Here is a 50,880-nt window from a genome sequence, read left to right on the forward strand (position 1 = left end):
AGCTGAAGGAAGGGCCCACCGATATGGTCATCCTGGGTAGCGGCAGCCTGGTGGCGCAATTGGCTCCGCATCGCCTGATCGACGAATACCAATTCGTAGTGACCCCCGTGGCCATCGGCGGAGGACGCACCTTGTTCCAGGGCCTGAAGGAGCCTTTGCCGCTCAAGCTCGCGAAATCACGCGCCTTCGGAAACGGGAATGTTGTGCTAACCTACGTCCCCGCGTAAATCGCTTCGCGTTGAGTGGGGTCAGAAAAGCTTCTTGAAATAATCGCCGAGGGTGCGTTCCTTGTAATCCTTGTACTCGCCGGCATCGAAGAAGACGCCATGGCCCGCGGAGCAGGCTTCGAATACGATATGCGATTGCGAAGGGTCGGCGGCGCGCCGCATGGTTTCGCCGCATACCGGGCAGGGGATGTCGAGGGCATCGTCGAAGGATCTGCCGATCTCCGCTTCGCCGATGTCGATGGCTTGCGAGCCGTTGATCTTGCGCAGGCGCTGGTGCCCGTCTTCCTTGAACCAGATGCCGCGGCATTGCAGGCAACGGGACACGTGTATCCCGCCGATGTCGGCGAATTCCATTTCCGATTTGCATTTCGGGCAATCCATAGCATCCCCCCGCTTCGAAAGCGCCGGACCTCCGAAATGTAGGATAGCCCCGGCCGGAATTCATGACCGGATCAATTCGGATATAGACGTACTAGAGGCCGGATATGTTGCAAGCCGTTTTCCCGGATATCGGAAGCGATGGAACCGATTCCTGCGGCCAAGCCGCGGATGGATCGGAAACTGCCCGGGGATGTGCGCGGGATCACGGCGGAACTTCCGAAGCCGGGGCTAATGCTTATTTTGGAATCCATGAATACCAAGATCACTTTCGCCGGTCTCGCCCTGCCTTTCATTTTCATCGCCTGTGATTCCGCCTCTACGGCCACGGGCACGGTGCCCCCAGGGCCGAAGGGAACCCAGCTTTGCGCCGACGTGAACCCGTTGTTCCCGTCCCGCTTCCTGCCCGACGATACCGATAAGGAGGATGTCATCCGGGACATCGTCGCGGACGGCGCGGATGTTTTCTTCCGAACCTATAAGGCCGCGTATCGCGTGCCGGCCGCCGGCGGCGAACCCGTGCGCCTGGACGCGGAAAAGCCGGGCCAATACGTGAAGTCCCTGCATAAGGTGGGAAGCCGCATATACCTGTATTCCAAACGCGATAATAATGGGGTGCTCCAGGAATTGCCGCGCACCGGCACCGCCACCACTACGTTGGCTGCGCCCATCGCCCCCGCCGCGGGCCAGACGGAAGTGGACGAAGCGTTATTCATGGATGAAACCCATCTCTATTTCCTCGCCACCAAATTGATTGACCGGGACGACGGATCGGGACGCTACTCCGCCTATTTCCTGGATCGCATGCCCTGGGCGGGCGGAGCCACCGAGCAGTTAGTCAGCCTGGATTCGGCCCGCATCGGCAAGCTGTTCAAGCAAGGCGACCGGCTCTACTACGGGCGCTTGACCGGCGCCTCCTTCTGGAACCAAGCCGACGCCATCTTTTCCCTCCCGGCTTCGGGGGGCACGCCCATTATGGTCAACGCGCTGTCGGGCCCGCAAACCCTGGTCGACATTTTCGCCGCCGACGACGCATCCCTATATCTGAATATCATCGCCGACCCCACCCTCATCAAATCCGGCGTCTCCAAGGTCCCGCTCGCGGGAGGGACCCCGACGCTTCTGATCGATGGGAAGGTCGATGCCATCTGGCTCGATGCCGGCCGCGCTATCTATACTGAGTACCACCAAGTCAAAACCGATTCCGATCCGCTGGCCAACTGGGCTACCGGCATCTACACCGTTCCCGTCGCCGGCGGCGCGGCCGCCTATACCGGCTGCATTCCCGAGGGCCTCGGTTCGGGCACGTTCGGCGTCCAATCCGCAACGTTTTCCGGCGGCGTCCTGTACCTGGGCACGACCAGTAACGACGACGGGAAGAATACCATCATCAAATACGCCGTGCCTTAATCAATCGGGATCGGGGAAGCGTATCGCCTCCGGTCGCGTGAAATACGCTCCCGCCGCGGATCCGTGCGATACCCGCAGCGAACGCCCGCACGCGTCCGCTGCAGGGAATCCGGAAGCGGGACGGGATAGCGGAGTAAGGCGGACGTCCCGCACCTCCGTCGCAGCGTCCGATTCCAGCAACAATACCCAATCATCCGCGGCGGCGGGATCGGCATTCTTTCCGTTCTCGCCCGCCGGATCGAATGCATGGGCCGATTTCGCGAAGGGCGATCCCGCGGCCCCGTGGGCGGCGCCCGAGTAGGGATCGATCCAGGACGCTTTCACCGATTTTCCCGCCAGCTTGGAAAGGTCCGCGCTGAAGGCCGCGCCGCCCGGCGCGTAGACCACCGCGAAAGATCCATCATCCGCCCGCGCCGCGGCCAACATGTCCTTGCCGCTCCCCTTGGACGTGGTCACGAGGGCATTGTCCGCATCGGGAACCAGCTTCCACCAGTCCGCGCCCGCGAAGAAGGCGTTCTGTTTCGAGAGCGATAAGGCTCCCGGGCTGCCCAACGCGGTCCGCCAATCCGATGGGAAGGGCCAGACGGAATGATGACCATAAAAATTGCCGCAAGCTCCGGAGAGATAGGCCTGCCAGGCCTCCCCGCGCACCTCGCGGGCGGTGAGTTGCAGTTGGCCCGCCAGCGATCCTTCGTAATAGGATTCCAGCAGTAGGGTCGGTAGCGCCGCCGCCGCATAATCGGCCAGCACCCGGCTCGCGAGGTTATCGATGCCGGTATAGCTGCTGTTGAGCGTGAGCCAGGAGGGATTCGCGTCCGTGCCCGTGCTGTTGCGGGCCCAGTGGGTGGTGAAGAGATGGTTCTTGTCCGCGCTTAATATGCCCGCCGCCAAGGCATCGGGAATGGCCAAGGTGGGCGGGCGGAAGTCTCCCCCATTCACCCAGATGATGTTTTTCCGGCCCGCATAACGGACGCCCAGGAAAGCCCCGTAATCGCGGATGGCATCGGCCCCGGCGCTCACGGCCGCGGCGTACCAACCTTCGCTCCCCCCGTTGTATCCCAGGTATAAGGCGCTCATGAGCACCACCATGCCCCGCTTCCCGGCCTCGTCGAGGATGAAATCGACGTGGGCCCAATACGCTTCGTTCCGGCGGGTGAAATCATCCGCCACGAACGGCAATTCGCCGTACGCGTTCTTCGGCGCGTTGGCGGCATAGCCGTCATCCACGTTGACGGCTTCGATCAGCAAGGCATTGAAGCCCTTGGCCTGGCGATCGTCCAGGTAAGCGAGGACATCTTCCCGCGTGAGCTGTACGGCCAAGGCCCAAGCCGCCTCCCCGCGCAATTGGAAGGGCTTCCCGTTCTCATCGACCAGGTAATGCTTGCTGGGGCCCACTGTAAGAAGGGGCGCGGAAAGCTGGGCCGCCACCGCGAAGGAGAGGCAGAGGGAAAGGGCGCAGGCCCTGGCAGGGCAAACCATCAGAAGTCCCCTCATGCCATCGCCGCCCCCAGCATTTTGTCGAGCAGCGGCTTCTCATAGGGCTTCCGCAGCAAACCCTTCGCCCCGGCCGCCAACAAGGACGGGATCTTCGCATCCGCCGAGAATCCGGTCGAGATGATCACGCGCGCCCGGGGATCGATGGCCCGCAGCCCGGCGAAGACCTCCGCGCCGTCCATATCGGGCATCATCATGTCCAGGATCACGACGTCGATCTCCGCCCCGCGCTTCCGGTAGATGTCCAAGGCCTCCCTTCCATGCGAGGCCTCCAACACCTTATTCCCGCCCGCCGAGAGCATGTCCCTCATGATCTCCCGCACAGGGGAATCGTCATCCACCACCAGCACGGTAAGGCCGCCGCGGGTAGGCGAATCCTCTTTCCCGAAGGCCTGTTTCGCAGGTCGTACCGTCATGGGCAGATACAAGTGGAACGTGCTCCCCCGCCCTTCTGCGCTATCCAAGGCGATGCGCCCGCGATGGGTCCGGACGGTCCCGAGCACCGAGGGCAGGCCCAAACCGGTTCCTTTACCAACGGGCTTGGTGGTGAAGAAGGGCTCGAAGATGCGCCGGCGCACCGCCTCGCCCATACCCATGCCCGAGTCCGTCACCTCCAGGTGCAAGTAGGGGCCGGGAACGGGATCCTCCGTATCTCCGATCCAGGCCGGCTGCGCCCCCGGCAATGGAAGGTGGACGATCCCGGTGCGGAAATGAATGCCGCCGCCGCGGGGCATGGCGTCGCGGGCGTTGAGGGCGAGATTGAGCAATGCGCTCTGGAGGCTGGCCGGATCGCCGACGATGGTGGCGCGTTCGGCCCCCGGAATCTGACGCAGGGCGATGCGTTTGTCCAGGCTATGGGACAGCAGTTCGCATACCTCGGCGATCAATTCGTGCATATCCACCGGCACGCTTTCCACGATCCCTTGGCGCGAAAAGGTCAGCAGGTTCCGCGTCAGGTCGCCCGAACGGTTGGCGGCCCGCACCACGGCCGAGGCGAAACGCCGCATCTCGGTGTCGGTAAGCCGGCTCTCCAGCAAGCCCGCGTAACCCAGGATGATGCTGAGCTGGTTATTGAAATCGTGCGCGACCCCGCCCGCCAATTGGCCGATGGCGACCAGCTTCTCCGCCTGGCGCAGGCGCTCTTCCCCCCGCTTGCGCTCGGAGATGTCGCAGAAATAAATGGTCAGACCTTGCGGCGAGGGGTAGATGCGGTTCTCGAACCAGGAATCGTAGGGCGGATAATATTCCTCTATGCACATGGGGATCTGCTCGGCCATGGACTTCTCGTAGGCGAGATGGAATTTCTGCCCGCGGCCCTCGGGGAATTCCGTCCAGATATGCTTGCCGATCAGATCCTTGGCCTTCCGGCCGAAGTATTCCCCGGCCTTCTTGTTCACGTAGGTGTAGCGCCATTCCCGATCCAGGGCCACGAAGGCGTCGGAGATGCGCTCGAATACCTGGCGCCGCTCCCGCTCCGCGCGGCAAGAGGCGATCGCGATGCCGGCGATATGGGTGATGAGCCGGATGGTCGCCATGTGCCCGGCGGTAGGCAACCCCGGGGTACGGTAATAGATAGCGAAGGATCCCAGGGCCGCGCCCGCGGCATCTAAAATGGGCGTGGACCAGCAAGCCCGGAGGCCGTAGGGGGCCGCGTAAGCGCGGTACTCCGCCCAGAGGGGATCGGTAAGGATGTCCTCGACGAAGACCGGCTCGCGCCGGAAGACGGCGGTGCCGCAGGATCCCGCGCGGGGGCCGATGGCTTTACCGTCAATAACGTCCCGGTAGGCGGCGGGGAGGCTGGGGGCCGCCCCGTGGCGAAGCGTTTTGCCATCGGCGTCCAAGAGCAGGATGGAACAAAGCATTTCCGGCGAGCGGGCTTCGCAGAAGCGCAGGGCCGCATCCAGCACGTCTTCCAAAGGCGCGCCTTTGGCCACCATTTCGGTGAGTCGCAAATGGGCTTCCAGGGGTGACTCTTCCATGCCCGCTCTACCTGCTTTCGTGAGCATCGTAACGGCGCTCCGCGGCGCAGGATTAATCTAAGTCAACCACGGGGGAGGCGCCGGACCCTATAGTGATCCGGAACCCCGTTTTTCGCGTGCAAAGCGTGCGCGCCGGCGTCGAAATTGCCCGAGTATCGCGGGTCGGCGCCCCGAAAAGGCGGCGGCGCCGCTCCCGCATCGGTTCGGGGAGCGATCGGAACCCCGATCAGTAAATGACTATGGGCCTTACGAGGCCCGCCAATTTCGTCCGCGCCGTATCCGGACAGGCGTAAGGAGCGCCTTTCCAATCCGCGAACTTATCGGCTCCGGTAAAATCCGCCATGCCGACATGGGCGTATGCCGCTCCCAGATCCAGCCCGGCCGCGCTCAACTTCGCCTTGTAATGGCCTTGTTCGAGGGCGCTCACCGCGGGATGGCCAAAGCCTCCCGGCAAGGTCCCGTACAGGTATAGGGTCGCGCCGGAGGCCGGCGCCGTGTTGCTGTACACCGCGAAAGCCGCGTTATTCCAATCCCATTGGAACCACCCGGTCAGCGAGGCCATGCGCCAACCCACCCACAAGGTCCCCTGCATGGAGCGCCCATCCACCGTGGTCTGCGACACCTTCCAGCATTCCAGACTATCGAACTTCACCGTTTGGTTGGGAAGTATGACGCTGTCGCAGGACCCCGGGAACGCGTTGGCGGCCCCGTAGATGCCGGACGGTCCCGAGTAGCTTCCGTTATACAAACCTTCGCTGCTATCGTAATTGGCCTTGAGGCTGAATTGCCCCGTCACCGAGAGGACCGGCTGGCTCGCGTCCAGGATGACGAGGCCGCTGGCGGTATCTTTCGAGTTCGCGCTCCATGTGAGTACGGCGGAGACGGCGCTGTCCTTTTGGGTGAGGCGCAGTTTGCCTTTGAAAAGGCTATCCTCCGCGGGCCCGTGCTTGGCCACGACTAGATCATAACACCCCGAGACGTTGGGGACGGTCTTAGGCTTGGGCTTTTCGCAGGCCTGGTTGGCGGGCCAGCCTTCCACGTCGAGGCAGACGCGGACCGCGCCCCCGCCTACCGCCTTCAGGTACAGATGCACGTCCGTTGTCGCGCCGGCCGCGATGGCAACGGTATCGCTTCCCTCATGGGTGACCATGGTATCCCGTTGGGCCGAATCGAGACGTACCAGCCGCCCATGGAAGATGCGCCCGGGGCCGGCAGGGATGCCCGAGAGGGCCAAGGTTATCGGCTTGCCTTCGGTCATGGTCGCGGAGAAATGCATAGGCGCCATCCCCGGGCCGGCCACGTCCAGGAACAAGATCGCTTGGGAAGCGCCAGCCAGGTACCCCGCGGGCAGGGCCGGCACCGCAACGCGGGCGGAGCCGGAACCGTTTTTGGCCGGTCCCGCGGAATCATTCGGTTCGCATGCGAACAAACCCAAAGCCGCGAGGGCGGGTATGAAGACGCGTTTCAATCGCAAGGAAAGCATAATCACCTCCAAAAGGATATCCGCCTCCCGCAGGGGGGGAGGCTGGATGGGATCTACCCTTTCCTTTGATGCTTGGGATAGGCCGAAATGTAAACCCCGCTCTCAGAATGGGAGCGGCAAACGATCCGTCGGGGAGGCGCGCGGCCTTTCGACCGCGCCCGAACCTATAACCGGAAGTCGGAATCCAGGCAACCGGAGAGGGTGCCTGTCCAGGAGCCCAAGGCCCGGGTCGGCGCATTGAGCTTCATGATCTTCCCTTGGCCCTTCCCGTTGGCGAAGTTGACCTCGTACTCGGAGGAATCCACCTTGAGGCTCTTAGGGAACATGCCGGAGGGCGGAGGGAAAGACCAGGTCGCGAAGCCGGTGGAATCCAGGGATCCCATGAGAATGCTGGTAACTCCCGCGGCCGCGCCGTAGCCGTCCCAATGGGTATAGGTGTTGGCGTAATCCCCGTGGACATCGAAGCCGACCCGGCCATTGACGGTTTTGCCGTCGGACTGCGATTGGGTGAAAGCGAAGCAGAGGCGTTGCGCGGGAGGCGGAGGCGGGACCACGGTGGTTTCCGGCAAGCAGGACCCGGGCGTCGCCACGGCTTGGCCCATGATGAATCGGAGGCTGTCGTAGAAATAGCCGGTCAAACGGCCGGTGGAATCGAGCTGCGCCTGGAAGCTGAAATCAGAACGGCCGATGCCGAGGTACACTTGGCCGGTGCGCGAGTAGACGCCGGTGGCCGTATCGGAAACTCCCGAACTCCAGCTGACCGTACCTTGCACCAGGCTATCGCTCTGGATAAGCCGCAGCGCCCCCTTGAATAGGGTATCCCGCCCGGGCACGGGGCTGGGCTTGCTGACCACCAGGGCGTAGCAGCCGGAGAGGGATCCGGGGAAGGGAGGAGGTGGCGGAGGCGGCGGAGTGATGCAGGAAGAGTCGGATGCCCAGCCCTCGACCTCGACGCAGACGTGGGCCGACCCGAGGCTTCCGAGCTGGCGCAGGAAGAGATGCACCTCGGCAACGCTGTCGCGTTGGATCCAGGCGCTGTCGACGCCTTCGTGCGTTACGCTGGTATCCTTTCCCGAAGAATCGATGCGTATCAGGCGGCCGCGGAAGGACCGTAATCCTACGGGAATGCTATCGATGAACAGCGGGGGCGGGGCGTCCGGCCCGACGATCCACGACCTTGTCATGGGCGCCATCCCCGATCCCGAAATGGTAAGCGCGAACCAGGCTTGCTGGCTCGGGGCGGCCAGATAGCCTGCGGGGAGTTTCGGCAGGACGATGCGGGCCGAGCCCTTGGCCGCATGCGGATCGGCTTGTACGGGCGATTTGTCCGCCTGATTGCAAGCGAACAATCCGAAAGCGGCCAAAGCGAGGCCGAACAAATGGGTTTTTCCGATCATAGGTTCCTCCGAGGGATTGAGGTTAAGGGCAGGTCCCGGCAAGGGTATGGGCCCGGCCTGAACGTCGAGACGCGGTCTATCCTTGAATAGACGTACTCATGGCCGCAATTGTTCCACGTAAAAGGATATACTCGCTTGGGGTGAAAATTTTCGCGAGAATATTCAAGTTCGGTATCGTGGGCGGCACCGGCGTCCTCGTGAATGCGGGTCTGTTGTACCTGTTCACGGAATGCCTCGGGCTGCGATACCGCATTTCGAGCATCATCGCGATCGAATGCGCGATCGTGAACAACTTCACCTGGAACTTCCGTTGGACCTGGGCGGATCGCCGTGCGGATGGAGCCACCCCGGTAACGCTCCTGTTCCTCAAGTTCAATCTCGGCAGCGGCCTGGTGGCGCTGGCGGTGAATTGGGGATTGCTGGTATTCCTCACCGAGAAGGCCGGGCTGTATTACCAGGCCGCGAACCTGATCGGGATACTCTGCGGGGTCGCGGCCAATTTCCTGCTGACGCATCTCTGGACCTTCGCCGCGCCTGCGGCGCGGGCGGAAACCCGGGCCTGATGTTCAACGGACCCGACGGGGCGCGCTGGGTCCTTCCGTGGGCGACGTGGATGGGCGCGCTGGCCGGGGCCGGGATGGTTTCGGTTCCGGCGCTGCGGGCCAGGCGGTTTTCCCGCGAAGCGTGCGCGTTAACCCTCGTTTCCCTTGCGATGGCGGGCTGCATCGCCTTCATCGCCGTGCAACGCCTGAGTTCGGGGGTCCGCGAGTTCGAAAGCTTCAACGCCATCATGGGGATGCGCGTCGCGCATGGCGTTCCGCTCTATCCGGATCCCGGGCAGCAGCCCCTCGGAACCATCTATACGCCCTTCTATTTCCTGCTGGGCGGCGCGTTGCATGCGGCGCTTCCCGACCCGTGGGGATGGGAACGGCTGGTCTCGTTGGCGGCGGCATTGCTCTCCGCCTGGTACGCCTATTCCATCGCCCGCCGGCTGGGCGCGGGCAGGGAAGGCGGCCTCTGGTCGGTGGCCCTCTTCCTCGCCACCTACTCGGTGATGGAATGCAGGTATGATGAGATTACCCCCAATCCCTTGCTCATGTGCGTCAGCGTCGCCGCGGTCGATTACCTGCTGCGGCGGACGCCGGCCGGCGACGGGATGGCGCTTTTCCTGGCGGGTTTGGCCTGCTTCACCAAGCAATCCGGGATCCTTGAATTCATCGTGATCCTCGTTACGATTATTACGCAAGGACGGCCCGCGATCGCCCGGCTGTGGCCGCTCGCGTTCTGGGCGGCTGCCGGCATCGTGCTCCTGTACGCGACCGGGGGGAGGGCCTGGGATTATCTCGTGACCTACGTCGGAGGCCATCCCATGCGTCCCTGGCCCGATGCGTACTGCCTGAAAAGTTTCTTCATCCTACAGGCGCCACTGTGGGTCTGCCTAATCTATGCCTTCGTCAAGCGGCGCGATCTCCGCTTCCTAGCGGCCTTCGCGGCCGTGACGCTGTCGGGCATCCTGGGCCTGTGGAAAGACGGAGGCTGGATCAGCGCCCTCTTCCCGGCGGAGCCCCTGCTCTGCGCCGCCGCGGGAATCATCCCGGGAAGAATCCCCCGCGCGCTGGCTCTGGCGCAATTGGCCATCGGCATCTACAATCCTTTCGCGCCCTTGTTCCCGTGGGCCACTTTCCGGGACGTGGATCGCCTGGAGATCTCCGTCGCCCGGGCCACGCCGGGCGAGGTCTGGTTGCCCGTGGAATCGTATCTCGCGGCGTCCGCGGGGAAACCGGAGTGGGATCATTTCGGCGCGATCGAAAGCTATTGCTGGGGAGGGCGCGGCGCGCCGGAGCGCCTGGTCTCCGCGGTGCGCGAAAAGCGGTTCGGCGCCATCCTAATGCGACGGGACGGCCATTTGGCATTCCGGGACCTGCCGGGGCCACTCCTCGAGGAAGTCGATGCCAACTATGTCCCGCAGGAGCAGTCGGGCCTGATCGTCTACCGGCCGCGGGGGCCCCGTTAGGTTGGCGGCGCGGCGCACGGCAGCGGCGAACCTAGGCGCATCCCGCCACCTAGCGACGCCCGCAGGTCAATGGTGGAAGACCGAAACCTTCGTGTTCCGGGATTTCCCTCGGATGCTGCGACCTAAAAGGTTTCGGTAGGCCGGGAAACGGGATCCCCATTCCGTTTGACCGCATTCTCTTTTTCCGCCGCAGGTTCCGGATGCCGGACCAGGATGGGCATTGATCGGAAGAGGAGATTCGGTAATGGCTTTGATGATGCTATCCAGCATGACCTGGATTGCGGCCGGTTTGCTTGCGTCGACGCGGAAAAACAATCCTCCGGTCATATTCGAAAGCTGTTTCAGACTCACGGTATCCGGCGTAGGTTTTTTCCCAAGAAAAATACTGTAAATCGGAATCGCCGGATCGGCGGCATTCAAACCGGCGTTTCCATCGGCCGCGATTCCATCCGAAATGAACACAATCGCGTGTTTCGGGTTTTTAGCCAGACTGGTATCGTTCAGCCAAGACTTGGCCAAGGTCAACGGCGGACCATAACTGGTACTGGGAAGACTGTCCAGGCGAATCATGTTGAGGAGTTGGGTGACATTGGCCGAGCTGTTCAATGGCAAGGGAGGTTGAGGGAATTCGATGACCCCGGCGAATCCCACTGAACCCACGGTGGAAGCAGGGGCGATTTGCGCCAAGTAGCGGATGGCATTGCGGATGACAACGCCTCGCGAATTATACGGGTCGCCCGCGTATTCCCTGCAAACTTGATTGCCGGGAAGCAGCAGAATGGTTCTAGCCAGCGTTTGAGGGGCGGTGTAATTATACGCGGTGTCTTGGACGGCATAGGAGATGAAATCGCTTGCCGTATTTGCGCAAGCGTACGACGAGCTCCAAAAGAGGGTGTCCTGGTCGGCAGAATCAATGCTCGCGCTATGGGTCCACATGCTGCCGCTATTGTCGTAAATGAAAACAATGTCGGATGGAGCAGTCTGCGCCTGCAATGACTCCTGGCACCCGGGCAGAAAAACGGAGACCAGGAGGAATTTCAGCGCCCCGAACATGCAGAGATTTTTGAACGTGATTGCAGCCTTCAAAAAGACTCCTCGTATAAATCCCGATGGTACCAAAATAACTAGTAACTATTTGCGGCCTATCCAGGGTCGGGGATGAATGGGGTGCCGAGCGAAGACCGGGTAGAGCGCGGTCAGAGGGATATCAGCTGCGAAGTGCGGTTTGGGGGCGTTGCGGGGGCGAAGCCCATGCTAGATGGGGTAGCGGAGGTCCCCGCAGGGGCGGGCGCGTAACGCACGCCCCGAGGAGGCCGGAGCGAGGGGAAGGCTTTCCCCTACGCATCTCCAACTCCGGAAACGGATCGAATGGGCGGGTCAGCGCGCGTTCGGAAGCACGTCCTTCCAGGCGCCCACCTTTGCCGAAGCCAAGACCGCGTCGCAAATGCGGGTAGTTTCCAACGCCTCACGGAAGGTGGGGCTGGTCGATTTGTTCCCCGCCACGTTCGTGAGGAAATCGGCCACCTGATGCACGAAGGAATGCTCGTACCCGATCTGCAATCCCGGAACCCACCAGTTCTTCATGTAGGGATGATCGCCATCGGTGATGTGGATGGAGCGCCAGCCGCGCAGCTTGCCCTCGTCGCGGTGATCGAACCATTCCAGGCGGTGCAGATCGTGCAAGTCCCACTTGATGGAAGCATGCTCGCCGTTGATCTCGAAGGTGTACAGGGCCTTGTGCCCGCGGGCGTAGCGGGTGGACTCGAACAGGCCCAATGATCCGTTCTGGAAGCGGGCCAGGAAGGCGCAGGCATCGTCGATATTGACTTTCTCGACCTTGCCCGTCAGGTTGTGCTTCCGTTCCTTGATGAAGGTCTCGGTCATGGCCGTGACGTTCTTGATGGAGCCGTTCAGCCAGATGGCGGTGTCGATGCAATGCGCCAGCAGATCGCCGGTCACCCCCGAGCCCGCCGCGGCCGCGTCCAGGCGCCAGAGACCCGTCCCGCCCTGGGGCAGGTCCGCCGAGATGGTCCAGTCCTGCAGGAAGTTGGCGCGGTAATGGAAGATCCGCCCCAGGCGGCCTTCGTCGATGAGTTGCTTGGCCAGGGTTACCGCCGGGATGCGGCGGTAGTTGTACCAGACGGTGTTGAGCACCTTGGCGCCTTCGACCGCCGCCACCATTTTCTCGCCTTCGGCGGTGTCGCGCGCGAGGGGCTTCTCGCACATGACCATCTTGCCGGCTTGGGCCGCCGCCACGGCAATCTCCATGTGGCTGTCGTTGGGCGTCACGATGTCGATGACGTCGATGTCCTTGCGTTCGATCAGCTTGCGCCAATCGGTCTCGATGGACTCGTAGCCCCACTTGTCGGCGAAGGCCTTGGTATTGGCCTCGGTGCGGCCGCATACGGCCTTCAGCACGGGCTGATGCTCGTTCTCGAAGAAGTTGCCCACCCTGCGGAAGGCGTTGCTATGGGTGCGGCCCATGAAGCCGTACCCGACCATGCCGATATTCAATTTCTTCTTGGACATGCCGTAGGTTCCTTAAGTGATGCCGTGGTAGTCGTTCAGTTCCAACCGTGCTTTTCCCGCACCGCGCTCATCGCGGCCAGGATCTTGTTCCAGGTTTCCTGCTGTTCCATCACCGCGTTGGGGAACATGCAGCCGTCCCAGCAGATATGCTTGATGCCGATGTGCTGACCGTTGCGATCCCGCAGCCAAAAGCCCGCGTGGTAAGGGATATCCAGCTTCCCGTTCTTGTCGTCGACGGGGCAATGGCGCCCGGTCTTGTCATGGGTTCCCGAGCCGAACGCGGTCGCGTCGTTCTGGGCCACGTGGAAATCCTTCACCCAGGGCCGCAGTTTATCGGTGAGCTCCCGGTAGGCCTTGTCGAAGGCGGGCTTCTCCCAGTTGAAGCCCTCGGGAACCAGGCGGGCCTCGGGGGCGTTGTAGCCGAGCATGAAGAGAAGGGTATGCGCCATGTCCGCCTGGATGCCGACGGTCTTGGGATTGTTGACGCCCTCCATGATCTCCAGCAGGGATTTCCAGCTGTGCATGCCGCCCCAGCAGATCTCCCCTTCCAGGGCCAGCTGTTCGCCGAAGCTCTCGGCGATCTTGGCCGCTTCCTTGATGGTCTCGATGTTCTTCTTCTGGTTATTGATCGGATCCTTGGCGAAGTTGGCCGGGCTGTTGGCGGTATCCAAACGGATGGAGCCGTACTTGCGGATGCCGATGTCCTTCAGCTTCTTGGCGATGGCGCAGGACTTCTTGAGGGTGGCCAGGTAGTTCTTCCGATCCTCGTCGGTGCCGAAGGCTCCGCCGCCGCCCCAGATGGGCGCGACCAACGATCCGATTGCCAGGCCCTTGGAACCGACCTTGTCGGCCAGCTTCTTGAGATCGTCATCGGTGGATTCGAGATCTTGATGCGGGAGGGAGAGGAACAAATCGATGCCGTCGAACTTGACGCCGTTCACCGAAGCGTTGGCCGTCAGTTCCAGCATCCGGTCCTGGGAGATGACCGGTTCGGCCCCGGGCTCCTTGCCGCCTTTGCCCACGAGTCCCGGCCAGGCCGCGTTATGCAGTTTCGGGTATGCGTTCGCCATGATTGCCTCCGCCATTTAATGGATAAAATCTACTTCCCTGCTTTTGACGCGGAGCGGCGGCGGAAAGAATCAGCCGCCGGATCCATTCACCGCTTGAGGGTCTTGAAAGCCCCGGTTTCCGGCGCTTTGGGGGCCGCGTCAGGCCCGAAGTAGCGCAAGGTGACCAAGGGTTCGGTGCCCGTGTTCTCGAAAACGACTCCCCTCGTGGCGGCCTCGTGGGACACGAACACCTCATCCTCGGTCATTGCGCCGAATCGGATCATGTTGGGCGATTGCAGGATATGCTTGCCGACGCGCCCATAGCCCTGCACCGTGATGAGGCCGTAGGCTCCGCCATCCTTGATGGTCGCCTTGGCGCCCGGCTCCAGGGTCAATTCCTTGGCCGAGAACAGATCCCGATCGCCTTTGTGGGCGCCGCGGTTGGGCCCGCCGAACTTACCGTACACCACCCAGCGATCCTGGTAGCCTTCCGTCCAGGTTTCCCCGTCGTTGATGGGCGCGAGGAAATGGTGATCGCGGAAGTTGGGATCCACGTTGGCGTCCCAATCGAGCTGATCGACCAGATAATCCAGATCGTTCTTGAATTGCTCCGGAGTATCCTTCACGAACAAATCCCAATCCACGCGGCGGCCTTCCACCATGCTCTGGTACATGGCGAATACGTCGCTGCCCCATTGCGGTTCGTAGGTGAGCAGGGAACCGGGCGCGTGCAGCAGGCAGGCGGGCACGTGCCAGCCGGTGCCGGGATTGAGGCGGTAGGCCTTGGACAAGTCCAGGATGCCGTTATCGCCCTTGTTCCAGTTCTCCAGGCAGCGGCGCACGTCGGACTTGGTGACGCCGGGTTCCAGGCCGAAATAGGTGTGGGGGAAATTGTTCCCGATGGAATTGAGCTGCGGGGGGAAGTAGTAACATTCCGGTTTCCCCTCCTGACCCACCTTGGCGGCCTGCTCCTCGTTATGGTGCATATGATGCGGGATGGGCCCCATATTGTCGAAGAACTTGGAGTAGACGGGCCAGCGCTTGTATTTGTCCCACATCTTCTGCCCGATCAGGCGCGGGCCTTCGGCCATCACGGCTTCGAGCAGGGTGAAACGCTCGCCCTCGCTGACGACGTAGGACAAGCCTTCGTCTTCGGCGCGGTTGTCGTTGCCGGCCTCGGTGGTGGAAGCGAACCAGCGTTCGTCGATGCCGCCGCGATGGGCGCCCAGGGCGTAATAATCGTCCGGGTGCAGCTTGAGCCGGCGGCCCGGCATCAGGAAGGAACGGGGGACCCAGCAGGGGGCCAGGCGCAGGATGCCTTCGCCCCTCTCGATCGCCGCCCTAACGTTGGCCTTCTTCGCCGTCTTCGGAATCGCCACTGCCTCAGCCATCGCTTGCTCCCCGCTCTGAAATACCGAGATTCCGCCCGTTTCCCGGGGCGGGTGAGTAAAGCTAACCCAAGCTTTTTGGGGATGGGCACACTGGTTCTGACGATTCTTTTACTTGCCCGCCCCCGGTGATTCCCGCATTCCTAAGCTCCGGCCTCCGAACTTGCCGGCTTCCGCCAATTACATTTGAGGCCGGGCTTCCCGCGCCCGTTTCCGGAGGCAAGTTGAAGCTTTTTCCTGCGATGGCGATCGTTCTTTTATCCTGCCTTACCCCGGCCGTCTCGACCTGCCTGGACACGCTCCGGCTCATAGACGTGGCCGAAAAGGAAAACGAATACGTGCTGGCCACCGATAAAGGCCTGCTTAGGCTGGACAAGGGTTCCAGTCTCATAGACAAAGGCTATGTCAAGGTGGGAAGCAACCAAATCGATCAGATACGGGATAATGGGAGGGAGTACTTGCTGTCGGTATGGGATAGCTGCGGATACGACGCCACCACGCCCGGACATGCTGGAATATGGCCAGACCTTATATCTGGCGAATCGGAGCGGATTGTTCGCCTACCACCCGTTCGCCGATACCGCCGGCAACCTTTTCTGCAATGCCCCGGGGCATTACACGGGCGAAATCATGCGGTACGGCGATAGCATGGTGGTTTCCGATTCCGGCTATATGTACCGCATATCCAAACTGGGCGAAAACATCTGGCGCCCGTTCCCCCTTCCCGGCACCGTCGGCCTCACCACTTGCGCGCAAAACATCTTCTCCGGGTATTTCGTCACCAAGAACCAGAAAAAGGGGTGCTCCGTCCCCGATTCGATCAAAATCGAAATCGTCGATTTGAAAACGCGGAAATCCGTCTCCGCGCTCGACAAGGCGGATTACCAGTACCCCATCGATTACCGGACCTACCAGAACAAGCTCTTCGTGTCGCTGGGGCGGGAGGGGGGGATCATGGATATCGTTTCGGCAGAAATAAACGCGGTTGCGGGAATCCGGATAATATAAATGGCCCGAAGAAACCGTCGCCTATTGATTTGGCTCTCATGCTTGTTGGGTATCCCTCTGGCTTCGTTCATCCTCTTGTTCGCGGCGATATTGGCCTCGGGGATTTCCAAGGACATCCGCACCTGGAAGGCCCCCGAAGGCCTGCGGGCCGATGCCGGGCATTTGGATCCGGTCAGGGTGGGCGAAGTCATCCAAGTCCCCGCCGACTCGGCCGCCGCCGTCGCGCTTATCCGCCGCGCTATCGATACGGCGCGCGCGCGTAAGCTGAAGATTTCCATATCCGGGGCGCGCCATAGCATGGGAGGCCAGACGGTTTATCCGGATGGCATCGTCCTCGACATGCTTTCCCATGACCGCATGTCCCTGGATTCGGCGCCCGAAGGAGCCGCCCCGGGAAGCGCCGGCGGCATGCGGGTGACCTTGCGCGTGCAAACCGGAGCGCGCTGGTCGGCGGTGATCCGATTCCTGGACGCGCACGGCTACGCGGTGCGCATCATGCAATCGAACAATCCCTTTACGGTCGGGGGGACCTTGTCCGTCAACGCCCATGGTTGGCAGCACAACGAACCGCCCTTCGTCTCCAGCGTGGAGGGCTTCCGGCTCCTGGGCGCGGACGGTATGGTCAGGAATTGCAGCCGCAGCGAGAACGCGGAATTGTTCCGGGCCGCGGCCGGAGGGTACGGCCTTTTCGGGGCGATCCTGGACGCGGACGTGCGGGTGATGCCGAACCGCCTGTACCGGGCCGAGCGGTTCTCCCTCAGGTCCAAGGGATATCCCGCGCTTTACCATGCCCTGGTGGACGGGGACACTTCCTTGGGCCTGGTGTACGGCCGCCTTTCCATCGCCCCGTCCTCCTTCCTTTCCCAGGCGCTTCTGACGCGATACGTGAACGTCCCCGGGGTTCCGCCCCCGTTGCCGAAGCGCGAAGGCGGGGCCTCGTTCGGCGATAAGGTCAGGCACTGGGTGTTCCTGGCCAGCGTGGGCGGCGGCTTCGGGAAAGAAGTCCGCTGGCGACTAGAGAAAATGGTCGGAGGCGAAAGCGCCGCCCTGGCCACGCGCAACCGCATCCTGGACGATCCCATCGATCTCTTCGAGAACCACGACTCCGCCCGCACCCAGCTCCTGCACGAATACTTCGTGCCGCGCGATTCCCTGGAACCTTTCCTGGCCCGCGCCCGCCGCATCATCCCGGCCCACGGAGGCGATTTGCTCAACCTGACCATACGCAGCTTGCGGGCCGATACCGACGCGGTCCTGAACTATGCCCGCCAGGACGTGTTTTCCCTGGTGATGCTGTATTCCCAGCGCGTGACCCCCGAAGGGGAAAAGTCCATGGCGGCCATGACCCGCGAATTGATCGACGCGGCCCTATCGGTGGGCGGAACCTATTATCTGCCCTATCGCCTGCACGCCACCCCGGAGCAATTCGCGCGCGCCTATCCCATGGCCGATTCATTCTTCGCCCTGAAGCGGCGTTACGATCCGGAGGAATTGTTCCAGAACCGCTTCTACCAGGAATACGGGCATCCGGCCCATTAGCGCTCCCACCGGGCGCGCCCGCAACGGCTTTTCCGGTAAGGCTTTTCTTCTGGGCCGCGCCCGTTCCGATTGGTACTTTCCCGGTGGAATCCGGACGGGCCCCTGGTGTCCTATCCATGAACAAGGAGGAAGAAATGCAAGTATCCAGAATCCTGTCGCCGCTCGCCCTGGCGTTGGCTTTGGCCGCAGGCCCGACGCTGGCGGATGAACACTGCCACTGGGATGCCAAGCCAACCGAAACCGGAGCCAAGGGCGGATCCCCGGTGGAAAAGGCTACCATCAACGCCGATGCCGGCAAGCCGGCCGAAACGCGGGAGCGCTTCCCGGAAATCCAGCAGGCGGATCTGGTCAAGGCCCTTCATGACAAAACGGTTTTCGTCGTGGATGCCAACGGCAACGAGAGCTACGCCAGCGCCCATATTCCGGGCGCCGCCAGTTTCGACAAGGCAACCGGCCGTTTCTCCCGGGACCTGCCCGCCGACAAGGGCGCCTTGATCGTGGCGTATTGCGGCGGACCCGGTTGCGAAGCCTGGTGCGGCGCCGCGGACAAGCTGGAGTCCATGGGCTACAAGAACATCCGCCACTACAAGGGCGGGATCAAGGGGTGGAAAGAAGCCGGTCTGGAAACGGCATCGGCGAAGAGCAAGGGCTGAACCGGAAGCTCAGGGATTCATGGGCGAGGCGGCCTTGGGCCGCCTTTTCTTTTTGGGCCGACCTTACCGGGAACCTCGCCCGGTTCAAAACCGGACTTCAGCGAAGCGGAGGAAATACCGGTTGTCCCCCGCCGTGGCTCCCAGGGCCACTGCCGGTTGCAGAGCTATGCGGACGCGGTAATCCCAAATCGATTGGGTGGCGACCGGGATAGCGATCATTCCGGCGATGGTAATGGGGATCAGGAAAGGATCCAATTTCCCGTTGGAAAGGATCTTGCCGTCCAGCGCCGAGTGCAATCCCGTCGCCAACAATACCATGGCTGCATCCCCGACCAAAGCGGAAACGGCCGCCACCGGGGCGCCGTGCTTGTTCTCAAGCAATCCCACCGTCAGGGCTCCCAGGGAGTGGCCGATGGGCGCGCCGATCAGGAATCCGATCGCCGCGCCCCCGAATGCCGACCATCCGCATTCGTCGCTGAAGTCGGGATCGATGTTTTCCAGGCAAGATCGGTACGCCTGATGTGATCCGATGCCCGCCCCGATCCAACCCAGGACCAAAGCGCCCCCCAGGCCGCCACCGGCTTGGCCGGTCATCTGCCACGGCGTTTCCAGGGACAGGAAGGAAGGGCGTGAAGCCATCGGGACGGAGGCGGCGCCGGCCAGGACGGCGTTCAAGAGGAGTAGGAAATAAATCCGCTTCATCTCCATGAGACGCTCGAGCGCTTTCGTTTGTCCCATAACCTTGGGGCCGGCGTCCCGGAATGGTTATAATACCGTATATGAGAATCCCAGCTCTCCTCGCTTGCGCGGCGGCATCCCTCGCCGCCGCCGCCGATACCACCTACACCCCGGCCTACCGGGGCAGCGCCTTCGATACGGAACGGAATTCCGCGGCCTACCAGGAGGAGCACCGCGAAGGCTTCCTCGCCGGCAAGCACGTATGCACGCGCACCGACTTCCTGTCCCCCGGCGGCAAGCCCATGGCCATGCGCATCCTGGACTTCGGCCGCTTCGATTGCAAGCCCGATTATATCTTCCGTGATCTTCGTAACGGTTATGAAGAGGGCGCCGCGGTGGATCCCGCCAAAGGCGCGGCGGAGGTCCGCGTGCATTTCCGCGACTCGGCAAAGGCTCCCATCAAGGAGAAGCGCATCGAGGTGCCCGAGCCTTGCGTGATCAACGGCGGGGTCGGGGAATTCGTGCGCCAGCGCTGGGAAGACATCGCCGCGGGCAAGAAGGCCTCCTTCAACATGGTAATCCCGGCGCGGCTGGACTATTTCCGCTTCGAGGCCTACGTCGATCGCAAATACTCCCTTTCCCCGGCCGAATCGAAGGGCCGCCCTTACCTGCCCGTGGTCGTGGAGCCCAAGAACGCGGTCCTGAGCATGCTCCTGCCCACCATCGTGATGTACGAGGACGTGGCGACCAAGCGCCTTCTTTGCTACCAGGGCATCGTGAACGTGGCCGACGCCAAGGGCCGCAGCCTCCGGGTGCGGACCGATTACCCGAACCTGGGCCCTTAAGCCGGCCCGCGGCGATAAGACCCGCTCCAGGGGACATCCGTCCGATCCAAAACCACGATTCCCCAAATAAATGAAGGGAATAACTAGTTTTCGTGCCTCACCTCACAAAGGAAAGCGCACATGAGTTGGTATATAGCCGTGCTCAAGAAATACGCCGTGTTTTCGGGACGCGCCCGCCGCAAGGAATATTGGATGTTCTGCCTTTTCAGCATCCTGTTCATAATCGTGGCGATGCTGTTGGATAGGGTATTGGGAACGTCCTTCAAGGGCATGGGGTACGGATGGATCTATTCCATCTACGCGCTCGGGGTGTTGATCCCAAGCCTCGCCGTCAGCGTTCGGCGGCTCCATGACACCGGGAAAAGCGGATGGTTCATCTTCATCAACCTGATTCCCCTGATCGGGGCCATCTGGGTCTTGATCGTACTCTGTTCCGAGGGGAACGCCGCGGGAAACAAGTACGGGATGAATCCGAAACTTGCCGCATAGGCGGGCGGCTCGCATGGCCGCGAGCCGGCTGCCCGGGCCGACCTTGGGGCGCCACGCGCGACCCCTCCCGTCCGGGGACGGGCAGGAAGGGTAACCGATAAGCTACCGGTACTTCACGTAGCACACCTTGTGCTCGGTGAAGAACAGGATCCCGCTCGTCCCCGCCTCGGGCAGACCCGCGCCCGATTCCTTCACGCCGCCGAATTCCAATTGCGGCTCCTTGTAGGAAGACATGATGTTCACGTGGGCCAGGCCCACGTCGGTCTTCTCCATGAAGGTGAGCGCATGGCCCAGGTTCCGGGTGAAGATGGATGAGGCCAGGCCGAAGGGCACGTCGTTGGCCAGCGCCACCGCCTCCTCAAAGGTGTCCACCGTCATGACCGAAAGCACGGGTCCGAAGATTTCCTCCTGGGCGATGGTCATCTTGGGGGTGACGCCCGTGAACATCACCGGCTTGATGAAACAGGTTTTCTCGGAATCGTCCGCGGGCGCTTGCATGCTGGGATGCAGCTTCGCGCCCTCTTCCAGGCCCTTGCGGATGTATCCGAGGATGGTCCGCTTTTGCTCGGTGCCGCATACCGGGCCCATGCCGGTCTTCGGATCCATGCCGTCCCCGATTTGGAGCTTGGCGATTTCGGCCGCGAGCCTTTCGGTGAAAACGGGGGCGATGCCGCGCGTGACGATGACTCGGCTGGTGGAGGTGCACCATTGGCCCGCGCAGGCGTAGGCGGCTTTCGCGATGGAGGCCACGGCCAAGTCCAGATCCGCATCGTCCAGGACGATGGCCGGATTCTTGCCGCCCAGCTCGAGCTGGCAAGGCGTCAGGTTTTCGGCGGCCTGCTTTTGGATGCCCTTGCCTACCGGCGTCGATCCCGTGAAGGAGATGGCCTTGATGCGCGGATCGCCCACGATCACCCCGCCGACGTTGCGGCCGGAGCCGGTCACGCAGTTGAACACGCCCGCGGGGAGCCCGGCGTCGTGGAAGGCCTGGGTGAAGGCCAAGCCGACCCCGGGGGTGAGGCTGGCGGGCTTGAAGACCACGGTGTTCCCCGCCATCAGGGCCGGGGTGCATTTGCGGCCGGGGACGTTGAAGGGGAAGTTCCAGGGGGCGATGACGCCTACCGCGCCCCGCGGCTCGCGGGTCGAATAGGCCAGGGTCCCGCCGATTTCGACCGGCAAGGTCTTGCCCATCATGCGCATGCCTTCGGCGATCTGGAAATCCATTTCCTTGATGGCGGAATCGATTTCGCCCCGGGATTCGGCCAGGGTCTTACCGTTCTCTTTCGTGATCACCGTAGCGATTTGCTCGCGTCGTTCGACGATGAGTTGCAGCGCCTTCCTGAGAATGGCCTGCCTTTCCTGCGGCGACTTGGCGCGCCAGGGACCGAAGGCGGCATGCGCCGCGGCGATGGCCTCTTGGGTATCTTCCGGGGACGAGTCGGCGTAAAGCCCGGTCACTTCGGCGAGGTTGGCCGGATTCCGCTGCTCGAAAGTCTTCTGCCCGGACGCCTTTTTCCATTGCCCCTGTATGTAATTGCAGCCTTGCATTCTATTCATTCTCCCGTTTCATGCTGATAATGCGCTCCGGATCCGACGTCCGGGATTTTATCCGTGGTTCAGTATGTCCTCGATCCCGGAAATCAACTCCACCCGCCCGGCCATATCCCGGTACAGCGCCGGCGATACGGACATCTCTTCGAGATGCAGGGTGTTCGCGATGCGGATGACACGCAGCTCCTCGAAAGCCCGGCCGCCCGTAGTGCGCGTGGCGATATCAAAGGCATGCGCCATGTCGTCCGCGACGATGGGGGTCTTCCCCCGCTCCAGGAAGGTGGTGGTGATGACGTTCGCGTACATGGCCTTGAAATCGATCTTGTCGAACAGGTTCCGGGTGATGATGTCCGCCAGGCCTACGCCTAAAGCGTTCCCGTGCGACTCGGGGGAAAGGTCATCCGCGATGATGCTTCCGATTTCCGGCAAGTCCGGCTCGGGGGAGCCCTTCACGCGTATCCGTCCGATGATGTTGGTGTCCATCCCGGTCCCGCTCAGGTTCTTCCCGATGGTATCGACGATGAGGATGTCGATGCGCTCCGCGGGCAACTTCGGCATGCTGGCCACGGCCAGGCGGAGCAGCTCCGGCTCCTCCGCGAGGATGGCCTCCGGCTTCTGCGCCCGCACCCGCATGGTATCGTCATGGGCGTCTTCGACCACCGCCAGGCTGAAGAGGATTTTCCCGGTAGCGAAGATTTCCTTGGCGGCCAGGGGAATCAGATCCCTTAAGCCCCGCACCCCCAGCCCATGCATGATCTTGGCCTGCTCATGGTTGCCCAGGCCCACCACGCTCATCTTGACCAGGCCGCTTTCATAGGTGGAATGGAAATCGGTATGCGGCTTGATCCGGTTCAACAGCACCACGCCATCCGCTTCGAAAGCGGTTTTTCCCATGAACAGTTTATGGGATAAACCAGGCGCGGGGATCTCCGCCACGTCCATGGATGAGACGATGGGCACGCCCAGGGCCGCTTCCGTGATACCCAAGCCGGCCAGGATTTCCGCTTGGCCGGCCGCGTTCGCGCCGCCGTGGCTGCCCATGGCGGGAACCACGAATGGCTGCGCGCCCTTCGCCTTGAGGAAGGCGATCAGTTCCCGCGTGAGCAGCGCCAGATTGGCGATGCCGCGGCTGCCGATGCCGACCGCGATGCGCGCGCCCGGCTTCAGCCGCAAATCCAGCGCGGCCAATTCCAGGCGCAGGGCTGCGGGAAGATCGGCGATCTTCTGGGAAGGGAAGCTCTGCCGGATTTTCATGCCCGGCAGCCGGATGGATGCGGGCACCTGGGACGACGGCCTTCCTTGAGCGGGGCCGGCCTTGGGAAAAGCGGTTTTAGTCACGCTCGACCCGGCCATGATAGGCCTTGCGGTAAATGGCTTCCGCGTCCTGCAATTCCACTTTGCGCGGATTGTTGTCCATGAGTCGCGTCACCAAGAGCGCCGCTTTCGCCATTTCGGGAATGGCCGACTCGGGGATGCCCAACTCCTGCAGGCTTTGCGGGATGCCGCAGGCCTTGGAGATTTCCCGGATCTGCATCACCCCGTTGAAAGCGGTCTCTTCGTCGTCGCGGCCCTTGGGGGCGCCCACGGCGATGGCGATTTCCGCGTACTTGCGCAGATTGCCCTGGAGATTGAAGACCATGACGAAGGGAAGCAGGACGGAATTCGAAACGCCATGGGAAACCTTGAAGGTACCCCCCAGCGGATAGGCCATGGCATGCACGGCGGCGGTGTTCACGGGTCCGAGGCAGAGGCCCCCGTACAAGCTGCCGAGGGACATGGCCGTGCGGGCCTCGAGATCGGCGCCGTTGCGGATGCAGCGCTCCAGGCTGGCGGCGATGAGGCGCGCGCCTTCGATGGCCAGGTTGTCGACGATGGGATGGGCGTGGCGGTTGGTGTAGGCCTCGATGCAATGGGTCATGGCGTCCATGCCGGTGGCGGCCGTGACCGCGGCGGGCAGGGACAATGTCAAGTCCGGATCGACGATGGCGACGTCGGGGATGAGGTACGGGCTGACCACGCCCTTTTTCAGCTTGGCCTGGGTGTCGGTCAGGATGGCGATGGGGGTGACCTCGCTTCCCGTGCCCGCGGTGGTGGAGACGGAGATGAGGCGGATGTTCCGCCCGGAAACCTTCCCGACGCCGATGATGTCTTGGGTCTTCTGCTTTCCGTCGAACAGCACGGCCACCAATTTCGCGAGGTCCATGGCGGATCCGCCGCCGATGCCGACGATGGCGTCCGGGGAGAAGGCCCGCACCGGGGCCAACAGGATTTCCAAGGCTTCCAAGGGCGGCTCGGGGACGACCTCGGTGGAGACGAGCACGGATTTGCCGGCTTTTTCCAATTCGGCAACCAGCGGGTTGATGCGGGCGCGGATCGGGGCGTCCACGAGGATGAAGATGCGGTTCTGGTTTTTGAGATGGTGCGGAAGGGTGGCAAGCTTGCCGCTTCCGAATTCGATGCTATTGGGCACATTCAGGGTCAAAGGGGCGATCATCCGGGTTTCCTTTTATCCGTTCAACGCGGGTCCACGCGCCGAAAATCAGGGAATGAATCTAATATAGCGAGAAGCCCCCGGCTCCGGTCGTGATCGCCGCGGCGGTCGCCCTCCCCTTGGTTTCGCGCCGCCAAAGAGTCCTTAAGGGCGGCTATTTTTTGCTTTTATCGCAGGTTCCAAACCAGACGGCCCGCCCAGCCCCCGTCCGGCATAGGCGCAAGGGAAACTTGAGGCACGCCCTTGCGCGGCGCGCGCGCGAGGTTGAAGCCGATTAAGGCCCCGATCGGCGCGCCCGCCATCGCTATCATGCTGGATTGAAACCAGGCGTCCTCGTTCCGGAGCCGGGTGACCAGGGCCGTGCCGCCGAAACCAATCGCGCTGCCCAGTAATGCGGAAGCATAGGTCACCTTGAGCGATCCGGAGTAATTCTCGTCCGTTCCGAATCGATAGACCCCGTAGGGAAAGGCCCCGGCAAACCCGAGGATGCCTCCGATGAAAGCGCCCCCGATTCCCGCGAAGCCGCAATCCTCCCCCCATACGGCGCATCCGGCCGCAAGCATCCCCGCACCGGCGGCTCCGCCCAGCAGTAATCCCCCCGATCCATAAGCCATACCGCCCAGGATCTGTTTCCCCAGTCCCGGAGGTTCGGGGCGATCAGGAGCTTGCGGCTCCGCGGCGGCAATGGGCGGTGAACCGCTCTCCAGGTTGGGCGCGGCGGGGCTTTGCGCCCTCGCGGCGCTCATGGAAAGAAGGGAAATGAGGAGCATCGGCATTTGAGCGCATGGCACATTCTTCATCGAGCTTGACCTACTTCAACGCGGTATCGAAGGGAATCCTATACCATCAGGTCCATTGGACGAGAACCGGAGAAGGAATTGTTCCGAACGGAAAGGACGCGCTAGGCCGCAGGGGTTGTGTTAGCCTGGGTTCGATGGTCTATCATCCCTGGCGCGGCTCGAAAGGGACGGCCCAGGAAGGGCTGGCCTTATCCCTATTCGTATCCCCCCACTCGAGCTGATACTTATCCTGCAGGGTCTGGCGCCAGGCGGTTGCATCCGGTTTCTCCAGGCCGTAGACCTGCATTCCGAGTTGAAGCAGGAATCCCCAAACGGCTTCGGCCCGCAGAAGCGGTGGCGGCCCATCCGGATCCGGCCCGAATTCCTTGTAGAGCAGATGCAGGCGAAGGTCATTCCCTTCCTTGCTGCCGGGCAGGGGCGGCTGCCGATACTCGAAGGGCACGCGATAGAACCCCCGCTTTTCGAAGGCGGGCGCGGTACCGTCTTTGGGATCACATTCAATGAACCATCCCTTCGCCCCCATCCGGTCCCGGAGCATGGAATCCTCCACGGCGGAGATCAGGCCGGCAAGATGGCCTTTGCGGCGCTGATCGGGGCTTAGCGCCAAATAACCTCCGAATCCGAACCCGGGAAACGTAAAGAAGGAAACCATTCCGATGCTTCCGATATCGGGTTCGGCCGGATCCGAAACCGCGCAAAGGTGGTAGGCGCAGGTTTCGGTCTTATCATTCCGCTTTTTATTTCGTTCCCCCTGCTTGTCCAATGCCTTCGTGAATTCCTGCTTCGCAATCGAGGTCTGCGTCTTGCCCGCGAAGGCCTCCTCATAAATCCGCATGGAGGCGTTGAACGCCCCGTCCCCCGACGCCTGGCATTCGCGTAGCTTCATGCGGCTATGCGCCTGATCCAGGTACTCTCCGAACGAAACCAAAGGGACATTCGGGGACCGGGAAAGGCTTTTAGACATGAACTTATAGGCGTCTTCCATTTCAGGTTTCTCGATCCGCATGGCCCAGAGCATATAGGCCTTGATAACCTCCCTTAGTCCGTCGACCTTGATGGACCCGTCCGTCTCCCAGAGGGCTCCCGCATTGGCAGCGCCCTCCCCCTGCATGCGTTTCGCCATGAGCAATAAATGCGTCACCTATTTTCGTCCCCACGCCTTGCTTACGCCATGCCGGATGTATGGCGAGGAATTCGATAACTCCGGCATTGGGTTCCGCGAAGTAATCGCAGATTGAGACAGCGACGGGATTGCCTTGGTCCAACAAGGCCAACACATGATAATTGTTCCGTCCGTACCAGCCGGATCTTTTTTTCACGAGGTAAGCGACGATGTTTTTCAACGACTCGCGCTCGTCGGGATCCGGAAACTCCTTCTCGTACAAATGCTTGTAAAGCTTGGACAGGAGACTGAGGTCGGCACGGCTCGCCTGGAATTCATGAGCTTCGAATTCCAGTCCGGCAGGGCGGGACACCTCTTTTCGCCCTATCTCTCTCTTGAACCGGCTGACCCACCCGGGAACATGGCACGCCGACAAGTCGCTCCCTCCCAACGGGGCATCCGGATTGACGCGTTTCCTGAGATCCTCATGCTCCTTACGTTCCAAGATCATCCGCAAGTAGTGGCTGATCGTGAAGCCCGGGAAGCTATGGATTGGTTTGGACGCGCAACCCGTTTCGTCGATGGCGCAGACAAGGCGGCACCGGAAACGGGAATCGTTTTCTTGCGCTTGCTCCAGGAACCGGATGGTTTTCTCGGCCAACCTTTCCTTGAAAAAGGTAAATGCGCCTTCATCGAAGAGATTGGCATGCTCGTAGATGGGGATCAATCTCTGCCAAGGATCCGATGGCGGTATTCCTTCGGGCCATCGGGAAGATTCCGTGACTTCGAGCATCAGCCAGATGTAGGCCGAATAGTATCCGGATGAATCATTGGAACCAAGTGACCCCTTCTCCGCGTGGGTCACGTATTCCAGGAGCAGGCCGGATTCATCCGAATCGAGTAAGGAGGATTGGGCGCGGGCCAGTTCCCCTTCGTCCATGCTTTCGCACCAGATGGGAACGCCGGTGAAGACGACGCGGGAGCCTAATGCCGGACGGTGCGGTTTCGGGATCAGATCGGCCGTGGCACGTTCCATTTCCAGTTTCCCGAGCACGGAATTCCGCTTGGAGTAGGGAATGAACACCGGAAGGGAGTTGTTCTCGTCGCCATAACCGAATTGCATCGCGATGCCCCCCTGCCAGAGGTTACAAGTGCAAAGCGGGATGCTGGGCCCCCATAACAGCCACGTGTCCATGATGAAACGGTTCACCATGGGACGGAAGTCCCCTTCACTAGAATCATACTGATCCAGGATGTGCTTCCAATCATCTTCGAAATGGGCCAATAATCCAGTGACCAAGTGCAGCGGCATCAGATATCCGTCCGGAATCTTGACTTGGCAGAAAAAACGGCCGCGCTCCGGTTTCGTGAGGGGGGCGGCGGCAAAATGGAACAGGAAGCGGAGATAATTGCGGATCTCATCCTCGGCTTTGTAAAAGGCGAAGGTATTGGGCAAGGTGATGGTCGGCCGTTCATGGTCGGGGGTGTACGCCAAACTGCGTAGTTCATCCCGGATCTCGCGTTTCCACTTCTTCAATTCAGCGGCATACTCCGAATTGATTTTCTCCTTGGTGGATGGATCGCGGCTGTTATCCTTGACGGGACGAGGCTTGAGGATTTCCAACTCCACGCGCAGCCGAACGACCCGGAACAGGCTATGATTGGCCAACAGCTGCATCGCGCATCCGAACATTTCCCATAGGACTTGCCACCACGGCGTGATCTTCTTGCTGTTTAGGCAATGGCGTAGGATCTGGAACGAGGGCCGGATTTGGTTGCGGAAAACAAAGGTCCCTCCTCCCAAGGCCAGAGATACTGGGAATATTGACCAGTAGTGTGCCCCGAAGTGCCATGTACCCTTCGCTAGATTCCAAAGGCTTTTCAAGATGTGCGCGAGGCCGTTCGGGATTTGCCGGACGATTTCCAGAAGTTTCAGGATTCGGTGCAGCATCGCGCTCCCCAGGTTTACAACGTGAGTTCCGTCTCGGGCCAGGCCCACAAAACTAATCGATTCCAATTAATGCGAATGGGCAATCTACCTTCCGGTCGCCCCCCGTAGAGGATGGCGGCTCGATTTTTACTTGGTCCCATGGGTAGGTTCGTAGTGCTCCTCGCCCCGCGCGATGTAAATCGCCCCATCCGGCCCGGTAATCGATCGGAAGATAAAGGACAGCTCGCTACCGGGAACATCGCTTTGGAAAGGCCGGATCGAAATGCGCACAGGCTAATAGGTTGCCCAAGCATGCCCCGGCCCTGCGAGCGCTTTTTCCTTAGCCAGGGGGCTTGGCGGATGCACCGGACGATCGCCCCGAAAGGGCTTCCTTCCCCCGAATATCATCGTCGAATATAGAGCCTGGTCGCCGGGAATAAAGGGTGCCACCGTGTCCTGGCCGTCGGAGCCGGAATCCGGGCGCCAGGGTTCGCTCTACGAGCGGAAATTCCGCGCAGGAGGAATCGGCCGCCATGCCACTGACATAATAAATGGCCACCACATAAAATGGTACTGTTTTTGTCCGTTTGACCCTTATAGGTTATCGCCGGTACCGAACGGTACGAACAAAGGAGTCCGCATGAACTGGTCCAGGTTGACGATATGTTCCGCGCTCGCGACCGTCTCACTCGGCGCATTGTCCGCCGAAGCGAAGGTCCTCTCCCATTTCAACGGGAATGGGGCCTTCGCCGACGCGTACTTCCAAGGCGACGGGGGAGGCAAGGATTATTCCAGCATCAATGTCACGCAAGGAGGCACCCATCAGGCTCCCGCGACCGATCTCAATTACTATGCGGCATTCTGCGATACCGCGTCCACGATCTGTTCGGGCATATCGGGCAACGGCCAGATTCCCAACAAGGATTTCTCGGCCTCCGGCAAGAGCGCATCCCTTTCCACCAATACGGCTTCGAATCAGAATTTCTACGCCGTAAAGTGGACGTACAACTACGCCACCCAGGAGTATTCGGAATCGCAAATCAATCTGGGGGTTATCGCCGTGAATTGGAAATCCAGCGGGCTTTCCTCGTTCCGGTCCACCGGAACATCGACCAGCACCTACCTGAACACCACGTGGAAATCCACCGGCCAATCCAGCTACACGGATGCCGCGGCTTCGGGAACGGTGGGCGGGACGCCCTTGAACGCCGCCGGCGGCAGCATCGGTACCAACTCCAACAACGACATCGTCATCGAACGCAATTGAAATGATTGCCCCGGGAAGGCGCCGAACCGCTTTCCCGGGGCCTTCGAAACCTCACGCAGGAACGCCCGTTCGACAAGCGCATGCCAACAGCGCCTCGCGCATCTGCGCCGATCGCGGGGGTTTGCTGAGCACGCGGAATACGTAGGGCGGGATTTCGCCTTCGGAAAGCATGCGTTGGCCCCAGCCGGTCAGGAGGATCACGGGCGCGGAGGCCCGGGCCGCGTGGATGGCGGCGGCCACCTTGCGGCCGTCCACGTAGGGCATGCCCAAATCGGTTACGACCACCTCGAAGGGATTTCCGTTCGCCTCGTCGGCCTTGAAGGCGTCGATGCCCGCTTGCCCCCCATTGGCGGTGATTACCGTATGCCCATCACTGGACAGGATGTCGTACAGGGACTTGAGGAGCAACGGATCGTCGTCGATGACTAACATCCGCATGGGCGGCGGGAGGGTCGGGATCTTTCGCGCCGTTTCGGCGACCGGGGCGGCGGGAAGCGGGAAGAGAAGCCTGAAGGTGGTTCCGGCGCCCGGGGCGCTTTCGATTTCCACCTCCGCGTTATGGCGCTGCATGACGCCGTATACCATGGCCAACCCGAGACCGGTGCCTCGTTCGCCTTTGGTGGTATAGAACGGCTCCAGGCAGCGCCTCCGCGTTTCCTCGTCCATCCCGGTGCCGGTGTCGGCCACTTCCAGCAGCACCTGGCGATTGGGCCCCAGACAGGTCCGCAGGGTCAGGGCCCCTCCGTCCGGCATGGCGTCGAAGGCGTTGAAGAAAAGGTTGGTGAGGGCTTCGCGGACCTCGCCTTCGATGCCCATCACCACAGGCAGGTTTTCGCCTAGGAGGGTCTCGATGCGGATCACCGCCCCGCGTTGTTGCGGTATGTCATGCCAGCGCGCCCGGGTCAAATCGATGACCTGCTGCACGGCGAAGTTGAGCTGCACCGGGGAGAGTTCGGTTTCCGACGCCCGCACGCGGTGGAAGTCCCGCAGGCGCGCGACGGTGGCCGCCACGTCGTCGATGGCATTGGAGATGATCTTGAGGAAGTCGCGCACACGGACGCTCAGGTTCGGCTCCTTTTCCAGGAGGAACTCGGTATACAAGGTGACCGGAGAAATGGCGTTGTTGATGTCATGGGCGATGCCGCTGGCCATCTGTCCCAAGGCCCGCAAGCGTTCCTGCTGCATCACCGCCTGCTGGGACTGCTTGATGTCCTCGTAGGCCTGGTGGAGGGCGCCGTAGAGGTTGGCTTGGTGGGCGGCCAGGCCGGCATGCTCGCTCACTTGCCTCAGGAATTCGCACTCCATGCTGCTGAACTTCTCCGTCCCTTTGCGGGCGGCCACCAGCACGCCGAAAACCTGGCTTTCCACGATCAAGGGGGATAGCACCAGGGAATGGAGTCCTTGTCCGGCCAGGGCCTTGGGGAAAGGGAAGTCGACCCGGGAAATGTCCGGTTCGTAAACCAAGTGGCCTTGCACGCAGCGCGAGAGCCCGTTCTGATCGAGGGGGATGGCGGTCCGGCCGGAGATCTTAAGGGCCAAGGCCGCGGGCGCGCTCTTGGCGCCGATCGCGGACACGTTCAGCGCTTGCGCCGCGGCATCGTATTGGCACACGCAAACGAAATCCACGGGCAGATCGTTTTCCACCGACCCGGCGATCACCTGGAAGATGCTGGCGAGGTCCAGCCTTTCGCCGATGGCGCGCGTGACGCGGTTCAGCAATTCCGTGCGGCCGATCTGCTCCTGGATCTGGTCCAGCATGCCGTTGAAGGAATCCGTCAGCAGACCCAGCTCGCCGGCCCCTTGCTTGGGAGCGCGCACCGAGTAATCCCTGCGCGTCGAGATTTCGCGGGCCGACTCCATCAGCCCCAGGATAGGCGCCGAGATGAGGCCCTGCAGGCCCTTAGAAAGGAGGTAGGCCAGCAGGAAGGCCACCGCGGCCGTCAATCCGGCCACCGTCGCGTACAGCCTGAGCCGCGCGTAAAACGCCTGCGTGTCCGACTCGATATAGAGGGTACCCAGGCGACGTTTGCCTTGGACGATAGGCTGCAAGCCGACCAGATTGGCGGTACCGAAACGGAAACCGTCTTCGGAAGGCGCGTGGGGCAAGGCAGCGATGGGCAGATTTTCCGGATACGAGGAAAACAACTTCCCTTCCGCGTCGTATAGGGCCGCGGCCACGATGTGCGGCTCCGCTTTCAAGGCGGAGAGGATTTCCGCCGCGCCGCTCTTGTCATCGAAAGCGAGCACCGCCGTGCTGTTGTTGGCGACCAGCTTGGCGAGGGTCGTCAATTGCTGCACCATTCCGCTCCGGAAGGTCACGAACTCATAGGTCGAGAACCCCAGGCAGGCGAGCGCCAGCACCGCCCCGCTCGTCAGGAGCATCATGAACATCAGTCTCCGCCGCAAGGGCATGTTCTTGAGGGGCATGCTTCAGCCCTTTCCCGGTTCGACGATATCCGCCAGTCGCAGCAACTTGGAACTCACGGTGAGCTTGGCGGCGCGGACCGTCCCCACGTTGATCTGGAGGCGGATTTTGCCTTGCCGGGTGATGAGATCGATCATGCCCCCGCGCTTGGAGAATTCCCCCGAGTCCCCGACCGTCAGGATCATGCGGTCCTTCAAGGCGGCCGCCACCGTATCGAGCCGCCGGGAATCCGCTCCGCCTACGAAAAGCAGCTGGCAGTCCCGCGCCGAATCGATGTCCCGGAAACGCTTGACGATGATGGGATGGCCGCCGGCCTTCTCCCCGCGCACCACGTCGTCGAGGTACTTGTCGAACGGATCCTGGCCGAGGATCCCGATGACCAAAGGCGCATCGGGCTTCGCGAAGGCATCCGCCGGCCAGTCGATGAATTGGGTGAAGTTGTAGAGGAATACGGCCTTGACCTGGTATTCCAAGACGGGCGCCGGCGCGGCCACCGCTCCCCGGGCCAACGCCAGGAACAGGAGGAGCGGGCCCAAGGGTCCCGTTTGCCGCCATCCCCTGCTCAAAGGCGCCACGCCACCTTACCGGAAACCGAGCGGGGGATTTCCTCGCGTTGCGGGCCGGATCCGAACTCGGGATCATGGTCGTCGGCGAGATCGCGCCCGTACACGGACGCTTCCAAGCCGCGGTGGCGCCAAACGAGCCCGGCGCTGTAATTCATCCTCGGCTGCACGTGCGGGTCGGGCAGGCTGCTCACGTAATACCCGGATACGTTCACCTCGAACCCCGCGGGCAGATCCAGCATGGATTGGAGGGAGAACTGATGCGCCGGATCATTCCATTTCCCGAACGGTATCTCCAGATCGGTATGCCCCGATTTTTGCCACACGTCGCTTTCCATGTAGGTGTATCCGCCCCGCAACTTCCACCAACTGGCGGCTTGGAAATCCCCCGAGACCTCCGCGCCCCGGGAATCCGCGTCCAACCCGTTGCGGAACTCCAGGCCCAGATTGGGGACGTCGGCGAATTCGAGCGACCTTAATCCGTCGTATTGGTTGTAGAAGGCGGCCAAGGAAAGGGAAAGCCTTGGCATGGGTTGCACCCGGTATCCGAGCTCATACGCCAGGAGCCCCTCGGAATCGAAGTCCGGGCCGCCGGCATAATGGAGCGTAGGGGCGGCGTAAGGGGGCGTCGGAGCGAAGAACTCCACGTCGATCCGGCTGGGCGTGCGGACGGCCCGGGACACCGCGCCCCACAAGGTCTGCCGGGCATCGGGCGACAAGGCGATCCGTGCCGAAGGCTGGAGATTGAATCCGGAATATTCCTCATGCTCCAGCTTGGTGCCCAAGGTGAGCTTCACGCGCCGGGACAGGAGCGCGATCTCGTCCTGGACGAAAGCGTTGAAGCGGCTCAGATCCTTTTCGGCGGGGAGGAAGGAAAAATACGGAACGTTCCCCACCTCGTCCTGCATCCATCGGTACCCCGCTCCCCACATGACATTCTGCCGGCTCCCGAGCGGAAAGCGGTGATGGAAATCGAAATCGTACGTCTTAAGCTCATCCGTAAACGCGACCGCTGGCGTGAAAACGGCCTTCCGCCAGGTGCGATCGAAGTAAACCTGGGCTTGCAGATCCGACTCAGGCGAGAAAGCGTGCGTCCAGTTGGCGAGAACGTCCTGCCCATTGAGGTCGGTTTCGCCCGGGCCCGGCGACTGGAAATCCGAGCCGTACATGTCCCCCTGCACCATGAAGCCGTCCGCTTCCGAACGTCGCCAATCCATGCGGAAGCCGCCCTGGCTCAAGGCCGAGGGCTCGTGGGTATCCTTCCCCCCGGCATTCACCAATCCGTCGCGATCGGCATGACTCCCGTAAATGCGATAGAAAAGGTTGCCCGTCTTGCCACCCGAGCGGGCCTCCCCGAAATCCCTGAGCAGGCTGCCTCCGCCGCCCGCGAGATACAACCCTTGGGTTTCCTCCGCCGACTTGGTTACGATGTTGATCACCCCATTGACGGCATTGCTTCCCCATAGGGTGCCGCCCGGGCCGCTGATGACTTCGATCCTGTCCACATCCTCCAGGAGCACATGTTGGGCATCCCAGAAGACGCCTGAGTACAGCGGCGTGTACACCGTGCGGCCGTCGATCATGACCAGCAGTTTGTTGGCGAAAGTGGCATTGAAACCGCGCGCGCTGATGGCCCATTCCCGGGTACTCAACTGGGCCACTTGCAGATTGGAGGCCAGGCGCAGGGCTTCCGGTAGTGAGGTCGCCCCGGAACGGCGGATATCTTCCCGGGTGATGACCTGCACGGCGGATGCGGCTTCATTCAGGTTTTCGGGCCGCTTGGATACCGAGGTGATCTCGAGATCCATCAGTTCTTCCAGGCTCATCTTTTTCAAATCGCCTGTGGAGAGGGATGAGCCGTCTCCGCCTCGGACGGCGCTTATCGCCAGGGCGATGGCCGTTAGCGCGATCCTTCCCGGGAATAGGTATCGATAGGCTCTATCCACGCTCTTCCCCTTGGGCGCCATCCGGGATTCCCCGATGTTACGCTAACACCTTGAAAGTATGCGATGAAAACCCGGTCAGATGGGATCTGGTGGGAAAAGGAATTCAGCAAAACACGCACAAGCTGTGCGTACTGAGGGCATGAACAATTTGGTGGCGCACCATTAATAGTGTTGCGGGCGATGAGGTACGGAGCAGGTTGTCCGGCTGGGATATGCCGGGCATCGGAGGCAAGCGGTCCCGGCCTTGGAATGAAAGCGGGACCACGCCGGGAGCCACTACGGAAGCTCTTTGAGCAGGATATCCTTGAACTCGCAGGGCTGGCTTTCCGATTGGATCGAAAGATATCCGCTCGTGCCCGTCCGGTTCGGCGTACATCGGCGTAGACTTCTTGGCGACGAAAAAGCCCCGCCGGAAATCCGGCGGGGCCTACGCGGGCGAGGGACCCTGGCGTTTCGAATCAGCCGCTCTTCAGCTTCTCTTTAGCTTCTCTTCAGCTTCTTGAACGCGCCGGTATCGGGAGCGTTCGGGCAGGAATCGGGGCCGAAGTAACGCAGAATTACCAACGGCTCGCTGCCGGTGTTCTCGTAGGTGACGCCCTGGGTCGCGGCATCGTAGGACACGAAGGCTTCGTCCTCCGTCATCGCGCCGAAGCGGATCATGGACGGGCTCTGCATGCGTACCTTGCCCACCCGGCCCACGCCCTGCACGCAGGTCGCGCCGTAAGCGCCGCCATCTTTAATGGTCGCCTTCACGCCGGGCATCACGGTCGTTTCCTTGGCGGTGAACAGCTCCTGGCCGTCGAACTTCCCGTAGGTCACCCACTTGTCCATCCAGCCTTCCGATTCCGAATCGGCGACGGGGATGGGTTCCAGGTAATGGTGATCGCGGAAATGCGTATCCAGGTTGCCTTCCCAATCGAGCTGATCGACCAGGAAGTCCAGGTCGAAGCGGCGCTCGGGGGGGAAATCCTTGGCCAGCAATTCCCACTCGATGGCCCGGCCTTCCACCATGCTCTGGTAGTAGGCGAACACGTCCGAGCCCCACTGGGGTTCGTAGGTCACCATGGAACCGGGCGCATGCAGGATGCGCGCGGGCACGTGCCAGCCGGTGCCGGGCTTGAGGCGGTAGGCCTTGGCCAAATCGATGAGGCCGTTATCGCCCTTGTTCCAATCCTCCAGGCAACGGCGCACGTCGGACTTGGTAACCCCGGGTTCGAGCCCGAAATAGGTATGCGGGAAGTTGTTCCCGATGGCGTTCAATTGTGGCGGGAAATAATAGCCCTCGGGCTTGCCTTCGCGGCCCACGGCCTTGGCCTGGTCCGCGCTCTGGTGCATGTGATGGGCGATGGGGCCCATGTTATCGAAGAACTTGGAGTACACGGGCCAACGCTTGTACTTGTCCCACATCTTCTTGCCGATGAGGGAGACGCCTTCGCCGGCGACGGCTTCGAGCAGGGTGAAGCGGGTGCCTTCATGTACGACGTAGGAAAGGCCTTCGTCGGCGGCGCGGTTCTCGTTGCCCGCCTCGGTGGTGGAAGCGAACCAGCGCTCGCAGATGCCGCCGCGATGGGCGCCGAGCGCATAGATGTCGTCGGGATGGAGCTTGATGCGGCGGCCCGGGACCATGAAGGAACGGGGCACCCAGCAAGGCGCCAGGCGCAGGACGCCCTCACCCGCTTCGAGCGCACCTTTGACATTGATTTTTTTACCCGTAGCCGGGATGGCGACTGCCTCTGACATGATGATGATTCCCCTTAATTAGAATGGCCGACCGGACCTGCGAAGTACCGGACGCGAACATCCAACATGCTTTATTGGAGCATGGGACGCTGGGGATAAATTGCAAACTTCCTTGACCGAACCGTAATCCGGTATTTCTATAGGCCTTTATGCCGGCGGCCGGCGGCCTAAAATCCACCCTCAGTCGTGCAGGAAACCCCAATCCACGGGGATCCGTACGGTTTTCCCGCCGCTGCCCTCGGCCCAAACATGGCCCCCGTCGGGATCCTTTTCGATCCGTTCCACCCGCCCGAAGGATTTGGGAACCGGGTGGACCAGGTGGATGACGCGGATGGATTTGGGCTCCTTGGGCCGGAACGATTGTGTGGTGGGAACGCCCTGGGCCTTGAGACGATCCTGACGCGAGGTTTCCAGGCCGTCGCAGAAATGCGAACAGACCTCTTCCAGCCCGAGACGGTCCACATGGCGGCCGTTCCAAGGCGCGGCGTGGCGGCCGCCATTGGAGATCCAGAACAGGGTGCTGGGCAAAGTGCGCGGATCTTTAAGGGACAACCAGACGTAGCCGTCCAGGGTCGCCGCGGTCCAGGCCAAGTCGCCGGCTTTGGAGGAGACCATGATCAAATCCTCGAAGCCGCGGCGGGCGGGATAGAGTCGCAGGTCCGTGGTCCCTCCGGTGGCCAGCGGCACCTTGCCCAGGGATTTGAAACGGGCCCCGGTCTTAAGGATGCCGTACTCGCGGGCCAAGGGATTGGAGAAGGCCTCCGGCTTCACGCTGCCGAACTTGAAGGGGCTGACGTTGACATGATAGGGCCCGCCCGTTTCCGGAAAACGGAGGACGGCATGGTGCCCGAAATTGTAACGCCCCTGCAAGCCCTCGATGCGATGCTCCAGGTAGACCGCCCGATGCCCATCGCGGATGCTGAGCGTCTTACGGATCGTGCAGGCGGGATTTTTCAACCTCATCTCTGTGACTAGGCGCGCCGTTCCCGCTTCCACCGCCTCCCAGGTTTCATTGGCCGTCTCGCCATGCCCATAGCGGATGCCTTTGCTTTCCCCGAATGGGAAGCAGAAATAATCGCCGCGCAGGACTTGTAGCACCGGGGGGAATTCCGGCAGCTCGTCCGGCCGCCAAGGGGCCAAGGCGTAAGGCTCCACCCAACGTTTGCCCAGGCGGAAACGCACCGGCCCCATATGGCCGCCGCGGCGGGTCAGCCACAGCTCCACGTCGCGGCCCTGTAGCGCGAAGGAGGGTTCCCCGTACACGACCGGCAGATCATCGTGGGTCATTTCGGCGATGGAGGTGTCCAGGGAAAGGGGATCGGAATGCTCCCCGATCCGGGGTCCGGTTTTCAAGGCGGCTTGCGGGTCGTCCATATGCCCGGGATAATAAGCCGAAGCCGGTTCGGGCAGAAGGGCCCCTGTCCTGCGGATTTTGACTTTCGTTTCCAGGGGTATTTCCGGCAGCTGATACGATTGGAATAGAAAGCGGGCTCAGGGCTTTAAATTCCCCTATTGTACGGCTTTTAAATTGTGTGTATACTCCTACACATGAGTAGGATAAAGAGGGCGCAAATACCCATGGAGCCATCAGAGTATAAACGGCTCCAGGAACTCTCGGCTCGGGAGGGGGTTTCCATCGCCGAGCTTGTTCGCAGGGCGGTTGCCGATCGATACTTCGTTCCGGACGGGAAGGAACGTAAACGAAAAGCCCTCGACAGCTTTTTAAAGTCGAGTCCGATCCCGCTCGGGGATTGGAGCGAGCTTAAAAAGGAGCTAACGGATCGTTATGGCGCCCATCTTCCTTGATTCGAATATTTTCCTGTATGCGGCCGGCTCGGAGCATCCGGAAAAAGCCCCTTGCCGGAAGCTGCTTGAGTTGGCGGCTGCTGGGAAATTGGAGGCTGTCACCAGTTCCGAAGTGCTGCAGGAAGTCCTCTATGTCCGCCTCCGCCGAGGATCACGCGCCGAAGCCCTCGAAGTCACCCGAAATATCCGCGATATGATGGACGAAATCCTTACCGTCACGGGCGATGATGTCCTGGCGGCTTGCGATCTACTGGGAAAGCATTCGGGACTGGATGCCCGGGATGCCGTGCATGCCGCCGTCGCGCTGAGAAACCGGATTTCCACCATTGCCACCGTAGACCGGGACTTCGATGTCATCCCGGGACTCCGGCGGCTTACCCCCGCTCAGGCAGCCGCATGAAACCTTCCCGGAACGTTTTCGCACCCGCCGCCCTGGCCAGCCTGCTCCTCCTCGCGGGTTGCGGCAAGGACAAGGTGACCGAGTACTATCCCAACGGCAAACCCAAGACCCTCCGCACCTATGGCATTTTCGGAGGGATGAATCCGGGCAACCTCCAACGCGAGCAGACCTTCTTCTTCAACGACAATAAGGAAAGCGATTCGCATTGGAAGGACGGGAAGCTCGACGGGATTTACGAGGACTTTTGGCATAACGGCCAGAAGAAATCCCAGGGCCGGTACAAGGCCGGCAAGAAAACGGGGGAATGGGACTTCTATTTCAATCAGTTCACGCTCTCCTCGAAGGGGAAATTCAAGGACGATCAGAAGGACGGGCAGTGGGCTTCCTATTGGGAGAACGGCGCATTGCGATCCCAGGGGACCTTTTCCGGGGGCCAGGAGATCGGCACTTGGAAGGAGTGGACGGCCAAGGGCGAGACGGCCGCGGTGAATTCCTGCTTCGCTTCCAACGACACCGGGCGCTACGTGTCGTACCATGCCAACAATACGGTGAAGGAAGAATACGCCTGCAAGCGGGGCGTGCCCTCCGGGGAATATCTCAAGAAGGATCCCGACGGGACCGTGGTGGAGCGGGGGCGTTTCGACTCCCAAGGCCGCAAAGACGGTACCTGGGAAGCCTTCTGGGCCGAAGGAAAGACGGCTTCCAAACGCGGCTATGCCGCCGGCATGGAACAGGACAGCGGGTGGGCCTGGGACGAGGCGGGCCGGCTCAAGGAACGGGCGCATTTCGATTCGGGCAGCGGCGAGCGCGTCCTCTACGATAGCCTGGGGCATCTGGTGCAAAGGACCCATTACCTGAAAGGCCAACCCGACGGGGAGGATTGGAGCTTTTGGCCCGAAGGGCCGGTGCCGAAAGGCCGCGTCGCCGACAAGCCCGGGCCCAAGCGCCAATTGATCGTGTACGCGGTCGGGAAGCCGGTGACCATGCGTAAGTGGCACGTGAACGGCAAGCCCATGGCGGAAGGCCAATTCGAAGACGGGCATCGCGCGGGGGAATGGAAGGACTGGTGGGAAGACGGGACCTTGAAGGAGATCTCCCACTTCCAGGCCGGGGCCCTGCACGGCGATCGGCTATTCTACGATGCGAAGGGAAAGCTGATCCGGACCTCGCGCTATGAGCACGGCTATCCGGCCGAAGGGCGCATCCCGAAGGCGGTGATGCGGGGCGCGATCACCGGGGACAGCGGGATCATCCTGCGGCCGCAGGGGAAGTAGCTTCAGGGCTGCCAAGACAACCGGAGGATGCCATGGGGAAGCCCGTTCGGCAAAGCCACCGGAGCGCCCGCCGTCAGGTTCCGGTTTTCCCATTGCAAGCGGCCCCGGACGTCGAGGATCCGCAGGGTCTTGGCACCCGCCGGCGCCCGGAGTTGCGTTCCGGGCAGCAGATTGAATACCCAACCTTCTTGCGGCCTGGTCTGGACCGAGCGGGCCAGGGCCTGGGTCGGTTCCGTATAATTCGTCCAACCATCCTCGCGGACGAGGAGCTTGGTCCATTGGCCTTGGGTCAGGTTCACGGTTCCGCCCATAGCATAAGTGAGGACCTCCCCGAATTCCGGGAATCCGGTTTTCATGCCGCGATGATTGGGGAATGCTTCCGGCTTGTCCTGCATATGGGCCGGCGACCAGCGATAGTCCGTGGCGGTGTCGCTCCCGAAGACGAAATCCACGAAGCCGTCATACTCCGGTAAGGAACAAAGCGTGTCCATCTCGGTAAGGCTGATGTAATCGATACCTATGCCCTTCCCGGAGCGCGTCTCGGCCAGGAAGTTATGCGAGTAGCGGAGGTTCCGGCTGTGGTCATCGACCCAGGAGGAATCCTTTTCGAGGGCGGACCAAGCTACCCCGGCCGTAGTCGCTATTTCGGGGGCCTTCGCGTAATCAATCCAGATCAGCACGGTATCCAGGATCTCGATGTCGTTGCCGTTCGAGCTTTTGTTCTTGCCGATCTGGACGTGCAAGGTTTCCTTGGCGGAAAAAGAGAAGGCGGGCAGGAGGGCCGCGCATAAACCAGCCAGAATAAGGCGATTGGACTAAAGCATGGGGGATCCCTTCGGGTGTGGATGCCCCTGAAATAACCTTCGGCAATTTTTATGGTCAAGAAGATTTTAATCGCGAAATAGGGTACCCGTTCGGAACGGACTCAGCCCGCCGGCATTTCCCGCGGAATCGCAGGCTCTTTCCATTCCAGCTTGAAGCGCGCCGCTTCTTTATCCGCCAGGCGCGTCGGCTCGGGCAGGCGATAGCCCGCCAGGCACGCTTCCACAGCGCGCATCGCCGAGTCCAGGTCGCACAGATTCCCCACGCTCACGTATACCGGTTTCACGCGTACCTTGGTGCGCAATACCATGCCGAGGATCTCGCCCTTGTCCTTCAGCGGTTCCCGATCGCCGGGATCGGGCCCCACCTCGCGATGGAATCCGTATAACCGGCTTTTCCCCACCCCGACCGCAGGTATCCCCAATGTTACCCCCATGTGGGCGGCGATGCCGCAACGCCGGGGATGGGCCTTGCCCATGCCGTCGAAGAGGACCAATCCGAAAGGGCTCTTCACCTCCTTGAAGGCCGCCTCCAGGGCCGGGGCCTCGCGGAAGCTGAGGTAACCGGGGATGTACGGGTAACGCGCGGGCGCCGCGCCATGGGCGATCTCGACCACGCGCTTCTCTTCCCGATCCCAGACCACCACGGCCGAGAGGATCCAGCCCTTATCGGGGGACAAGGCGGAATCGGCGCCGGCGATCAGGCGCGGTACGCCGGTCAGGGGCCGCTCCGCGATGCGGGACGCCAATTCCAGTTGATGCGCCCGCCACTCCTCCATCAATGGCGCGAAGGCGGGATCCAAGGGGGGGCGGTAAAAGCCCATGATCCCAAGATACGGATTGGCGGGAGAGGTGGGTAGCGGGGAGGTTACCTCGGCGGAAACGTTCAGATGCCGTCGTGGGCGTCGTCGGGCTCGCCGGATTTTTCCTTGAATACGCGAAGCACGATGCGGCCTACGGCGACGATGACCCCGATCAGGGTGACGATCCCGAGCACCTTGATGATGCGGGAGCCATTGCTGGCGGCGGATTGGGACATGATGAAACCTTCCTTCAAGCGATCTGCGGGCGAGGCGGGAAAAAGGCCAGGCCCTCCCGCATCGGCCTAGGGCGGGGTCCCGCCCGGGTCTGATATGTATTTACTTCCGAAAGATATCAAAACCAGGAAGCCATCGGCAAAAAGCGCCTGCATGAATGGGGCGCGGGGCTTGGGCTCCGGCCCTAAGAGCTGCAAAAAGTCCGGGTGGATTTAGCCCTTGCGGGCCCAGCGGTTTTCCAGGGGATCGGACGCGGGCGCGCGGGGGGAGGGAGGCGATGGCTCCGAGGGAGCGGGCGCCCCAAAGGGGGCGGGCGCCATTTCCTTCTCTTCCGCTTCCATCATGGCGTCCAGGATTTGGGCCTGGCTGCGCAGCAGGTTCCGGAAGCGGACGAAGAACTGCATCTTCTGGCTCTCCAGGACCTGGATTTCGGAACGGAGCTGGGCCAATTGCCCGCGCGAGCCCTGCAGCTCGTCGGTGGCCTTCTGGCGGGCGTCGGTGATGATTGCCTCCGCCTCCTGTTGGGCCACCTTGCGCTTCTCCTCCAAGGTGTTCTGGATGGTGATCACGGCGTCCTGCAGGGTCTTCTCGATCAGGCGGTAATGGTTGAGGCGCTCTTCGGCGATTTTAAGGCGCTCGGAGAGTTGGATGTTCTGGCGGGCCAGATCTTCGAAATCCTTGGCGATGGTCTCCAGCAGCGCCCGTACTTCATCGGGATCGAATCCCTTGAACCGGGTGGAGAACTCGTGCTTCTTGATGTCCAAGGGGGTAATCATGGGGATGCCTTCCCGGAAGTTCCATTCGAGCCCCTAACCTGGTGGGGCCCTTATAAACTAGTCACTTCCCGGGCCCCGAAGAGGCCGGTTCCGATGCGGATGAAATGCGCGCCTTCCTCGATAGCGGTCTCGAAATCGCCGGTCATCCCCATGGAAAGCCAGGCGAAGTCGCGGAGCGGACCCCCTGGCGCGGCCGCTGAGCGGGCGGATGCCAGCAGGCCGCGCAATTCTCGGAAGCAGCGGCGGGCCTCCTCCGGGCCGGCGGGCGCGCCCTCGGGCGTTTCCAACGGTCCCATGGTCATCAGGCCCACCAAGCGCACGTGGGCCAAAGCGGGCAGGCGCGCCAGGAACGGCAGGAGCGAATCGGGTTCGAAGCCGCCTTTGGCCGGCTCGCGCGAGGTGTTCACCTGCAGGAAGACATCTCGCTTAAGGCCCAAATCGCCGGCGATGCGATCGACGGCGGACAACAGGTCCCCGGAGTCGACCGAATGCAGGGCCGAAGCCAGGGGGAGGATCTTACGCACCTTGTTCTTCTGCAACCGCCCGATCAGGTGCAGCTCGTAGTCTCCCGGGGCGGCGCCGGGCAAGGGGAACTTTTCCAAGGCTTCTTGCACCCGGTTTTCGCCGAAGATGCGTGCGCCCAGGGCAAGCGCTTCCATCGCCTTGGATTGGGGGTGGTTCTTGCTGACCCAGATGAGGCGGACTTCCGAGGGATCGCGGCTGGCGCGGGCGCAGGCGGCCCGGATGCGGGCGTCGACGGCGCGGAAATTCTCGGCGGTCCCCATGAGGTAACTTAGGTGTTACGCTTGCGCCGTCGTTTCGCGGGCGCCCCGGATGCCGAAGCCGCCTTTTCCGCGGCGCGGGAGCGACGGCCCGCAGTCGCCTTTCGCGGCGCTCTACCTACGGTGTTGCCGGTCGTTTTGCCGGTAGTCGGTTCATCGCCCTCCGGGCTGACGGCCTTCCCAAGGGCTCCGCCCTTGGGCCCCAACACCAACTGGGCCGGAAGCAATTCCCGTAGGATGGGATCGATATGCTCGAATTGGCTGATGGTCAGGCTGGCCTTGGCTTCGGGAGGGAGCTCCCCTACGTCGGCGGCGTTCTCGGCAGGCAACACCACCCTCACGACCCCGGCCTGCAGGGCGGCCAAGGACTTTTCCGGCAGACCCCCGATGGCATGGATGCGCCCGACCAGGGAGATCTCGCCGGTGAATGCGATTTTGGGATCGACCGCGCGGCGCGTCATGGCCGAGATGAGGGCCAGGGTCATGGCTATTCCCGCCGAAGGGCCGTCCTTGGGGATCGACCCTTCGGGCACATGCAGATGGATATCCGTCTTCTGGAAGATTTCCGGATCGATGCCGTAACGGCGGGCGCGCTCTCGCGCCAGGGTCACAGCGATGCGGGCCGATTCCTTCATCACCTCGCCCAGATGCCCGGTGAGATGCAGGTGCCCCTTGCCGGAAAGCAGGGTGCACTCGACCCGCAGCAACTCGCCGCCCGCCGGGGTCCAGGCCAACCCGGTGATGACGCCGGGACGCACCTTGTCGGGCACCATGCGCTCTTGCCGCAGGGGCACGCCCAGATAGCCGGCCAGGCTATCGCGGGTGAGGGCCGGAAGGCCTTTTCGCTTGGCGGCCCCGCCCTTCGCGGCCGCCCGGCCTTCCGAGGCCGCCCGGCCGCCTGCGGACGCCGCTTCCTTCCAATCCACCACTTCGCGCGCGCGCTTGCGGGCGATCTTGGCGATTTGCCGCGACAACTGCCGCACGCCCGCCTCCCGGGTGTAGCGGCGGATAAGGGCGGAAAGCACGTCGTCCCGGAGTTCCATCTGCCGCACGGTAAGGCCCGAGGCGGCCTGGATCTTCGGGAGCAGGTGGCCCTTGGCGATGGCCAGCTTTTCGGTATCGAAATAGCCGGCGATGCGGATGACTTCAAGGCGATCGTGGAGGGCGGGCGGGATCTGCTCTTCCACGTTGGCGGTGGTCACGAAGAAAACCTGCGACAAGTCGATGCCCGCTTCCATGAAATGATCGATGAACTCGGCGTTCTGTTCCGGGTCCAGCACCTCCAGCAAGGCCGAAGCGGGGTCGCCGCGGAAATCGCTCCCCATCTTGTCGAGCTCGTCCAGCAGGATGACCGGGTTCATCGATTGCGCCTTCTTGAGGGCCTGCACGATGCGGCCGGGCATGGACCCGATGTAGGTGCGGCGATGCCCCCGGATCTCGGCTTCGTCACGGACCCCGCCGAGCGAGATACGCACGAACTCCCGGCCCAAGGCCAGGGCGATGGACTTGCCGAGCGAGGTCTTGCCCACGCCCGGCGGGCCCACCAGGCACAGGATCGGCGTCGCGCGATGGCGCGAAAGCTTGAAGACCGCCACGTGTTCGAGGATGCGCTCCTTCACCGGCTTGAGGCCGAAATGATCCTGATCGAGGCGCGCCTTCACGCCCGCCAAATCCAGGTTGTCCGGCGTGCAATGGCCCCAGGGCAGCGCCAGGAACCAATCCACGTAGGTGCGCACCACGGAATATTCCGGCGAGGACGGATTCAAGTACTCGAGGCGCTTCATCTCCGCGGTAACCCGCTCCAGCGCCTTGGCGGGAAGGCTCTTGGCCTTGATGCGTTCTTCCAGTTGCCGGTTCTCGTGGTTGAGCGGCGGGGAAAACGAACCCAGCTCGGACTGGATCTTGCGCAATTGCTCGCCCAGGAAGTATTCGCGTTGGCTCTGCGCGATGCCGGCCCGCACCTCATGCTCCAGGCGGCGGCCCAAGGCGGCCGTATCCATCTCGTTGCGAAGGAACTCGTGGAGCAGATCCAGCTTGCGATCCAGGGAGGGCTCCTCCACCAGGAGCTGTTTCATCTCCACCGGGATTTTGAGATGGCCCGCCATCGCGTAGACCCGTTCGTCAGGACCTGACAACCCGTCGATCAGGTCGGCTACGCCCCGCGGCAGATCGGGATTCTGGCCCAGGTATTCGGAGAAGAGCGAACGCGTGATCTGGAGGCGACGCGATATGGCTTGCGCATCGAAGGGCATCGCCGGCATGGGTTCGAGCGCCGCCTCGATGAGATTGGGCGACACCTTCCATTCCGCGGCCCGCGCCGGGCCGACCGCCTCGACCAGCACCTTGGACAGGTTGTTGGGCAGGGACTGCGAAGACGCGATGCGCCCGACCACGCCCACGGGCTTGAGGCTTTCGGGATTCACCTCGTCCTCGGAGGCCGACTTTTGCAGGGCGAAAAAGGCGAATTGCTGCTGGCTTTCCAAGGCCCGCATCAGGGCGGACAAGGATTGGGGACGGCCCAGCAGGATGGGGGTCACGGTTCCCGGGAACAGGATGATGTCCCGCAACGGTATGACCGGCAGGCCGGCGGCCAGGTGGCGCGCCCATTCTTCGGGAGACATTTGGCCGGGGGCTGCGGGTTCGGTCTTGGCTTCGTCCACGCCCCAGAATGTAGGAAAGTGGTCAGGCGAGTTTGGAAGCTAGCGGAAACCGGCTACGCCAACGGAAACTGGCTAGGCCAGTTTCTTCTTGTTCTTCTTGAGGATGAGCATCGGTTCCTTCTTTTGCTCGACCATCTCGCGGGTGACCACGCATTCGGCCACGTCGCTCCGCGAAGGCAATTCGAACATGATGGGAAGCAGGACGCTTTCCATCACCGAGCGCAGGCCGCGGGCGCCGGTCTTGCGCTTGATGGCCCGGTCGACGATGGCCTCCAGGGCCTCGGGCTGGAACTTCAGGCGGATCTCGTCCATCTCGAAGAGACGGGTGTATTGCTTCACCAGGGCGTTCTTGGGCTTGGTGAGGATCTCGAGCAAGGCCTCGCGGGGAAGCTCTTCCAAGGCGGTGATGACCGGCAAGCGGCCGACCAGCTCGGGAATGAGCCCGAATTGGATCAAGTCATCCGGCTCCACTTGCTTGAGGGTCTCGCCGATCCGGCGTTCTTTTTTGCTTTGGATGATCGCGCCGAAACCGAGGCCGGTCTCGCGGGTGCGCCGCTCGATGATCTTCTCCAGCGATTCGAAGGCGCCGCCGCAGATGAACAGGATGTTCTTGGTGTTGATCTGGATCAGGTTCTGCTCGGGATGCTTGCGGCCGCCCTTGGGCGGTACCGCCGCTACCGTGCCTTCCAGCAACTTCAAAAGCCCCTGCTGCACGCCCTCGCCCGACACGTCGCGGGTGATGGAGGGATTGGCGCTCTTGCGCGAGATCTTGTCGATCTCGTCGATGTAGACGATGCCGCGCTCGGTGAGCTCCACGTCGTAGTCGGCCGCCTGCAAGAGGCGCACGATGATGTTCTCCACGTCCTCGCCCACGTACCCGGCCTCGGTGAGGATGGTCGCGTCCACGATGGTGAAAGGGACCTTGAGGAACTTGGCGATGGTCTGCGCCAACAGCGTCTTGCCCGAGCCGGTGGGGCCGAGGAAGAGGATGTTGGATTTTTCCACTTCCACGCCGTCCGGGCCCTGCCGGGCCGAGATGCGCTTGTAGTGATTGTAGACGGCCACCGCCAGGGAGATCTTGGCGTCATCCTGGCCGATGATGTGATCGTCCAGGTGGCGCTTGATGTCGGCGGGGTTGGAAGCCGGAGAGGCCCCCGGGGCCGTCTGCACGTCCTTCTGGGATTCCTCGGTCAGGATGTCGTTGCACATCGCCACGCATTCGTTGCAGATGTGCACCGAGGGACCCGTAATGATCTTCTCCACCTGCTCCGCGTTCTTTCCGCAGAAAGAGCAGCGGATCAACCCATAGCCATTGCCGGTCCTTGCCATTCGAATCCTTTACGTCGCGCCCGGCCCTTAGGCCGCCAGGGCCTTCTTCTTGCGATTGCCGGGGATGAAGATTTCGTCCACGACGCCGTAGGCCATAGCCTCCTGCGCGCTCATGTACAAGTCGCGTTCGGTGTCCTTCTGGACCACGTCGATGGGCTTGCCGGTGGCTTCCGCGAGGATGCCGTTCAGCTCCCGCTTGGTCTTCACGATTTCCTTGGCGTGGATCTGGATATCCGAGCTCTGCCCGGTGGCGCCTCCCGAGGGCTGGTGCAGCATGACCTTGCCGTGGGGCAGGATGAAGCGTTTCCCCTTGGTGCCCGCCGCCAAAAGCAGCGCGCCCATGGAGAAGGCCGAGCCCACGCAGATGGTCTGCACGTCCGGCTTGACCCACTTGATCACGTCGTAGATGGCAAGTCCCGAGGTGACGATGCCGCCGGGGCTGTTGATGTAGAGGAGGATGTCCTTATCCGGATCTTCATACTCGAGGAAGAGCATCTGGGCCACGACGGTGTTCGCGACCACATCGTTGATCTCCTGGCCCAGGAATATGATGCGCTCCTTGAGCAGGCGGGAGTAGATGTCATAAACCCGCTCCGAGCGTCCGGTGGTTTCGATGACTGTGGGTACTAGCATGCGCGTCCTGTCTTCCTCGAGGTGGAAATGGGATTTACGGTAATATACATAGCTCCATTCTACCTTCGGCACAAGCCGGAAGCCAGGGTGAATGAGACCGGTATCCTATCGGCAAGGAGACCCGAGGGAAGGGTAAAGGGTACAGGGTAAAGTGTATGGCGGCGCTGCGCGCCGGTGGGTCGATCGGTCTCCGATCTAAACCCTTTACCCTGTACCCTTAACCCTTTACCCTTCTTCCTATCAGGCCGTAACGGTTTCCCTCTTGTAACCGATCACGAAGTCGAGCGTCTTTTCGGACTTCAGTTCTTCGCGGATGTCGATGATCTTCCCGCTTTTGCGGAGCTGGGCCTTGAAGGATTCGAAATCCATCCCGTATTGCCCGGCCAACTCGCGGACGCGGGCGTCCACTTCCTCGCTGCTGGGCTTGATCTTTTCCAGCTTGGCGATCTCCTCCAGGATACGGTAGCGGCGGATGTTGAAAACCGCTTCCTGCTCGAGGTCGGAATGGTCGTGGCCGTGATCTTCGTTCTCGTGCTTGTGGCCCTGCTCTTCCAGCTTATAGCGCACGTAGTTCTGGATGCGGGCCTTGGGGATCTCGAAAGCGTTGACTTCCATCAGGCGCTTCATGGCCTGCTCGTAGGCCTCTTCCTTGGCGCGCTGCAGGGCGGACTTGGCCATGTCGTCCTTGATGCGTTGACGGAAGGCGGCGAGCGATTCGAACTGGTATTTCTTGGCCAGTTCGTCGTCCAAGGGAGGGAGCTTGACTTCTAGTACTTCGATGATCTTTAGCTGGTATTCGGAATCCTTGCCTGCGAAGTCGGGCTGGGAGTAGTCGGCGGGGAAGGTGAATGCGACGTGCTTTTCCTCGCCGGCCTGGGCGCCGATCAGGGCCCGGTCCATGGCGGGTACGCTGCTGGTGCCGAGCTCCATGCGGAACTCGGGCCTCTCGGGGAGGGGCTTGGCCTCGCCCCCGATGTTGATGGAAAGGTACTGGGCCACCACGACATCGCCGAGGGCGGCGGGGCGATCTACATGGGTTTCGTCGGCCTGGCGCTTACGGAGCATTTCGAGCTGACCGTTGATCTCCTCGTCCGAAGGCTCGGCGGGATGGACGGGGATGTCGAGCTTGTAGTCCTTGATTACGACGGGCGGGTCGATCTCGAGGATGGCCGTGACCTGCACGGGCTTGCCGGCTTCGTTCTCCAGCTTCTCGATGCGGGCCGGGGCGATGGGCTCCAGGTTGTGCTCTTTGCAGGCTTCCTTGAGGACTTCCTCGACGAGGGCTTCGATGGATTCGGCGTTGATGGGATCCTTGAAGCGTTTGGCGACGACGTCCTTGGGGACGTTGCCGGGCCGGAAGCCGTTGATGCGGACTTCCTTGCTGTACTTGCGGACCTTCTGATCGAAGATCTTGTCGAGGCGATCGCGCGGGACCTCGATCTCGAGGATGCGTTCGGTGGCGGAGGGGTTGGACAAGGTGGCTTTCACGGGATCATCCTTTCGATTCGATTTCCTGAGGCCTTCGCTGACGGCCCGTCCGGTTGTGGCGGGCGGCCGCGCTAGGCGGTTTCTGCTCGTTATCTCTGTCTGCCCGTTCCTGCGGGCGGCCCGCGTTCTGCGGGTTGCCTGGCTTCGCGAGCCATCGGCATGGGCCGGGGTCCGCGGAAAAGGTGGTGCGAAAGGGGGGAGTCGAACCCCCACACCGAAGTGCCAGATCCTAAGTCTGGTGCGTCTGCCAATTCCGCCACTTTCGCTTGGCGCCTTGGAAAACCCGCCATCGGGGCCCGCTTGCTTCATTGTCCTCGTCGCGGCACACCAGTGCCGCTCCTCGGACTGCTTCGCAATCGGACCCCGCTGGCGGGTTTTCCAGCGGCGCCAGTTTGTTCTTTTTGTTTATCGTCTCCGTTTATCGCCGTCGTGCTTTTCTTGGAGTTGCCAAGCGGCGCTTTGCGCCTGTGGCCCCGGTCTAGCGGGGTTGCCAGGCGGCGCGCTTGGCGCGCCTGTGGCAAAGAGCTCTTTGACTAGCAGTGGCGGGGTTTTACGGTGCTCCTCTATTTATTGCCGTGGTGCGCGCGGGTTAGGCGCGGGCCTCGGCGTGTTGGGTGATTTCTTCGCCGCTGCCGGTGGAGAAGATTTTGAATTCGGCGTAGTTGGAATTGTCGTCTTCCACGAGCTGGATGCGGGTCTTGTGGGAGCGCTCCCAGTATTTGACGATGACGCCGCGGTTCTCGATGACGTGGCTGATCATTTCGGGGTGGAGGGCCAGGGTCAGGTCCTTCTCGCCGCGCTTGGCGCGGTAGCGGCGGAGCCAGCGGTCGATGGAGCCCACGATGGATTCCTTGCTGGGGATGTAGCCGTCGCCTTTGCAGGTGGGGCACACGTTGGACTGCTCCTTCACGGCATTGGGGCGCACGCGCTTGCGCGTGATCTCCATCAGGCCGAACTGGGAGAGGTTGGAGAAGGAGACCGGGCTCTTGTCGATGCGGATGGCCTTCTTGAACTCCTTGACGACGTTCTCGTTGTCCTCTTCCGTGTCCATGTCGATGAAGTCGACCACGATGAGGCCGCCCAGATCGCGCAGGCGCATTTGCTTGGCCACTTCCCAGGCCGCGTCGATGTTGGTCTCCAGGATGTTCTTGCCCTGGTCGCGGCCGCGCACCTTGCCGCCGGTGTTGACGTCGATGGAGACCAGGGCCTCGGTCTGATCGATGATGAGGTAGCCGCCCCGCTTCAATTGCACGCGGCGGGCGAAGGTCTTTTCCAATTCTTCTTCGATGCCGAAATGATCGAAGAGGGACAGGTCGCCTTCGTAGAGCTTGACCTTGCCGACCATGTCGGGCGAAAGCACGCCCAGGTAGCCGACCACGGTCTTATGTTCGGTGCGGTCGTCGATCCAGACCGCGTCCACGTCTTCGGAGAAATAATCGCGCAGGGTGGTTTCGGAGGAATCGCTTTCCTGATGCACCAGACCCGGGGCCTGGACCTTC

Annotated in this window: 43 protein-coding genes and 1 tRNA gene; 13 read left to right on the forward strand and 31 right to left on the reverse strand. The window is 62.0% G+C overall.

The features are described 5' to 3' along the window. Window positions 1-227: dihydrofolate reductase family protein (locus tag JF616_20250; protein MBW8890093.1), on the forward strand; the 227-nt coding region annotated here is incomplete at its 5' end. 21 nt (window positions 228-248) lie between these two features. Here the strand turns inward: JF616_20250 and JF616_20255 are convergent. Further along, window positions 249-608: a zf-TFIIB domain-containing protein gene (locus JF616_20255; GenBank protein ID MBW8890094.1), complete on the reverse strand. Its 360-nt coding sequence runs from the start codon at window positions 606-608 to the stop codon at window positions 249-251. A 249-nt stretch (window positions 609-857) separates the two neighbouring features. On the opposite strand from JF616_20255, the gene JF616_20260 reads away from it, so the two are divergent. After that, on the forward strand, window positions 858-2,015 hold the full coding sequence (locus tag JF616_20260) for a hypothetical protein (protein MBW8890095.1): 1,158 nt from the start codon (window positions 858-860) through the stop codon (window positions 2,013-2,015). On the opposite strand, the gene JF616_20265 is transcribed toward JF616_20260, so the two are convergent. From JF616_20265 to JF616_20280, 4 genes are all read right to left on the reverse strand, one after another. Then, window positions 2,016-3,509: a glycoside hydrolase family 140 protein gene (locus JF616_20265; GenBank protein ID MBW8890096.1), complete on the reverse strand. Its 1,494-nt coding sequence runs from the start codon at window positions 3,507-3,509 to the stop codon at window positions 2,016-2,018. Then, entirely contained in the window at window positions 3,506-5,488 is a 1,983-nt protein-coding gene (locus JF616_20270; GenBank protein MBW8890097.1) for a response regulator, read from the reverse strand. Before JF616_20270 ends, JF616_20265 begins: the two co-directional genes overlap by 4 nt. 226 nt (window positions 5,489-5,714) lie before the next feature. Then, window positions 5,715-6,971 (reverse strand): hypothetical protein, encoded by a 1,257-nt coding sequence (locus tag JF616_20275; GenBank protein ID MBW8890098.1) that lies wholly within the window; start codon window positions 6,969-6,971, stop codon window positions 5,715-5,717. A gap of 164 nt (window positions 6,972-7,135) precedes the next feature. Beyond that, a complete protein-coding gene (locus tag JF616_20280) occupies window positions 7,136-8,368 on the reverse strand; it encodes a hypothetical protein (protein MBW8890099.1) in 1,233 nt (410 codons plus the stop codon). Between the two features lie 140 nt (window positions 8,369-8,508). Between JF616_20280 and JF616_20285 the strand changes: the two genes are divergently transcribed. Then, window positions 8,509-8,931 carry a GtrA family protein gene (locus JF616_20285; protein ID MBW8890100.1) on the forward strand — a complete coding sequence of 141 codons (423 nt, stop codon included), beginning with the start codon at window positions 8,509-8,511 and terminating at the stop codon, window positions 8,929-8,931. After that, on the forward strand, window positions 8,931-10,382 hold the full coding sequence (locus tag JF616_20290; GenBank protein MBW8890101.1) for a glycosyltransferase family 39 protein: 1,452 nt from the start codon (window positions 8,931-8,933) through the stop codon (window positions 10,380-10,382). The genes JF616_20285 and JF616_20290 overlap by 1 nt, the downstream gene beginning before the upstream one ends. A 66-nt stretch (window positions 10,383-10,448) precedes the next feature. Here the strand turns inward: JF616_20290 and JF616_20295 are convergent, their stop codons facing one another. The 4 genes from JF616_20295 to JF616_20310 all read right to left on the reverse strand — a co-directional run bounded on the left by JF616_20295 (window position 10,449) and on the right by JF616_20310 (window position 15,351). Next, window positions 10,449-11,468: a hypothetical protein gene (locus JF616_20295; GenBank protein MBW8890102.1), complete on the reverse strand. Its 1,020-nt coding sequence runs from the start codon at window positions 11,466-11,468 to the stop codon at window positions 10,449-10,451. 291 nt (window positions 11,469-11,759) lie between these two features. Then, complete coding sequence (locus tag JF616_20300; GenBank protein ID MBW8890103.1) at window positions 11,760-12,911, reverse strand: Gfo/Idh/MocA family oxidoreductase; 1,152 nt, start codon at window positions 12,909-12,911, stop codon at window positions 11,760-11,762. Between the two features lie 35 nt (window positions 12,912-12,946). Continuing rightward, entirely contained in the window at window positions 12,947-13,996 is a 1,050-nt protein-coding gene (locus JF616_20305; GenBank protein MBW8890104.1) for a TIM barrel protein, read from the reverse strand. A 71-nt stretch (window positions 13,997-14,067) separates the two neighbouring features. Further along, window positions 14,068-15,351 carry a hypothetical protein gene (locus JF616_20310; protein ID MBW8890105.1) on the reverse strand — a complete coding sequence of 428 codons (1,284 nt, stop codon included), beginning with the start codon at window positions 15,349-15,351 and terminating at the stop codon, window positions 14,068-14,070. 504 nt (window positions 15,352-15,855) lie between these two features. Between JF616_20310 and JF616_20315 the strand changes: the two genes are divergently transcribed. From JF616_20315 to JF616_20325, 3 genes are all read left to right on the forward strand, one after another. Further along, a complete protein-coding gene (locus tag JF616_20315; GenBank protein MBW8890106.1) occupies window positions 15,856-16,356 on the forward strand; it encodes a hypothetical protein in 501 nt (166 codons plus the stop codon). Beyond that, a complete protein-coding gene (locus JF616_20320; GenBank protein ID MBW8890107.1) occupies window positions 16,357-17,895 on the forward strand; it encodes an FAD-binding oxidoreductase in 1,539 nt (512 codons plus the stop codon). Window positions 17,896-18,029: 134 nt separating this feature from the next. Then, a complete protein-coding gene (locus JF616_20325) occupies window positions 18,030-18,548 on the forward strand; it encodes a hypothetical protein (protein ID MBW8890108.1) in 519 nt (172 codons plus the stop codon). Between the two features lie 84 nt (window positions 18,549-18,632). Here JF616_20325 and JF616_20330 read toward each other — a convergent pair whose 3' ends face one another. Further along, window positions 18,633-19,286: a hypothetical protein gene (locus tag JF616_20330; GenBank protein ID MBW8890109.1), complete on the reverse strand. Its 654-nt coding sequence runs from the start codon at window positions 19,284-19,286 to the stop codon at window positions 18,633-18,635. Between the two features lie 41 nt (window positions 19,287-19,327). Between JF616_20330 and JF616_20335 the strand changes: the two genes are divergently transcribed. Both JF616_20335 and JF616_20340 read left to right on the forward strand, forming a co-directional pair. Then, on the forward strand, window positions 19,328-20,071 hold the full coding sequence (locus tag JF616_20335; GenBank protein ID MBW8890110.1) for a hypothetical protein: 744 nt from the start codon (window positions 19,328-19,330) through the stop codon (window positions 20,069-20,071). 120 nt (window positions 20,072-20,191) lie between these two features. Continuing rightward, complete coding sequence (locus JF616_20340) at window positions 20,192-20,560, forward strand: DUF805 domain-containing protein (protein ID MBW8890111.1); 369 nt, start codon at window positions 20,192-20,194, stop codon at window positions 20,558-20,560. A 102-nt stretch (window positions 20,561-20,662) separates the two neighbouring features. Here the strand turns inward: JF616_20340 and JF616_20345 are convergent, their stop codons facing one another. The 5 genes from JF616_20345 to JF616_20365 all read right to left on the reverse strand — a co-directional run bounded on the left by JF616_20345 (window position 20,663) and on the right by JF616_20365 (window position 28,182). Further along, a complete protein-coding gene (locus JF616_20345) occupies window positions 20,663-22,117 on the reverse strand; it encodes an aldehyde dehydrogenase (protein MBW8890112.1) in 1,455 nt (484 codons plus the stop codon). 48 nt (window positions 22,118-22,165) lie between these two features. After that, window positions 22,166-23,380 carry a DUF362 domain-containing protein gene (locus JF616_20350; GenBank protein MBW8890113.1) on the reverse strand — a complete coding sequence of 405 codons (1,215 nt, stop codon included), beginning with the start codon at window positions 23,378-23,380 and terminating at the stop codon, window positions 22,166-22,168. A 61-nt stretch (window positions 23,381-23,441) separates the two neighbouring features. Beyond that, window positions 23,442-24,605 carry an iron-containing alcohol dehydrogenase gene (locus tag JF616_20355; GenBank protein ID MBW8890114.1) on the reverse strand — a complete coding sequence of 388 codons (1,164 nt, stop codon included), beginning with the start codon at window positions 24,603-24,605 and terminating at the stop codon, window positions 23,442-23,444. Window positions 24,606-24,769: 164 nt separating this feature from the next. Beyond that, window positions 24,770-25,378 carry a hypothetical protein gene (locus JF616_20360; protein ID MBW8890115.1) on the reverse strand — a complete coding sequence of 203 codons (609 nt, stop codon included), beginning with the start codon at window positions 25,376-25,378 and terminating at the stop codon, window positions 24,770-24,772. 1,010 nt (window positions 25,379-26,388) lie between these two features. Further along, window positions 26,389-28,182 carry a GNAT family N-acetyltransferase gene (locus JF616_20365; protein ID MBW8890116.1) on the reverse strand — a complete coding sequence of 598 codons (1,794 nt, stop codon included), beginning with the start codon at window positions 28,180-28,182 and terminating at the stop codon, window positions 26,389-26,391. An 892-nt stretch (window positions 28,183-29,074) separates the two neighbouring features. Here JF616_20365 and JF616_20370 point away from each other — a divergent pair. Beyond that, the gene (locus tag JF616_20370) at window positions 29,075-29,701 is read left to right on the forward strand and encodes a hypothetical protein (GenBank protein ID MBW8890117.1); all 627 of its coding nucleotides are present in this window, start codon (window positions 29,075-29,077) and stop codon (window positions 29,699-29,701) included. 51 nt (window positions 29,702-29,752) lie between these two features. On the opposite strand, the gene JF616_20375 is transcribed toward JF616_20370, so the two are convergent. From JF616_20375 to JF616_20395, 5 genes are all read right to left on the reverse strand, one after another. Then, on the reverse strand, window positions 29,753-32,128 hold the full coding sequence (locus JF616_20375; protein MBW8890118.1) for a response regulator: 2,376 nt from the start codon (window positions 32,126-32,128) through the stop codon (window positions 29,753-29,755). A 3-nt stretch (window positions 32,129-32,131) separates the two neighbouring features. Beyond that, complete coding sequence (locus JF616_20380; GenBank protein MBW8890119.1) at window positions 32,132-32,662, reverse strand: YfiR family protein; 531 nt, start codon at window positions 32,660-32,662, stop codon at window positions 32,132-32,134. Window positions 32,663-32,688: 26 nt separating this feature from the next. Continuing rightward, the gene (locus JF616_20385; GenBank protein MBW8890120.1) at window positions 32,689-34,635 is read right to left on the reverse strand and encodes a TonB-dependent receptor plug domain-containing protein; all 1,947 of its coding nucleotides are present in this window, start codon (window positions 34,633-34,635) and stop codon (window positions 32,689-32,691) included. Window positions 34,636-35,115: 480 nt separating this feature from the next. Continuing rightward, a complete protein-coding gene (locus JF616_20390; GenBank protein ID MBW8890121.1) occupies window positions 35,116-36,375 on the reverse strand; it encodes a hypothetical protein in 1,260 nt (419 codons plus the stop codon). Between the two features lie 180 nt (window positions 36,376-36,555). Continuing rightward, on the reverse strand, window positions 36,556-37,749 hold the full coding sequence (locus tag JF616_20395) for a hypothetical protein (protein ID MBW8890122.1): 1,194 nt from the start codon (window positions 37,747-37,749) through the stop codon (window positions 36,556-36,558). Window positions 37,750-37,923: 174 nt separating this feature from the next. Between JF616_20395 and JF616_20400 the strand changes: the two genes are divergently transcribed. From JF616_20400 to JF616_20410, 3 genes are read left to right on the forward strand one after another with little or no spacing between them, the layout of a single operon-like run. Then, window positions 37,924-38,181, forward strand: coding sequence for a ribbon-helix-helix protein, CopG family (locus tag JF616_20400; GenBank protein ID MBW8890123.1), 258 nt, complete (start codon window positions 37,924-37,926; stop codon window positions 38,179-38,181). Then, the gene (locus JF616_20405) at window positions 38,162-38,581 is read left to right on the forward strand and encodes a type II toxin-antitoxin system VapC family toxin (GenBank protein MBW8890124.1); all 420 of its coding nucleotides are present in this window, start codon (window positions 38,162-38,164) and stop codon (window positions 38,579-38,581) included. The genes JF616_20400 and JF616_20405 overlap by 20 nt, the downstream gene beginning before the upstream one ends. Beyond that, window positions 38,578-39,855, forward strand: a complete 1,278-nt coding sequence (locus tag JF616_20410; protein ID MBW8890125.1) for a hypothetical protein — start codon at window positions 38,578-38,580, stop codon at window positions 39,853-39,855. The genes JF616_20405 and JF616_20410 overlap by 4 nt, the downstream gene beginning before the upstream one ends. Window positions 39,856-39,857: 2 nt before the next feature. Here JF616_20410 and JF616_20415 read toward each other — a convergent pair whose 3' ends face one another. From JF616_20415 to JF616_20465, 11 genes are all read right to left on the reverse strand, one after another. Continuing rightward, entirely contained in the window at window positions 39,858-40,598 is a 741-nt protein-coding gene (locus tag JF616_20415; GenBank protein MBW8890126.1) for a hypothetical protein, read from the reverse strand. A 182-nt stretch (window positions 40,599-40,780) separates the two neighbouring features. Beyond that, entirely contained in the window at window positions 40,781-41,500 is a 720-nt protein-coding gene (locus JF616_20420) for an endonuclease V (protein MBW8890127.1), read from the reverse strand. Window positions 41,501-41,562: 62 nt separating this feature from the next. Further along, window positions 41,563-41,715 carry a hypothetical protein gene (locus JF616_20425; protein ID MBW8890128.1) on the reverse strand — a complete coding sequence of 51 codons (153 nt, stop codon included), beginning with the start codon at window positions 41,713-41,715 and terminating at the stop codon, window positions 41,563-41,565. 210 nt (window positions 41,716-41,925) lie between these two features. Then, on the reverse strand, window positions 41,926-42,489 hold the full coding sequence (locus JF616_20430; GenBank protein MBW8890129.1) for a DivIVA domain-containing protein: 564 nt from the start codon (window positions 42,487-42,489) through the stop codon (window positions 41,926-41,928). A 50-nt stretch (window positions 42,490-42,539) separates the two neighbouring features. Further along, complete coding sequence (locus JF616_20435) at window positions 42,540-43,274, reverse strand: YggS family pyridoxal phosphate-dependent enzyme (GenBank protein ID MBW8890130.1); 735 nt, start codon at window positions 43,272-43,274, stop codon at window positions 42,540-42,542. 8 nt (window positions 43,275-43,282) lie between these two features. Beyond that, complete coding sequence (gene lon, locus JF616_20440; protein MBW8890131.1) at window positions 43,283-45,931, reverse strand: endopeptidase La; 2,649 nt, start codon at window positions 45,929-45,931, stop codon at window positions 43,283-43,285. 72 nt (window positions 45,932-46,003) lie between these two features. After that, entirely contained in the window at window positions 46,004-47,260 is a 1,257-nt protein-coding gene (clpX, locus tag JF616_20445; protein ID MBW8890132.1) for an ATP-dependent Clp protease ATP-binding subunit ClpX, read from the reverse strand. Window positions 47,261-47,287: 27 nt separating this feature from the next. Continuing rightward, window positions 47,288-47,893, reverse strand: a complete 606-nt coding sequence (locus JF616_20450) for an ATP-dependent Clp protease proteolytic subunit (GenBank protein ID MBW8890133.1) — start codon at window positions 47,891-47,893, stop codon at window positions 47,288-47,290. Window positions 47,894-48,133: 240 nt separating this feature from the next. Next, complete coding sequence (tig, locus tag JF616_20455) at window positions 48,134-49,381, reverse strand: trigger factor (protein MBW8890134.1); 1,248 nt, start codon at window positions 49,379-49,381, stop codon at window positions 48,134-48,136. A gap of 183 nt (window positions 49,382-49,564) precedes the next feature. Further along, window positions 49,565-49,647, reverse strand: a tRNA-Leu gene (locus JF616_20460). Window positions 49,648-49,970: 323 nt separating this feature from the next. Continuing rightward, on the reverse strand, window positions 49,971-50,880 hold a 910-nt coding region (locus JF616_20465; GenBank protein MBW8890135.1), incomplete at its 5' end, for a ribonuclease E/G.

This window comes from Fibrobacterota bacterium (genome assembly GCA_019509785.1).
Classification (GTDB): Bacteria; Fibrobacterota; Fibrobacteria; order UBA11236; family UBA11236; genus Chersky-265.

What these genes read in the sequence shown, in the direction of transcription:
- JF616_20450 (MBW8890133.1), bottom strand. Translation starts at nt 47,893, where the DNA reads ATGCTAGTACCCACAGTCATCGAAACCACCGGACGCTCGGAGCGGGTT.
- JF616_20370 (MBW8890117.1), top strand. Translation starts at nt 29,075, where the DNA reads ATGAACTGGTCCAGGTTGACGATATGTTCCGCGCTCGCGACCGTCTCA.
- JF616_20265 (MBW8890096.1), bottom strand. Translation starts at nt 3,509, where the DNA reads ATGAGGGGACTTCTGATGGTTTGCCCTGCCAGGGCCTGCGCCCTTTCC.
- JF616_20290 (MBW8890101.1), top strand. Translation starts at nt 8,931, where the DNA reads ATGTTCAACGGACCCGACGGGGCGCGCTGGGTCCTTCCGTGGGCGACG.
- JF616_20360 (MBW8890115.1), bottom strand. Translation starts at nt 25,378, where the DNA reads ATGCCGATGCTCCTCATTTCCCTTCTTTCCATGAGCGCCGCGAGGGCG.
- JF616_20425 (MBW8890128.1), bottom strand. Translation starts at nt 41,715, where the DNA reads ATGTCCCAATCCGCCGCCAGCAATGGCTCCCGCATCATCAAGGTGCTC.
- JF616_20320 (MBW8890107.1), top strand. Translation starts at nt 16,357, where the DNA reads ATGGCCCGAAGAAACCGTCGCCTATTGATTTGGCTCTCATGCTTGTTG.
- JF616_20280 (MBW8890099.1), bottom strand. Translation starts at nt 8,368, where the DNA reads ATGATCGGAAAAACCCATTTGTTCGGCCTCGCTTTGGCCGCTTTCGGA.
- JF616_20400 (MBW8890123.1), top strand. Translation starts at nt 37,924, where the DNA reads ATGAGTAGGATAAAGAGGGCGCAAATACCCATGGAGCCATCAGAGTAT.
- JF616_20310 (MBW8890105.1), bottom strand. Translation starts at nt 15,351, where the DNA reads ATGGCTGAGGCAGTGGCGATTCCGAAGACGGCGAAGAAGGCCAACGTT.
- JF616_20305 (MBW8890104.1), bottom strand. Translation starts at nt 13,996, where the DNA reads ATGGCGGAGGCAATCATGGCGAACGCATACCCGAAACTGCATAACGCG.
- JF616_20355 (MBW8890114.1), bottom strand. Translation starts at nt 24,605, where the DNA reads ATGATCGCCCCTTTGACCCTGAATGTGCCCAATAGCATCGAATTCGGA.
- JF616_20405 (MBW8890124.1), top strand. Translation starts at nt 38,162, where the DNA reads ATGGCGCCCATCTTCCTTGATTCGAATATTTTCCTGTATGCGGCCGGC.
- JF616_20435 (MBW8890130.1), bottom strand. Translation starts at nt 43,274, where the DNA reads ATGGGGACCGCCGAGAATTTCCGCGCCGTCGACGCCCGCATCCGGGCC.
- JF616_20420 (MBW8890127.1), bottom strand. Translation starts at nt 41,500, where the DNA reads ATGGGCTTTTACCGCCCCCCCTTGGATCCCGCCTTCGCGCCATTGATG.
- JF616_20365 (MBW8890116.1), bottom strand. Translation starts at nt 28,182, where the DNA reads ATGCAGCTGTTGGCCAATCATAGCCTGTTCCGGGTCGTTCGGCTGCGC.
- JF616_20275 (MBW8890098.1), bottom strand. Translation starts at nt 6,971, where the DNA reads ATGCTTTCCTTGCGATTGAAACGCGTCTTCATACCCGCCCTCGCGGCT.
- JF616_20255 (MBW8890094.1), bottom strand. Translation starts at nt 608, where the DNA reads ATGGATTGCCCGAAATGCAAATCGGAAATGGAATTCGCCGACATCGGC.
- clpX (MBW8890132.1), bottom strand. Translation starts at nt 47,260, where the DNA reads ATGGCAAGGACCGGCAATGGCTATGGGTTGATCCGCTGCTCTTTCTGC.
- JF616_20325 (MBW8890108.1), top strand. Translation starts at nt 18,030, where the DNA reads ATGCAAGTATCCAGAATCCTGTCGCCGCTCGCCCTGGCGTTGGCTTTG.
- JF616_20340 (MBW8890111.1), top strand. Translation starts at nt 20,192, where the DNA reads ATGAGTTGGTATATAGCCGTGCTCAAGAAATACGCCGTGTTTTCGGGA.
- JF616_20395 (MBW8890122.1), bottom strand. Translation starts at nt 37,749, where the DNA reads ATGGACGACCCGCAAGCCGCCTTGAAAACCGGACCCCGGATCGGGGAG.
- JF616_20315 (MBW8890106.1), top strand. Translation starts at nt 15,856, where the DNA reads ATGCTGGAATATGGCCAGACCTTATATCTGGCGAATCGGAGCGGATTG.
- JF616_20330 (MBW8890109.1), bottom strand. Translation starts at nt 19,286, where the DNA reads ATGGGACAAACGAAAGCGCTCGAGCGTCTCATGGAGATGAAGCGGATT.
- JF616_20335 (MBW8890110.1), top strand. Translation starts at nt 19,328, where the DNA reads ATGAGAATCCCAGCTCTCCTCGCTTGCGCGGCGGCATCCCTCGCCGCC.
- JF616_20270 (MBW8890097.1), bottom strand. Translation starts at nt 5,488, where the DNA reads ATGGAAGAGTCACCCCTGGAAGCCCATTTGCGACTCACCGAAATGGTG.
- JF616_20375 (MBW8890118.1), bottom strand. Translation starts at nt 32,128, where the DNA reads ATGCCCCTCAAGAACATGCCCTTGCGGCGGAGACTGATGTTCATGATG.
- JF616_20300 (MBW8890103.1), bottom strand. Translation starts at nt 12,911, where the DNA reads ATGTCCAAGAAGAAATTGAATATCGGCATGGTCGGGTACGGCTTCATG.
- JF616_20430 (MBW8890129.1), bottom strand. Translation starts at nt 42,489, where the DNA reads ATGATTACCCCCTTGGACATCAAGAAGCACGAGTTCTCCACCCGGTTC.
- JF616_20410 (MBW8890125.1), top strand. Translation starts at nt 38,578, where the DNA reads ATGAAACCTTCCCGGAACGTTTTCGCACCCGCCGCCCTGGCCAGCCTG.
- JF616_20345 (MBW8890112.1), bottom strand. Translation starts at nt 22,117, where the DNA reads ATGAATAGAATGCAAGGCTGCAATTACATACAGGGGCAATGGAAAAAG.
- JF616_20260 (MBW8890095.1), top strand. Translation starts at nt 858, where the DNA reads ATGAATACCAAGATCACTTTCGCCGGTCTCGCCCTGCCTTTCATTTTC.
- JF616_20390 (MBW8890121.1), bottom strand. Translation starts at nt 36,375, where the DNA reads ATGTCAGAGGCAGTCGCCATCCCGGCTACGGGTAAAAAAATCAATGTC.